Here is a 57,143-nt window from a genome sequence, read left to right on the forward strand (position 1 = left end):
GTCATCGCCGAGGTCTGGGTCTCCGAACCGGTCGCCGGCGACGAGCTGGACTCGCTGGTCGCCTGGCCCACGGAAGACGGCCAGGTCTGGCTGATCGCCACCGCCAAGGCGACCCACCGGCTGGCCCTCTACGACGCCGACAGCGGCCAGCGCCTGCGTACCGTCGGCGGGCCCGGCAGCGCCGTGGGCCAGTTCAACCGGCCCAACGGGATCGCCGTGTTCGGCGACCTGCTGTTCGTGGCCGAACGCGACAACCATCGCGTGCAGGCGTTCCGCCTGCCCGAGTTCGCGCCGCTGGGCGCGTTCGGCGCCGACGTGCTGCGCTCGCCCTACGGCCTGTGGGTGCACGAGGCGGCGCCCGGCGAGCTGGAGCTGTTCGTCACCGACAGCTACATGGCCGATTTCCGCACCATGACGCTGCCGCCGATGGCGGAACTGGATGGCCGGGTGAAGCGGTTCCGGGTGCGGGTGGAGGACGGCGGCAAGCTGGAAACGCAGTTGCTCGGCCAGTTCGGCGACACCGGCCCCGCCGGCGCGCTGCGCATGGTCGAGTCGATCGCCGGCGACCCGGCGCACGGACGCCTGCTGGTCGCCGAAGAGGACCGCCGCGTGGGTTCCACGCTGCGCGATTACCGGCTGGCCACCGGCACCTACAACCGCCGCAGCCTGCCGGTGTTCGACGCCGACGCCGAGGGCATCGCGCTGTGGTCGTGCAGCGCCGACAGCGGCTACTGGGTGGCGGTGGACCAGCTGACGCCCACCCGCTTCCGCCTATTCGAGCGCGCCACACTGGCGCCGGCAGGTGTGTTCTCGGGCAAAGTGACCGCCAACACCGACGGCGAGACCGTGTACGCCATGCCCACCCCGCGCTTCCCGGCCGGCGCGCTGTTCGCCCTGCACAACGACGTGTCGCTGGCGGCCTTCGACCTGCGCGACATCGCCCGCGCGCTCGACCTGCAAGGCGATTGCCCGCGGTGAAGGCGCGCCTGCTGGCCCTGGCCTGCGGCGTCGCCGTGCTGGTCGGCAGCGTCGGCGGGGCGGACGCCGCCCGCCTGTACCGCTGGAAGGACAAGCAGGGCTACACCCAGTACGGCGACCAGCCGCCCCCGCCGGAGCAGCTGGCCGGCAGCGGGCTGGACGTCATGCGCTTCCGCAATCCGCCCAGTGCGCTGGTACGGCTGCGCCTGGAGAAACAGGGTGGGCGCTACGAAGCCTGGGCCGACAACCTGATGCACGGGCCGGTGGAAGTGCAGCTGGGCTTCCGCCGCCAGCGCGATGTGCGCAGCGCCCCCGCCCTGCCCGCCCGTGCGGTGGTGCCGGCGCGCAGCAGCGTGCGGGTCGCCGACATCAGCGTGACCGATCCGCTGCGCGGCGGCGATTTCGAACTCACCCTGGACGGCATGCCCGGCGATCCGGCCAGCCAGCCGCAGGACTACGAATACCGCCTGCCGTTCGACTACGGCCGCGTGCGCGTGGACCAGGGGCCGGGCGGGCGCTTCAGCCACAGCGACGCGCAGAACCTGCACGCCATCGATTTCGCCGTGCCCGAAGGCACGCGGATCGTCGCCGCGCGCGAAGGGCTGGTGATGCAGGTGGAGTCGGACTTCGACAAGGCTGGCCTGAACCGCGAGAAGTACGGCGGCCGCGCCAACTTCATCCGCATCCTGCATCCCGACGGCAGCATGGCGCTGTACGCCCACCTGAAGGCCGAGGGCGCCCAGGTGCGCGTGGGCCAGTACGTGAGCAAGGGCCAGTACATCGGCCTGTCCGGCAACACCGGCTTCTCGACCGCACCGCACCTGCACTTCGTGGTGCAGGCCAACCGCGGCATGCGGCTGGAATCGGTGCCTTTCCGCATGTTCGGGCCGTTGGGGCAGCTGCAGTTCCCGGCCAGCCGCTGAGCCCACCCCGGCGATCCGGCCGGCGCAGGCCGCTATAATCGCGCCCTTCCCTGCTTCCGCCACGCCCGTCCGGGCGCCTGCCCCATGTCCGATCCGAACAGCCCCGTGGCGCCCGAAGCGGCACGCCGCCGCACCTTCGCCATCATTTCCCACCCCGACGCCGGCAAGACCACGCTGACCGAGAAGCTGCTGCTGTTCGGCGGTGCGATCCAGATGGCCGGCTCGGTGAAGGGCCGCAAGGCCGCGCGCCACGCGACGTCCGACTGGATGGCGCTGGAAAAGGAGCGCGGCATCTCGGTGACCTCGTCGGTGATGCAGTTCCCGTACGAAGGCAAGATCGTCAACCTGCTGGACACGCCGGGCCACGCCGACTTCGGCGAGGACACCTACCGCGTGCTCACCGCGGTGGACAGCGCGCTGATGGTCATCGACGTGGCCAAGGGCGTGGAAGAGCGCACGATCAAGCTGATGGAAGTCTGCCGCCTGCGCGACACGCCCATCATGACCTTCATCAACAAGCTGGACCGCGAGGGCAAGGACCCGATCGACCTGCTGGACGAAGTGGAAAGCGTGCTCGGCATCCAGTGCGCGCCGGTGACCTGGCCGATCGGCATGGGCCAGCGCCTGAAGGGCGTGGTGCACCTGCTGACCGGCGAGGTGCACCTGTACGAACCGGGCCGCAACTTCACCCGCCAGGATTCGACGATCTTCCCGTCGCTCGACGCGCCCGGCCTTGCCGAGAAGATCGGCGGGGAGATGCTGGCCCAGCTGCGCGAAGAGCTGGAACTGGTGCAGGGCGCCAGCCATCCGTTCGACAAGCAGGCCTACCTGGACGGCAAGCAGACGCCGGTGTTCTTCGGCTCGGGCGTCAACAACTTCGGCGTGCAGCCGCTGCTGGACTTCTTCGTCGAGCATGCGCCGTCGCCGCAACCGCGCGAGACCACCGGCCGCAAGGTGCAGCCGGCGGAGAACAAGCTGACCGGCTTTGTCTTCAAGATCCAGGCCAACATGGATCCGCAGCACCGCGACCGCGTGGCGTTCATGCGCGTGTGCTCGGGCCGCTTCGAAGCCGGCATGAAGACCTTCCACGTACGCACCGGCAAGGAGATGAAGCTGGCCAACGCGCTGACCTTCATGGCCAGCGACCGCGAGATCGCCGCCGAGGCGTATCCCGGCGACGTGATCGGCATCCACAACCACGGCACCATCTCCATCGGCGACACCTTCACCGAGGGCGAGACGCTGTCGTTCACCGGCATCCCGAACTTCGCGCCGGAACTGTTCCGCCGCGCGCGCCTGCGCGATCCGCTCAAGCTCAAGCAGTTGCAGAAGGGCCTGGCGCAACTGTCCGAGGAAGGCGCCACGCAGTTCTTCCGCCCGCTGATGAGCAACGACCTGATCCTGGGCGCGGTGGGCGTGCTGCAGTTCGACGTGGTGGCCTACCGGCTGAAGGACGAGTACGGCGTGGATGCGTCGTTCGAGAACGTCAGCGTGGCCACGGCGCGCTGGATCCGCTGCGACAACGCGAAGAAGCTGGAAGAGTTCCGCGACAAGAACGCCATGAACCTGGCGCTGGACGCCGCCGGCGAGCTGGTCTACCTGGCACCGACGCGGGTGAACCTGCAGCTGGCGCAGGAACGCGCGCCGGACGTGCAGTTCCTGGCCACCCGCGAGCACGCGCACAGCGTCGACCTGGGCTGAAGGCCGCTCTTCCGCAGAAGCGGCTTGAGCCGCGACCGTGCGGCCGAAAGAAGGGAGACACGGATAAAGGCGGATAAATGCGGATAAAGCCGATGGGAAAAGGCTCTATCTGCCGTTATCCGCTCTTATCCGTGTCGATCAAACCGCTTTTCGGCTCGGCCATGCTGAATCCGCGGCGGGGCGCAGGGATGCGCCGGTTGCTGCGTTGCGGTAATTTTGTCGCCATGAGCACCGACCCCACTCCGTTGCGCACCCTGCGCGCCCGCAAGCGCGCCGACCACCTGATCGACCTGCGCGACGAGATCGCCAGCGCACTGACGCATGGCCTCGGCGCGTTGCTGGCCCTGGCCGGCAGCGCGGTGCTGATCACCCTGGCCGCGATCCATGGCGATGGCTGGCAGCTGGGCGCGTCCATCGTGTTCGGCGTGACCCTGCTGCTGCTCTACACCGCCTCCACGCTCTACCACGCCATCCAGCACCCAGTGGCGAAGGGGCGGCTGAAGGTGTTCGATCACTGCGCGATCTACCTGCTGATCGCCGGCACCTACACGCCGTTCACCCTGATCGGCCTGCGCGGACCGTGGGGCTGGGGCCTGTTCATCGCGATCTGGACGCTAGCGTTCGCCGGCGTGGTGTTCAAGCTGTTCTACACCGGCCGCTTCAAGCTGCTGTCGACCATCATCTATATCGCGATGGGCTGGCTGGTGGTGGTGGCGATCAAGCCGCTGCTGAGCTCGGTCGACCCGGTGACGCTGGGTTGGATGCTGGCCGGCGGCCTGTTCTACACGCTGGGCACCTTCTTCTACCATCGCGAATCGATCCGCTACTCGCATGCGATCTGGCATCTGTTCGTGATCGGCGGCAGCGTCTGCCACTTCGTCGCCGTGACCCAGCAGGTGCTGTCGCCGCGCCTGGCGTGAACTGCGCGTCCACGTTCGTGTCCCGCGCGTGAACCGCTGACGCCGCGTTTCGCGGCACGTGAACACCGCGCGGCCGACGATGGGTCATGCACGATGCGCCCCGACCCCGCCGCCGCTTCGCCCTGCGCCCGCTGTCGCGCACCGGCGCCGTCACGCTGGGTGTGCTGGCGGCGGTGATCGTGGTGCTGGCCATCCTGTTCGAGTGGAACTGGCTGCGGCGACCCATCGAGCGCGTCGTCGAATGGCAGACCGGCCGCAGTTTCCACATTGCGGGCAATCTGGACGTGGACCTGGGCCGGGTGATCACGGTGCGCGCGGATGCACTGACGTTCGGCAATGCCGCATGGTCCAAGGTGCCGGTGATGGCGGCGGCGGACCGTGCCGAACTGAGCGTGGAGGTCTTCCCGCTGATCTTCCAGCGCCAGACACGCATCCCCCGAATCCACCTGACCCGGCCGCAGATGCGACTGGAACGTGGACCCGAAGGCGTGGGCAACTGGGTGTTCGGCGACACCACCGAAGGTCGGATCCAGTACCGTGACCTCTGGATCGATGACGGACGCCTGCTGTTCTTGGACGCCGCACGCAGGACTGATCTCGACATCCGGCTTTCCAGTATCCGGCAGCCGAAAGCCGACGAACCTTCGGCCGTCGAGCTGAAGGGCAAGGGCCGTTGGGCAGGCACCGCGCTGTCATTGCAAGGCCAGGTCGCTTCGCCCCTCGCGCTGCGCGACACCGGCAAGCCCTACCGCATCGACCTGCGCGCGACCGCGGGCCCGACGCGCGCGCATGCGCGCGGCACGCTCACCGACCCGTTCCGCCTGCGCGATTTCGATCTGCAGCTGCGGCTGGCGGGCGAGGACATGGAAGACCTGTTCCCGCTGATCGGCATCGCCACGCCGCCCACGCCGCCGTACCGGCTGGACGGACGCTTCACCCGCGATGGAGACACGTGGCGCTACGACGGGTTCACCGGCGTGGTCGGCGACAGCGACCTGGCTGGATCGGCGAGCGTGACGGTAGGTCGTGAGCGTCCATTGCTTACCGCGAACCTGGTCTCGAAGCGGCTGGACTTCGATGACCTGGCCGGGTTCGTCGGCGCGCCGCCGCAAACGGGCGGGGGCGAGGCCAGCAACGCCCAGCAGCGCGCAGAAGCCGCTGCGTTGGCCACGGACGCGCGCTTGCTGCCCGATACGCCTTATAACCTGATCAAGCTGCGTGCGATGGACGCCGACGTCCGTTGGAAAGCACAGCGCATCAACGCTCCCCGCCTTCCCATCGAGGACATGGATGCGCATCTGTTGCTCGACGCCGGCCTGCTGCGACTGGAGCCGCTGAACTTCGGCGTGGCGCAGGGCGACATCCGTTCGCAGATCCGCATGGATGCACGCAGCGACACCATCCGCACGCAGGCGACCATCGCCGCGCGCGGACTGGACCTGGGCGAGCTGTTCCCGCAGGCCGAACTGACCCGCACCGCCATCGGCCGCATCGGCGGCGACATCAAGATCACCGGGACCGGCAACTCGATCGCCGGGATTCTCGGGACCGCGGATGGCGACATCGCGCTCGGCATGGGCCGCGGGCAGATCAGCAACCTGCTGATGGAACTGGCCGGGCTGGATATCGCCGAAGCGCTGAAGTTCCTGGTCACCGAGGACAAGACCGTGCCGGTGCGCTGCGCCTTCGGCGACTTCGCCGTGACCGACGGCGTGATGGACGCGCGCGCGCTGGCTTTCGACACCAGCGACACGATCATCGTCGGCACGGGCCGGATCAGCCTGAAGGACGAGACGCTGGATCTGGAAATGCGGCCGCGCCCGAAGGATCGCAGCATCTTCGCGCTGCGCTCGCCGCTGGTGGTCGGCGGCACGTTCAAGGACCCGTCGTTCCGTCCGGACTTCAAGCGCCTGGGCCTGCGCGGCGCGGTGGCGGTCGCGCTGGGCAGCATCGCGCCCCCGGCCGCACTGTTAGCCACGCTCGAGATCGGCCCCGGCGAGGACAGTGCCTGCGGCGGGCAGTACGCGAAGTAGCGACGGCTCAGCTGGCGATGTAACGCTGCAGCTGGTCCAGTTCCACCTGCTGGTCCTCGATCACCGCCTTGACCAGGTCGCCGATGGAAATCACGCCAACGATGGCCTCGCCCTCGGCGACCGGCAGGTGGCGGATGCGGTGCTCGGTCACCACCTGCATGCAGTGATCGACGCTGTCGTCCGGCCGCACCGTCACCACTTTCGCCGTCATGATGTCGCGCACCGGCGTATTGGAGGACGAGCGCCCCTGCAACACGACCTTCCGCGCGTAATCGCGCTCGGACACGATGCCGCACAGTCGCGGCCCCTGCATGGCCAGCACCGCGCCGACGCCCTTCTCGGCCATCAGCCGGATGGCATCGAGGACGGACGCGTCGGGCGACACCGAGAAGACTTCAGGGGCCTTGGCCCCCAGCAACTGACGAACCGTGCGCATGGCGATCTCCGGAAAGGGGAGCGGGTCGATCTGGCCCGGCCAAGGATACTCCTGCCGAGGCCGGTTGCCAGGCATCCACCAGGTACAGCGGCCGCTGCTTGGATTCCTCGTACAGACGACCGAGGTACTCCCCGATCAGGCCCAGCGCCACCAGTTGCATGCCGCCCAGGAACAGGATGACCGTCATCATCGTCGGCCAGCCCGCCACCGGGTCGCCGAACAGCAGCGCCTTGCCGACGATGTAGAGGGCGAAGGCGAAGGCCAGCAAGGCGGTCAGCACGCCGATGTAGGTCGCCACCCGCAGCGGTGCGGTGGTGAAGCTGGTGATGCCTTCCAGCGCGAAGTTCCACAGCTTCCAGAAGCCGAAACTGCTGCGGCCCGCCACGCGCGCTTCGCGGTGGTACGGCAGCGCCTTCTGGTTGAAACCCACCCAACCGAACAGGCCCTTCATGAAACGATGGCGCTCGCGCAGTTCCCGCAGCGCCGCCAGCGCGCGCGGCGACAGCAGGCGGAAGTCGCCGGTGTCGGCCGGGATCGGCGTCTTCGACAGATGGCCGATCACCCGGTAGAACGCATGCGCCGTGGCGCGCTTCAGCCAGCTCTCGCCATCGCGGGCGATGCGCGTGCCGTGCACATTGTCGTAGCCGGCCTGCCATTCGCGCACGAAGTCGCCGATCAACTCCGGCGGATCCTGTCCGTCGGCATCCAGGATCAACGCCGCACCGGTCTCGACGCGGTCCAGTCCTGCCGTGAGCGCCGCCTCCTTGCCGAAATTGCGCGAGAGCCGCAGCACCGACACGCGCGGATCGTTCGCCGCCAGCGTGCGCATCACCGTCCACGTCGCATCGCGGCTGCCGTCGTCCACGTACAGCACACGACCCTGAACGCCCTTCAGCGCATCCAGCGCCGCCATCACGCGCGGATGCAGCAGCGGCAGCGACTGCGCCTCGTTGTAGGCCGCCACCACCACGGTGAGCTGCCAGGGCGAGGCGCCGCTCATGGCAACGCCTCCAGGTAGCTGGTGCCGCCGATCTGCCGGACCTGGCGCTCGATCCGCGTCGCCCGCCGCTGCACGTACGGGCCGGGGCGCTGGGCGCTGTACCGGCGCGGCGACGGCAGCACCGCGGCCAGGCGCGCGCTCTGGTTGGCGCTCAGGCCTGCCGCGTCCTTGCCCCAGTAGCGCCGCGCGGCGGCTTGCCCGCCGTAGACGCCATCGCCGAACTCGGCGACGTTCGCATACACCTCCAGGATGCGCCGCTTCGACCAAAGCGTTTCGATCAGCAACGTGTACCAGGCCTCCAGCCCCTTGCGCGCCCAGCGCGTGACGCGATTACTGCCTTGCCAGAGGAACACGTTCTTCGCCACCTGCTGGCTGATGGTGCTGGCGCCACGGATGCGTGTCACCGGCCGCCCGCGCTTCTCGGCACGCTCGACCATCTTGCGGTTGTGCACGCGCGCCTTCTCGATCGCCGCCAGGTCGAAGCCATGATGGGTCGCGAAGTTCTGGTCCTCCGCCGCCACCATCGACAGCGGCAGGCTGGGCGCCATCTCGTCGAGGTCGCGCCAGTCGTAAGCCACCCGGAAACCGAACTCGCCCTGCCCCCAGGCCTCGAACACGCGCGCCGCCATGAAGGCGGTGAACGGCGGATCGACGAAGCGCAGCACCACCACCTGCAGGATGCTCGCGGCCGCGAACAGGAACGGCAGGGCCAGCAGCCAGCGGAACCAGCGGCGTCGGCGCGGTACGTGGGCGACAGCGGCTGCGCTCATCGGGCGAGCCAGCGCTTGAGGATGGCGTTGCGTGCCCCCATCGTGGTGTTTCCCTTCGTGCGTGTCATCGGCGGCATTATGCCGAGACACGCGCCCGCCCCGCATTCCCCGCATGGATTCCCATGGCCACTGACGCCTCCGCCGACACCCTGACCCGATTCCTGCTCCCCGCCGCCGGCGTCCGCGGCGTGGCCGTGCGCCTGGACGACACCTGGCAGACCGTGGCGGGCCGTGCCGACTACCCGCCGTCGACGCGCGAGTTGCTGGGCGAAGCCAGCGCGGCCGCGGTGTTGTTCACCGGCCACACCAAGGTCGACGGCCGGCTGTCGATCCAGTTGCGCAGCCAGGGCAGCCTGCGCAGCCTGTTCGCCGAATGCACAGCGTCGGGCACCGTGCGCGGCATCGCGCAGCTGTCCGCCGACCAGGACGCGCCGCGCGACCTGCGCGACCTGGGCGATGACGCCCTGCTGGCCATCACCATCGAAAACCCGGGCCTCGACCCGCGCGAGCCGCAGCGCTACCAGAGCCTGGTCGGCCTGGAGGCCAGCCGGCTGGCCGACGCCTTCGAGGACTACTTCCGCCAGTCCGAACAGCTGCCCACGCGACTGCTGCTGTCCGCCAACGGCGACCGCGCCTGTGGCCTGATGCTGCAGAAACTGCCCGGCGACGAGGGCGACGACGACGGCTGGAACCGCGCCGGCGCCCTGTTCGACACCTTGGGCGAGGCCGAGCTGCTGGCCACGCCCGTGCCGGACCTGCTGCACCGGCTGTTCCACGAGGAATCGCCGCAAATCCTGACCCAGCGCCCAGTTCGCTTCGGTTGCTCTTGTTCGCGTGAGCGGGTCGAGAGCATGCTGCAGTCGTTGGGGGAAGAGGAGGCGACGGCCGCGCTGGCCGATGGGGTGGCCGAAGTGCGTTGCGAGTTCTGTGGGCAGGAGTACCGGTTTTCGCCTCCCCAGATCGCGGAACTTTTCAGCCAGCCCAAGGTCGATGTGGACGCGCCCAGCCGCCTGCAGTAGTCCGGCAGCCGGCAAGCCGCCCGGGGACTTGTTAAAGAAACATAAACGGCATAGCATCGGTTCCCCTTCGGGAGGGGAACTCCGGGTCGACCCAGGAGTCTGAAGCGAGCCATGAAACTGCGTAGCCTGACACTGTCGCTTGCCCTGCTGCTCGCCTCCGGCGTGGCAGCGGATGCGCATGCGCAGAAGAGCACGCGCAGGCCGGCCGCCGACGCCCAGCCCACCGCCCTGCCGATCTGGAACAACGACGGCAAGGTCGAGGCGGTACTGCTGCTCGAACCGACCGGCCAGGCCGAAGCTGGTGCCCGCTGGCGCCTGGGCCGCAACTCGCTGACCACCGCCTTCGGGCTGGACAGCGGCGATTCCCTCGGCCTGGTCTGCAACCGCAAGGCCGGCGTGGTTGGCAACATCGGCAACCTGGCCAGCCATTGCATGCTCGCCACGCTCGGCGACGAGGGCGACGACACCAACGCGAGCCAGCGCCTCAGCGCGTCGGCCGTGCTCAGCCGCCCTGGCGGCAAGCTCGGCCTGTCGGCCGGCACCGGCCGCGACACCCTGCCCGCCTGGCTGTCGTCGGGCCGCGGCACCGGTCGCGTCGAACAGAACGACCTGACCGTGTTCGGGCAGAAGAACATCGGCCGCGAAGGCTTCGTTTCCATCGGTGGCGCCGTGGCGAAGGCCACCCTGGTGCCCGCTTCCGACCTGCCTGCCCTGGCCGACCGCTGGAACAGCCGCAGTCTGACCGTCGGCGGCGGCTACGGCCCCTTCAGCGCCAACATCATCGGGCGCGTCATCGACGTACCCGGCCAGCCCGGCAAGTTCGAAGGCCTTGGCCTGGGCCTGACCTGGCGCACGCCGTGGAGCGGACAGCTCACCGTGGGCGCCGAGAACGTCATCACCCGCGGCAAGAATCCCTTCTCGTTGACCAACGAGAACGCCGACGAAGGCACCGTGCCTTACGTCAGGTACGAGCAGGACCTGTAAGTCTCCCTTTCTTGCGCACATACGCTCCCGTGCTGTCGCAGCGCGTCAGATGCGCGCGCGCCGTGTCCGGCCATGCTTCCACTCCAGCGCTGGAATCGGCACTGAGCGCGACGATTGCGTGCCGTACATCACAATTACGTAACTAAGCTTATCTCTATCTGCCTTCGGTCTTCACGCGAGTTTAATTCTCGTTAAAAGCCGACTAGTATCCGGTCACCCCCTCGTTTCGTGGTCGCCTTTTTGACTGCCTCGAGGGACACCTTGGGATACCCCCTACATGGGAGAGAGAGACAATGAACTGCAAAACCACGAAGCTCCGTGACGCGATTTCGTTCGCGCTGACGGTAGGCGCAGTGTCGGCTGTGGGCACCGGTGCGGTGTTCGCGCAAGAGTCCGGCCAGACCGAAACCACCACCTTGGACCGCATCGAAGTCACCGGCTCGCGCATCCGCCAGGTCGACGTCGAAAACGCCGCTCCCGTGCTGACCATCAGCCGCGCGGACATCGAAAAGCAGGGCTTCCAGTCGGTCGCCGACATCCTGCAGAACATCTCCGCCGTCGGTGCACCCGCCATCAGCCGCGCCCAGCCACTGTCGGCCGGTGAAAACGTCGGTGGCCAGTTCATCAGCATGCGCAACCTGGGTTCCACGCGCACCCTGATCCTGGTCAACGGCAAGCGTCTGGGCATCAGCACCAGCGGCCTGCAAGACATTTCGCTGATCCCGACCGCCGCGGTCGAACGCATCGAAGTGCTGAAGGACGGCGCCTCGTCGATCTACGGTTCCGACGCCATCGCCGGCGTGGTCAACATCATCACCCGCTCCAACTTCGAAGGCGCCACCGCCCAGGCCTATTACGGCCAGTACGGCGAAGGCGACGGCGAAACCACCCGTGCCGACTTCGTGATGGGCTTCACCGGTGACCGCGGTTCGCTGACCGCCGCTGTGGAGTACCGGAAGGAAGAGGAAGTGCTGTCGGGCGATCGTCCGTACTCGGCATTCCCGCAGGGCCAGTGGCATCCGGACCGCGGCTGGACCACGGTCAGCCAGTGGGGCGTGATCAACCTGCCGGCCGCCGCTGGCGGCAACCGCGTGCTGAACACCGGCGCCGACTGGCGCAACATCACCAACTTCCACGCGCTGAACACCAACACCGGTACCAGCGCTGCGGATCCGAACGGCTCGACGGTCGACAAGAGCAATACCAACCTGCAGACGCATCTGCGTACACCGCTGGAGAGCCGTTCGCTGTTCGTCGATGGCGTATTCGACATCAACGACAGCGTTCGCTTCCGCAGTAACATGATGTACAGCCAGCGCGATGCTGAGCGTCAGGTGGCCGGTTATCCGTTCCAGAGTGGGGCGTTCGCCGGCACGACCATGGCGATCAACAGCTACTACAACCCGGTGGGTACCTTCCATGGCTACGCGACGCCGCAGGCCGTCAATTACTGGCGTCGTACCTGGGAGATCCCGCGCGTCGATCGCCCGACCACGACCAACTGGCGCTTCTCGGCCGGTCTGGAAGGCAGCTTTGACATCGGCGAGCGCATCTTCGACTGGGACGTGGGCTACCTGTACAACAACAACAAGGTCACCCAGGAAAACTACGGCAACCTCAACGTGGCCCGCGTCGGCCAGGCCGTGGGTCCGTCGTTCCTCAACGCTCAGGGCGTGGTCCAGTGCGGCACCGCAGCCGCTCCGATCCCGCTGGCCTCCTGCGTGCCGTGGAATCCGTTCATCCCGTTCGGCCGCGTGGGCGATGGTGGCCTGACCGGCAACCAGGCACTGATCGACTTCCTGTTCCAGACCCTGAACTCCTCGGGCGAGACCGAAACCGAAGTGTTCACCGCCAACCTGGCCGGCTCGCTGTTCGCCCTGCCGGGCGGCGATCTGGGCTTCGCGGTGGGTGTGGAAAGCCGCAAGGAATCGGGCGAATTCATTCCCGACGCACAAGCCGTCACCGGCAACTCGACCACCCTCTCCGCCGGCCCGACCGATGGCAGCTACAAGGTCGATGAAATCTACGCCGAGTTGGCGATCCCGCTGCTGGCCGACCTGCCGGGCGCGCAAGAGCTGAGCTTCAGCATCGCCACGCGTTATTCGGACTACGATACCTTCGGCGACACCCTGAACAGCAAGTTCGGCTTCAAGTGGAAGCCGATCGATTCGCTGCTGTTCCGCGGCACTTACGCCGAGGGATTCCGGGCCCCGACGATCGCCGATCTGTACGGTGGCGGTTCGCAGACGTTCTCGTTCTTCACCGATCCCTGCGATACCACGTTCGGTGCAGCGCGCAACAACGCCGCCTGCCAGCGCGACATCGTCAATGCCGCGACGTTCCGCCAGCTGCAACAGGGCTTCACGCCGGCAGCAGGCACCAACTCGCAGACGCCGGTGGCTTTCTTCTCGGGCTCCAATCCGAATCTGATCCCGGAAACTTCCGAGTCGAAGACCTTCGGCGTCGTCTGGAGCCCGGGCTTCCTGGAAGGCCTGAACGTGAGTCTGGACTGGTGGAACATCCGCATCGAAGACACGATCGTGGCCGACTCCGCCACGCAGATGCTCAACGACTGCTACATCCAGGGCGATGCATCGCGTTGCACCAACTTCACGCGTGATCCGGTGCTGGGCTATGTCAACAGCTTGCGCTTCACGGGCATCAATGCCGGCTTCCGTGAAACCGAAGGCTATGACCTGGATCTGAGCTACCGTCTGGCGACGGAAGGTTTCGGTACCTTCAACCTGACCTGGCAGACCACCTACACCAGCAAGGATGAAATCAAGACCGATACCAACCCGCTGACGTTGCCGCAGCAGCTGGTGGGCTATGCCACGTCGCCGGGTTTCCTGGGCACGCATCGCATCCGCTCCAACGCGAATGTGACCTGGAACATGGGCAGCTTCGGTGCCACCTGGGGTGCGCGCTACTACTCCTCGCAAAAGGAAACCTGCCTGTCGGCCGCGCTGTTCCCCGACGAGTGCACGGATCCGACGTTCCGCGCCGCCAATCCGGCACAGACGCGCGCCATCAACAAGATGGGCTCGGTCACGTTCAACGACCTGGAACTCCGCTGGAGCGCCCCGTGGAATGCCACCATCGCGATCGGTGCGAACAACGTGTTCGATCGTCAGGGTCCGCAGTTCTACAGCCAGCCCAGCGCGAACGTGTCCTATCACGGTCAGTACGACATCGGCCGCTTCATGTACATGAAGTACCAGCAGAAGTTCTGATCGCGATCCACGCGTTGCGGTAACCGGCACGGCCCCGAAAGGGGCCGTGCTTTTTTGTTGGCTGCGCCGTGGGATCTTCCCGGGGTGTAGCAGTGGCAATCATCTGAGACGGCCAGCAAAACGGCAGCACCTGTTTTTCAGCCGCCGCAGGGATGCGCTCGAGCCGACCCCTCCCTTTCGGGGAGATCGCGCACCACGTTGGTTCATCACCCCTGTTCAGGTAGCGAGCACTCAGTCGCGAGACCCGCTTTGCACACCTTGACCGGACGCTTTGCCACATTTTGGCCGCTTAACAACACTTTAATTCTTCGCGCCCCCCGACTATGATCGGGCCACCCCCGCTCTTTGGTCGCCACTTTTTGGCCGGCCGGCAGGGTATCCCTAGGGCTAAACGACTCACTCGGAGAGAGAATGAACCACAAGACCACCAAGCTGCGCGACGCGATCAGTATCGCGCTCGTCGTAAGCGCATCCACGACGGGCGCTGCGTTCGCCCAAGAGGCCACGACCACGCTGGACAAGGTGGAAGTGACCGGTTCGCGCATCAAGCGCACCGACATGGAAACCTCCCAGCCGGTGTTCAGTCTGAGCCGCGAAGACATCCAGGCCCAGGGCCTGACGTCGATCGGCGACGTCATCCAGAACCTGACCTCCAACGGCACCGCCCTCAACACCCAATACAACAACGGCGGCAACGGCGAGACCCGCGTCAGCCTGCGTAACCTTGGCCCGAACCGCACGCTGGTGCTGGTCAACGGCCGCCGCTGGGTTGCCGGCACCGGCCTGGGCGGCGCGACCGACCTCAACACCATCCCGACCGCTGCGGTCGAGCGCATCGAAGTGCTGAAGGATGGCGCCTCCGCCATCTATGGCTCCGACGCCATCGCGGGCGTGGTCAACGTCATCCTGCGCACCGATTTCGACGGTGCCGAAGCGAACGCCTACTACGGCCAGTTCAGCCAGGGCGACGGTGCGAAAGAATCCTATGACATCACCATCGGCAGCAGCGGCGACCGCTTCAGCGCGATGTTCGGCGCCGGCTACGTGAAGGAAAACCCGGTGATGGCCGGCGATCGCGAGATCTCGGCCGTGCCCGTCTTCGGCACCGGCGTCGCGTTCGGCAGCAGCACCAGCCCGAACGGCCGTTTCGCGCTGTGCTCCGGCACCTTCAGCCCGGGTGCTTGCTCGGTGGGCGAGACCCGTCCCAACGGCGCCGCCGGCCAGTTCGGTTACGACGAAGGCCAGACCCCGGCGCAGTGGCGTCCGTGGGGTGCCGGCGTCAATGATCTGTACAACTTCGCCCCGGACAACTACCTGGTCACGCCGCAGGAGCGCAAGTCGATCTTCGGCCAGGCGTCCTTCGACATCACCGACAACGTCCGCTTCTCCGCCACCAGCACCTATAACAACCGCCGCTCCGAGCAGCTGCTCGCCGCCATGCCGATCGTGCTCGGTACGGGTCCCGGTGCAGGCGTGCAGGCCCGCACCATTTCCATCAGCCCGAACAGCATCTACAACCCGTTCGGCCAGACCGTCTCGCGCATCCAGCGCCGTGCGGTGGAAACCGGTGGCCGCAGCTTCCGCCAGAACGTCGACACCTTCGGTTTCGTGGGCGCGCTGGAAGGCAATTTCGAGTTCGCCGACCGCTTCTTCTCCTGGGATGTGGGCTACAGCTACGGCCGCAACGACCAGAACGACACCACCGATGGCCTGTTCAACATCCTGGCCCTGCGCAACGCACTCGGTCCGTCGTTCATCGACGGCGCCGGCGTAGCGCGCTGCGGTACCACCGGCAACGTGATCGAAGGCTGCGTGCCGCTGAACCTGCTGGGTGGCGTGGGCTCCATGACGCCGGAGATGCTGGCCTACTCGACCTTCGTCGCGCACGACGAGTTCCAGTACACGATGAAGCAGTGGTTCGCCAACCTGTCGGGCGAAATCGTCGAACTGCCGGGCGGCATGCTGGCCTTCGCGGCCGGCCTGGAGCACCGCAGCGAAGCGGGTTACGACTCCCCGGACGCGCTGATCAACTCGGGCAACACCACGGGCAACGCCCGTACCGCCACGGCCGGCAGCTACAAGCTGGACGAAGCCTACCTGGAACTGTCGGCGCCGCTGCTGCGTGACGTGTTCCTGGCCCGCGAGCTGGAGCTGAGCGTAGCCACCCGCTACTCGGACTACGACACCTTCGGTGACACGCTGAACAGCAAGTTCGGCTTCAAGTGGAAGCCGATCGAGGACCTGCTGGTCCGCGGCAGCTGGGCGGAAGGTTTCCGCGCGCCGTCCATCGCCGAGCTGTATTCCGGCGTGGCCGACTCGTTCGCCTCCATCGCCGATCCCTGCTCCACCACCTTCGGCGGCACCTACGGCAGCCTGACCGCCGACCAGCGCGCACGCTGCACCGCGCAGGGCGTGCCGGCGGGCGGCTACGACCAGGGCAACTCGCAGATCCGCATCAGCGTCGGTGGCAACCCCGACCTGCTGCCGGAAACCTCGACCAGCAAGACGCTGGGCATGGTGTGGAGCCCCTCGTTCATCCCCGGCTTCGACGTGTCGCTGGACTGGTGGAACATCACCATCGAGAACGGCATCATCACGCGCTCGGGCCAGTTCATCCTGGATTCGTGCATCGAGGATGGCAACGCGCAGGCCTGCTCGCTGTTCACGCGTAATGCCAACGGCAGCATCGACACCCTGCTGTCGTCCGGCCTGAACTCGGCCGAGATCGACGCCGAGGGTTACGACATGACGTTGAACTACCGCCTGCCCGACACGAAGTGGGGCTCGTTCTCCTTCAGCTGGGACAACACCTACTACGCCAGCTACGAAGAAGACAAGGACGGCAACAACCAGGTTGGCGAGTACATCGACGGCAGCAACCAGTGGCGCATCCGTTCCAACCTGCTGGCCCGCTGGGAAATGGGTGATTGGGGTGCGACCTATGCCGCACGCTTCTACTCGCGCCAGGAAGAAACCTGCCCGTTCTACTACAACGACTACGGCTTCGGCGAGCTCTGCAGCGATGCGATCCTCGGCCTGGGCGAGGACGGTGGCGTAGACGTCGTGCAGGAAGGCTCGTTGAACAAGATCGGCGCAGCCACGTACCACGACATGAGCGTGTACTGGAAGGCTCCGTGGAACGCCAAGATCACGCTGGGCGTGAACAACGTGTTCGACAAGACCCCGCCGACCTCGTACGTGACGTTCGCCAACACGTTCGACCCGTCGTACGACATCAACGGTCGCTTCATCTACATGCAGTACAACCAGAAGTTCTGATCTGGTGCTTCCGCAACACAACTACGGCCCTTCGGGGCCGTAGTTTTTTCCGATCTTCGACTTTATGGATCCCGCCATGTCCGTGCAGATCGCCTCGATGTTCGCCGTGCCCGTGGGCCAGAGCCGGATGCCCGATGCCGGGCCACTGAATCGCGAACTGGAGGCCCTGTTGCTGGCGCGCGAGGCGGACCCGGATCGCTACCGCAACACCCACCCGTCGCTCAGGCAGCAGGAAGGCGTCTTCGAGAGCAGCTTCGACCTGTTCGCGTCGCCGGAGCCGTGCATCCGCCGGCTGAGGACGTTCTGCTGGTCGATGCTGGGCGAGGCCATCCAGCAGACCAACGGCTACTCGCCGGAGGAACTGAAGCGGCTGGAGATCTTCTCGCACACCTGGTTCCACGTGACCCGGCAGGGCGGCTTCACCGTCCTGCATACGCATCCGATGGCGTCGTGGTCGGGGGTGTACTGCGTGAGCCCCGGCGACAGCGTCCCGGACAAGCCGGAATCGGGCGTGCTCCGCTTCCACAATCCCCATGGCTACAGCAACGTCTTCATGGATCCCGGCAATGCGCACTTCAAGCCGCCGTACCACCATGGCAGCTGGTCGTTCGCACTGGAAGCCGGCCAGTTGGTGCTGTTCCCGTCGTGGCTGCAGCACGAGGTGCTGCCGTATTACGGACAATCGCCCCGCATCACCGTCGCGTTCAACTGCTGGTTCGGCAGCAAGCCGGCCGGCTGATCACGTGTAGAACGGTGACAGGCCTGCGCTCAGGGGCGCGAGCTGCGCCTCGTAATTGCGCCACACCATGCCGCGATCGCGGCGTATGCCCTGTCGCGCCAGCGCGGCGCTGGCAGTAGCCACGCGCCCACTGCTGCGCGACACGTCCGCGATGGATGTCTGGTAGCTCAGGCCGCAGTACTCCGCCACCCGCTGCCCCACCACGTCAGGCGCAGCGACCAGTTCGTCGTAACTCACCTGCAGAATGCGTCCAGGCAGCACGTCGAGCCAGTGCTGCATCAGGCGGCGATACTGCAGATAGAAGTGGGCGAGCTCGGACTGGTCGTACGAATACGTTGCCACCCCGGCGAACAGTGTGCGCAGGTTGGAGAAGCACGTATCCATCGGATCGCGCACCAGGTTGATGATCTTCGCCTGCGGCAGCGCCTTGGCGATCAGGCCGATGTTCCAGAAGTTCATCGGCAGCTTTTCGGTGAAGAAGGGCTTGCCCCTGCTCAACCAGCCCGCCGCACGCGCATAGCCGCGCGCGATGCCTTCCATGTCCATCCCGGGCACCCTGGCCAGCACCGTGGCATCGAAACGGTTGGCGTAGTGATGATCGGCCGCCAGGTGGACCTGGGCGTCGAAGGCGCCGGTTTCGCCGGCATCGGCCACATTGGAGTGCCCGGACAGCATGCGCTCGAGCAGCGTGGTGCCGGAGCGGTGCATGCCCAGGATGAAGATCGGCACCGAAGGCTGTTCGACCTGCGACGCATCGCGCAGGAAGTCCGCATCGAAGGTGGCGATGGCCTGGTCGACCATCGCGGCCTCGTCGTCCGGCGCGTAGTCCACGTGGGTGCGCTTGACGCGGCATCCCCGCTCCAGCGCCACCCAGGCACCCGCGTAGTCGCCGATATCGTGGAGTTCCTTGTGCAGGCCGTAGCTGAGATAGGCCTCGCCCTCCTTGCCTGGCGTCGCCTCGGTCAGTTGCCGACGGAGGCGGTCGATGTGGTTGGACTCCGGCGTCTGCGTGCGCACGCTCGCCAGCATCCAGGCGTTCTGGTACAGCCGCGGATCGGCCTTCAACGACTGCTCGTAACGCAGCTCGGCCAGGTCGGGCTCGCCCGAGAACAGGTGCAGGTTGCCGCGCACATACAGCGCGGGCGCGGAGTTGGGGTCGCGCTCCACGGCGCGCTCGGCCAGCCTTACCGCCGCCTCATGCGCACCGATGGAACTGAGCATCACCACCGCGCGGGCGAGCACATGCACCGGTGCGGAGGTGGCGAAGCGGGGATCGGCCAGACAGCGTTCCAGCGCATCGAATTCGTTGAAGTAGCGCAGGCGCTGGGCCAGGCCATAGGTGATGCCCGGATGGGGAGGCGCGACGCCGATGGCGCGCATCAGCACCTGATACGCCAGGACGTGCTTGCCCTGCCGGGAGTACAGCGTGGACAGGCCGATCAGCGACGGGAGATGGCGCGGGTCCAACGCCAGCGCATCGAGGTAAGCCGTTTCCGCCACCGACCATTGCCGGCGGTCCACGGCGGCCTCCCCCTGCATCCAACGCGCGTCTGCGCTCACCATGCCCGTCATTCCTGCGTCTTGCCTCTTCGATTCGATCGTCTGCGGATCGCCACACATCCCCATTGATGAGGGCGGCATGGCGACCGCTAGTGTAAGCGGTGCGCTCCGGCTGCTGCGGTCATTCCCGCAGCAACCTTGTCAGGCAACGGCAGGACGACCAGCCCGCTATACGTCCATTGAACGCGTTTCGGCGGGCAGGAATGGCAACAGATGCCGCTCCGCCCAGCGCATCGCGTCAGCGACCTCCTTTGCATAGGTCGTGCGTAACAGCAGGTGCTCCCGGTCGCGCACGTGCACGTCATAAGGTCGGCTACTTGCCTTGGAATGCGATGCGGCGAGCTGTCGCGCCTGTGTGCGCAACGCCTCGTCGGGGAGCGGCAGGTGCAGGAAGGCGGCTGCCGCTACCGCCGCGTCTTCGATGTTGGCACCCACGCGCGCCCAGTCGAGCACACGCACACGCTCGCCGCCCTGTTCCTGGAGCGCGGCCACCAGATCCCGCTGGGCCGCCCACTGCAGTGCGGCGGCGGCCAGCACCGAGGGTGGCTCCAGCGCCCCCTCGGAGAGCCGGGCAGCCAGCGTACCCGCGCGCAAGGCGCGCGCGGCCAGGACCGGTACGTTTGCGAGCGTCTCAGGGGTTTTCTTGAGATGCGAGACGATGAAGTCTTCCAGTCCCGAGGTCAGCACGATGGCCCTGGCCTCCGGACAGGCCGCCATGGCAGGGCGCGCGATGTTCAGCGCGGCATGCGTCGGCTTCACCACCACCCGCCCATCGGGATGCCAAGGACGCGCCAGCAGGTCGATGATCGGGCGCAACCACGACGACACGTCCCGTCCCGCATCCGCTTCATCACTCAGTCTTCGGAGCACCAGCGGCTCGCGCAGCGCCACGCTGTACGGGGTCAGGTGCAGCAGGCGGGCCAGCAGCGTCGAGCCGCAGAACGAGGTATGCCACAGCCATGCCGGCGCCCGCGCCGCCCGCGGCAGGCTGGCCACCGGCGCCAGCGGCGTGAGGGCCTGTGGCCGGCCCTCGGCGGGCATCCTCGGATCCAGGAATACGCTCGCCTGGATCAGGGCCTCGTCGCAACGCAGCCACTGCATGCGATCGCCCGCCAGGTCCACGTCGAAGGGAAACCAGGTCGCATCACCGGCATCGACCGGCGCCAGCGGCCCTGTCAGGGAAGAAGTGGAACGGGCATCCATGGCGCATTGGGAAACAAAGGAACCCGCATCCTAACGGATGTGCCGGGTGCGTCCGTCTCTCAGGGGATCCTCTGAAAAACTTGAATTTTGTTCGTCATTCCCGCGAAGGCGGGAACCCAGTGCCTTTGCTTTCCTTAGCCTGAAGTCGTTGGATCCCCGCCTTCGCGGGGACGACGGCCGTTGTTCAGACCTTCCCTGGCGCGCCCTGCAGCTCTGCGATGCGACCCCGCGTCACTCCACCCGCACTTCCGCACTGCCCGAGAACGTCTCCAGGCTGACCCGGCCGCTGCCGCTGCCGTAGGTGGTGGTGAAGCTGGCGCCGGGGCCGCGGCGCTTCTCGATGGTCACGCCGGTGGCCTTGAGGCTGCCGCTGAAACTTTCGCCGCTGACCTGGGCCGACACGTCGCTAGGCAGGCGAAGCAGCAGGCTGCCGCTGACCGATTCCATGCTGATCTCGCCGGCCGGCGCCAGCGCCGTGCTGACGTCGGCGCGGCCGCTGACGGTGGTGGCGCTGAGGTCGCGGATGCGCTCGCCGTTGACGTTCACCTCGATGCGGCCGGAGACCGTTTCCGCGTCGATGTCGCCGTTCAAGCGACCGCGCAGCACGATGGCACCGCTGACCGTGCTGACGTCCACGTCCTCGCTGTTGAGGGTCAGGGTGGCGCTGCCGCTCACCGTTTCCACGTCGGCCTTGCGGGGTGCAGCCGCGGCGAAGACGCTGCCGCTGACGCTGCTGATCGACAGCTCGCTGGAGGCCACGCCGTCGACATGCACGTCGGCGGCGACGGACTCGATGTCCAGATCCGCACGCACCGGCACCATCACCACCAGATCGGTGGGGCCGGTCTTGTTGCCGCCCCAGCCGCCGTTCTTCGGGTAGCGCACCTCGATGCTCAGCTGGTCGCGAGAGCCGTCGATGTCCAGCCGCTCCACGCCCTTGCCGAGCGTGCCGGTGACCTGCACCTCGTTGCGCTCCCAGCCGCGCACCTCGATGCGGCCCTTGACGTTGCTGATGTCGACCCGGCCGCGCGCATCGAGCGGGCGGGTCTCGTTGATGGCGCTCTGGGCCAGGGCGGTGGGCGCCAGCAGCGCGGTGGCCAGCAGCAGGGCGAAGGAAGACGTACGCATGGGGAACTCCTCAGGTCATGACCGCGCGCTGGGTCAAGGCCAGGCGTCGGGCGTAGGTGCGGCGCAACTGTTCCAGCAGGAAGCGCGCTTGCGGGTCGGTGGCGATGGCGTGGCGGATCTCGGCCGCGCTCTGGTCCAGCGCGTGCAGCGCCGGGGCGTATTCGGGCGATGCCTTGGCCTGCGTATCCATCTGCGCCAGGGCACCGGTGTAGTCGCGGGTCATCGCCGCGGCTTCGCGCTGGATCACCGCATCGCCCTGCGGTGCCCGTTGCAGTTGCCAGGTCATCGTGACCGCCAGCAGCACGGACGCGGCTAGCGCGAACGGCATCACGCGGCGGCGGCGGTGCATGGGCGCCGGCGCCACCTGTGGCGTGACGGCCAGCCGCGCCGCGATATCGGGCCACAGGTCGCGCGCGGGCGGTGCGTCCTGGCGCAGGGCCCGCAACTGCCAGCGCAGCGCGTCGTCGGACAACGGAGTGGGATCGTGGGGGGTCATGCATGTGCTCCTAGACGCTCGCGCAGCAGATGCCGCGCGCGGTGCAGCTGGGCCTTCGAACTGCCGACCGCCATGCCCAGCTCGGCGGCGATCTCTTCATGCTTCCAGCCTTCCACGTCGTACAGCACCAGCACGGCGCGCGCACGGGGCGGCAGGGTGGCGACGGCACGCTCCAGGTCCATCGACAGGGCCGTGCCCTGCCCGGCGCTGTCGGCCAGGCCCAGCCCGTCCAGCGCGTCCTCGTCGTCGTCGAAGCGCGGACCCGTGCGCCGGCTGCGCAGCTCCATCAGCGCGGTGTTCACCGCCAGCCGGTGCAGCCAAGTACCGAAGGCGCTCTCGAAGCGGAACGCCGGCAGCGCCTGCCAGGCCCGCACGAAGGCTTCCTGCACCAGATCCTCCGCCCGCGCACCATGCAGCCCGACCAGACGCTGGATGACGCCATGCACGCGGCCGGCGTGGCGCCGGTACAGCGCCTCGAAGGCCCGCATGTCACCGCCGGCGGCCGTGCGCGCCAAGGCGGTGTCCTGGGCAGCGGCGTCCTCGGGCGTGAGGCTGTCGGCGAAAGGGTCGATCACGGCATTCAGCATACTGACTGGGATGCAGCGAAGTGCGCAGGGGTTTAGAACGTGGCCGGTCTTTTTCTCACGCGCTTGCTTCCGCCAGAGACGCTTGAAGGCGCGTGGGGTCAGAGCCCCTCTCCCATGGGGAGAGGGGCTTGGAGCGGCTTGCCGCTCACCACAGAAAAAGCCCCAGTGCGTCCGGCCACAGGAACTTGAAGGCGCGCGGTTTAAAGCCCCTCTCCCTGCGGGAGAGGGGTTGGGGTGAGGGTCGGCGAAGTCCGCCTGATCTTGCGCGATGTGGCACCGACAACATCCGCGATTCGCTTCTGGCAAAGAACCTGGCGGCCCGACGAACACGGCTCCGTTGGCCCTCTCCCCAACCCCTCTCCCATGGGGAGAGGGGCTTGGAGCGGCTTGCCGCTCACCACAGAAAAAGCCCCAGTGCGTCCGGCCACAGGGACTTGAAGGCGCGCGTGGTTAAAGCCCCTCTCCCCGCGGGAGAGGGGTTGGGGTGAGGGTCGGCGAAGTCCACTTGATTCTGCGCGCTCCAGCACCGGCAACGTCCGCGATCCGCTTCTGGCAAAGGACAGGGTGGCCCGAGGAACACGGCTCCGTTGGCCCTCTCCCCAACCCCTCTCCCATGGGGAGAGGGGCTTGGAGCGGCTTGCCGCTCACCACAGCAAAAGTCCCGAGGCGTCCCGCCCGAGGAACTTGAAGGCGCGCGTGGTTAAAGCCCCTCTCCCCGCGGGAGAGGGGTTGGGGTGAGGGTCGGCGACATCCACCTGTTCCTGCGCGCTGTGGCACCGACAACATCCGCGGTTCGCTTCTGGTGACGAACAGGGCGGCCCGAGTAACACGGCTCCGTTGGCCCTCTCCCCAACCCCTCTCCCACAGGGAGAGGGGTTCGACGCGCCACGCACTACACAAAGAAAAAGCCCCGCGCCGTCCCGGGAGGACTTACGCGGGGCTTGCGCAGGAAAGGGGTGCGCGAGGCGGGGAATCAGTTCGCCAGTCGGGCGGCGATGCGTTGCTGTTCGTCCTTCAGGGCCTGCGGGGTGCGGGTGCCGAATTCCTGCAGGTACTCGCCGATGCTGGCGAACTCGGCCTGCCAGCCGGCGCGGTCGAAGCCGAACAGCAGCTCGTGCGCTTCATCGCTCAGCGCCACGCCGTCCAGGTTGAGGTCTTCGGCGCGCGGCAGGTGGCCGATCGGTGTTTCCACGGCATCCGCCTTGCCTTCGACGCGCTGGATCATCCACTCCAGCACGCGCAGGTTCTCGCCGAAGCCGGGCCACAGGAACCTGCCGTCGCCGCCCTTGCGGAACCAGTTGACGTGGAAGATCTTCGGCAGCTTGGCGTTGGCGCCGTCGAACGACAGCCAGTGCGCGAAGTAGTCGGCGAAGTTGTAGCCGCAGAACGGCTTCATCGCCATCGGATCGCGGCGCATCACGCCGACCGCGCCCGTCGCAGCCGCGGTGGTTTCCGAGCCCATCGCCGCGCCGACCAGCACACCGTGTGTCCAGTCGCGGGCCTCGAACACCAGCGGCACCAGCGAGGCGCGGCGGCCGCCGAAGACGATGGCGCTGATCGGCACGCCCTGCGGATCTTCAGCCTTGGCCGAATAGCTGGGGCACTGGCGGGCGGACACGGTGAAGCGCGAGTTGGGATGCGCGGCCGGGCCGTTGGCCGCGTCGTACTTGCGGCCCTGCCAGTCCAGTGCCGGCGTACGCGAATCCAACCCTTCCCACCACGGCTCCTGCTCGTCGGTGACGGCGACGTTGGTGAAGATGGTGTGGTGGCTGATGGTGGCCAGCGCATTGGGGTTGGAACTGTCCGAGGTACCGGGCGCCACGCCGAAGAAGCCGGCTTCCGGATTGATCGCGTACAGGCGACCGTCGGCGCCGGGGCGCATCCAGCAGATGTCGTCGCCGACGGTCCACACTTTCCACCCTGCCTGGCGGTAACCCTCCGGCGGGATCAGCATGGCCAGGTTGGTCTTGCCGCACGCCGACGGAAATGCGGCGGCGATGTAGTGCGTCTCGCCCTGCGGGTTCTCGATGCCGACGATCAGCATGTGCTCGGCCAGCCAGCCCTCATGGCGCGCCTGGTGCGAGGCGATGCGCAGCGCGTGGCACTTCTTGCCCAGCAGTGCGTTGCCGCCGTAGCCGGAGCCGAAGCTCTTGATGGTCAGCTCGTCGGGGAAATGCATGATGAAGCGGCGGTCCGGGTCCAGCTCGCCGGTGGAATGCAGGCCCTTCACGAACGTCCCTTCCCGCTCGATGCGCGCCAGCGCCGGCGCGCCCATACGGGTCATGATCCGCATGTTGGCCACCACGTACGGCGAGTCGGTGATCTCCACGCCGCAGCGCGAGAGCGGCGAATCGATCGGCCCCATGCAATAGGGAATGACGTACAGCGTGCGCCCGCGCATGCAGCCGGCAAACAGCGCGTCCATCTTCGCGTGCGCCTCGGCCGGGGCCATCCAGTGGTTGTTGGGGCCGGCGTCTTCCTGCTGCGGCGTGCAGACGAAGGTCAGGTGCTCCACGCGCGCCACGTCGCTCGGGCTGGAGCGGTGCAGCCAGCTGTGCGGGTGGGTTTCGGGGTTGAGCGGCAGCAGCGTGCCGTCGGCCAGCATCTGCTTGGTCAGCAGGGCGTTTTCGGCATCGCTGCCGTCGCACCAGTGGATGTGGTCGGGCTGGGTGAGCGCGGCGACCTCCGCAACCCAGGCATTCAACGCGTGCAGCGAACTGCCCGGAAAATCGTTGCGTTTGAAAACATCGACCGCTGCGTTCATGCCCCGCCCTCTAAAAGTGAGACCAAAATGATACCAATGTCCTGTCCCGCTGACGAGGAGAACGCGTCCGGGATCGGTGGGCGGTCAGTCCGACGGGGTGCAGGCCGGGCAAACCCCGCCACGGGCACGCGGTTGTGTCTCAAGGAGCGGCGAGAAGGGCGACGCGCGGGGCTCCGAGCCCCGTCGATGGCGCTCGGAGCTCCGTCGCCGGGGATCAGAGGGCCATCGATCAGGCTCCACGCCTCGTGGATGGGGCTCCGGACCCCAGGGATCGCCCCCGGAATGCCAACGGCGGAGCTCTGCAATCCCGTCGATGGCTTTCAGAAGGCCATCAATGGCACTCCACGAGCCATCGACCGGGCAGTGAGCCTCGTCGATCGGGCTCGGAGCGCCGTCGACGGAGCTCAGAGGCCGAGCGACGAGGCCCGGAGGGCCATCTCGACGGAGCTCGGAGCGCCATCGATGGCGCTCGGAGGGCGGGACATGGAGCGCTGAAAGCCATCGACGGGATTCCGAGCCCCGTCGTCGGGATTCCGAGCTCGATCTCCGTCTGCGCGCCTATGCGTCGCGCGAGCGCCGGTACGGATTGAACAACTGCAGCAGCCATGGCTTCTGCGCCAGCACCAGGCTGACGCCCACGCGGTCTTCGGCCGGCAACGTGGCATCCCGTGCCAGCAGGGCGTCGAACTCGCGCGCCACTTCGTCCAGCCGCAGCCGCAATTGCTTCACGCCGTCGATGCTCAGGCTGCCGCTGAGCAGCAGCAGGGCGTCCTGTTCGCCATCGAAGGGGTCGGCGAAGTAGTCGGTCAGCAGCGTATGGCGGAAATAGCGCTCCATCGGCCCGTCGGCGCGCCAGCGGAAATTGCGTGCGGTCAGCGCGCGGCCGCGATTGCCGGGCATCAGTTCGATGATCTCCAGCCGGTCCAGCTTCACCAGCAGCCCGGTCCACTGCGCGGGGGTGAAGCCGAAGTGGCCCATCACGTCGTCCTCGCGCCAGCGGTTGAGGGTGAGGAACAACGCCATCAGCAGGCGCGGGTCGTCCACCAGCGCCTGTTCCTGCGCCTCGCTCAACTGCGCCATCGCCTTGCGCCCCCGCGAGGCTTCGGCGCTGAGTTCGGCCAGGCCGACATCGAGCACGTCGCAGATCTGTTCCAGCCGCTGCAGGCTCATCGCACGGCGGGAGAACATGCGCTTGACCGCCGCCTCGCTCATGCGGATGCGGGTGGCGAGCTCGCGGTAGGTCAGGTTCTGCGCGCGCAGGCAGCGCTTCAAGGCATCGATCAGGTCGACGGAGACGGCCATCGGTAGCGCATTCCTATACCGGGTGATGCGCCGGAGCTTACCTCGTCGATGCCGGTTGAACAGCCGCGCCGGCCGCGCCCAAGGTGCGGCGACCCCGCAGGAGCCCGTCATGACCCGCCTGATCGCCCGTTCGCTGACCCTTGCCCTGGTGACCGCGCTGTCCGGCGGCATCGCCCTGCCCGCCCACGCGGCAGCGCAGTCCGACGGCGCCAGCCGCCTCTCGCAGGCCAGCCTGGAAGCGTCCATCGAAGTGCCGATCGCGGTGATCCACGCGCTGGGACACGGCGCTTCGGCCGTGGTCACCGGCGTGGCGGTGGTGGCCGGCAGCGTGGCGGTGACGGTGTCCGTGGCGGCGGCAGGCGTGGTGGCCGGCGCGTCGTTCGTGGTGTACCTGAGCGCGGAAGCGATCAAACGGCTGGGCATCGCAGTGGGCACGGCGGTCAGTGTCGCGGCGGTGGCCACGGGCTGGATCCTCAGCGCGGCCGGCGAAGCGTTGTGCTTCATCGCCAACGACGCCGCCCGCCCGCACATCCACAGCCATCGCTACGGCGGGTGAGCGGATGATGCGCGCGCTCGCGATTGTTTTCGTTTTCGTCCTCGCGCTGCCAGGGACGGCACGCGCGGGCGATGCCTGCCAGTCGCTGGAGATGCCGCCGTACAAGGTGGCGGACGCGGCGCGCACCGCCCTGCTGGCCGCGCAGCAGTTGGACGAGGTGGATGCGCCGGTCGCGTTGCTCGCGCGCGTCGGCACCGACCTGTCGAAGCAGGGACTGGTTTACAGCCATGCCGGCTTCGCGGTGCGCGACCACGCGCACGGGCGCTGGACGGTGGTGCACCTGCTCAACGAATGCGGCAGCGACCGCTCCGGTCTGTACGCGCAGGGACTCGTGAACTTCTTCGCCGACGACCTGGTCAACCAGGACCTGCGCATCGTCTGGTTCGCACCCGAGGTGGCCGACCGGCTCGCGCAACGCCTGCAGCAGATGCCGCGCCACAGCCTGCACCACCCGCGTTACAACCTGATCGCACGTCCCGGCAGCGACGACTACCAGAACTCCACCGCGTGGATCGTCGAGGTGATGGCCGCCGCCCTCGCCGACCGCGGCATCTACGACCGCCGCAGCGCGTACGCCTTCGCGCGCGGCGACGGCTTCGTGCCCGATACGGTTCATATCGCCTACTCGAAGCGCGTGCTCGGCGGTCTGTTCTCCGCCAACACCGACTTCACCGACCACCCGGTCGGCACGCGACTGTCGGGCGATTATCCGGTCGTCACCGTGCGCTCGATCTTCCGCTGGCTGGAGCGCAGCGGGTATGTGCGCGAGCAGCGGGAATGGCGGGGTGGTGTGCGGCAAGTGGCGATGGGACCGGCGTGAGACAACGGCATGCTTGAACTTGGAGACTTCTTCCAGTTACACGCTATGTTTGCCGTCCCATTGCTGACGATCGGCGTGCCTTCCTATCTGCTATTCGGGCGAGGCGTGCGCGGATACATCTGGGACGGCCTGCAGTTGGTACTCCCGGGTGCTCTCTGGCTGCTCCTGGTGGTACTGGCTGACAGCAACAAGTCGCTGTCGAATCTGTTGGAGCTACCCCTGCTGGGAGCGGTCACCGGCGTGCTCTTCTCGCTGCGCATCGCAGTGTCGCGACGACTGCCTGCGCATGGTAGTTCATGGTCTGTGTTGGCGTTGCTGGGGAGCAGCACCGTGTCGATCGTCCTGTGGATCTGCATACCGCGGCTTCCCATGTGAATCCTTCCACCCGGAGAATCCCATGTTCCTGACCCTGCTTGCCGTGACCTTGCTGCTGTCCGCCGCTGTCGCCTGGGGCGTGACATGGATGTTCTCGAAGCCGATCGAGCGCATCCTCTCCCGCATCATCGCCGACGACATCAGCACGGCATGGCTGCGCTACATGAAATTCGCCATCCTCGTTGTCGGCGTATCGTCCGGCGTACGCATCCATGCCCTGGAGCGCTACATCACCGCACCGCAATGGATGGAGAAGGACAAGACGGAGATCATCGTGCTGACCGCCGAGCGCTGGGTGCTGGAGGTCTATCGCACCGTCATCGAGACGCTTCAGGGCATCGCCTGGATGCTGCTGGCGTTCTTCGCGGTGGCGCTGCTGGCGTATGTGGTAGTGCGGCTGTCGGAGCTGAAGCGCGCGGCGCCCACAACTTCGTAGGGTGGGCCTCGGCCCACCTTCGATGACAGGATCACGGGCGGTGGGCCAAGGCCCACCCTACGGTCAGGTCGGGATCAACGTCGAGATGACGTGTTCGAGGTAGGTCTCGAATTCTTCCGAGGTCATGCGCGGCTGCTGCAGTTGCAGCGACAGCTGCAGGAACCCCACATAGGCCGCATAGGTCAGACGCGCGCGATGCGTCGCATCGGTGCGCTGCAGGCCGGCCTGACGGAACATGGCGACCAGATACTCCTGGCGGCGTTGGGAGATGCGGTCGATGACCGGCTGCACGGCCGGATGGTCAAGCGCTTTCAGCAGCTCGCTGTAGATGATGTGCGGCTTCACCTCGTGGCCGACCAGTTGGAACAGCGTGCGCAGGCGCTCGCGCGGATCGGCGACCTTTTCCAGGCTGCCGAAGATGTTCTCCTGCTCACCGGCCTCCCAGCGCTCCAGCGCGGCCTGCAGCAGCGCATCGCGCGAGGGGAAGTGCCAGTAGAAGCTGCCCTTTGTGACACCCAGCCGACGTGCCAGCGGCTCCACCGCGACAGCGGAAACCCCCTGCTCGGCGATCAGGTCGAGCGCCGCCTGGGCCCAGTCATCCGCACTGAGACGGGCATTGCGGGCGGGCGCAGCGGGGGGTGTTTCCGGACGGGGTGTGCTCATGTGCCGCATTTAACCATACGCCGGGGTGTGTAGCGGTACGTTTGTTGCGACGCACCACAAATAAAGCCGAATCAATCGGTTGCATGTGAAATTCCGATGGCGAACCGATTGACTGCTCTAAATGCGACAACCCATACTAGCCCGTATGGTGATCCATGCCTCTCCTGCCCTCACGCCCTCCCGCCACGTCACTGACGCCGGACCGGATCACGTGCTGAACGGACAGGGCGGCATCGCCCTGGCGATCCGCCAGTTCGCCTCACCGGGCCCGTTGCAGTCGCATCCCGCACTCATCTACGCGCATGGTTTCGGCCAGACACGCGGTGCCTGGAACCGCACCGGCGAGCTGATGGCGGCGCAGGGCTATGCCGGCCTGGCGTACGACGCGCGTGGCCATGGCGAGTCCGGCCGCAACGCCGCCGACCTTCTCTATACCGGCGACCAGTTCGCCGACGACCTGATCGTGGTGGCGGGCGAACAGCCAGAGCCGCCGGTGCTGGTGGGCGCGTCGATGGGTGGGCTGTTCGGCCTGATCGCCGAGTCGCGCTGGCCGGGTCTGTTCCGCGCGATGGTGCTGGTGGACATCACCCCACGCTGGGAACACGCCGGCCTGCAGCGCATCCTCGCCTTCATGACCGCGTTCCCGGACGGTTTCGACTCGCTCGAGCACGCCGCCGACGCCATCGCCGCGTACCAGCCGCAGCGCCGCTCGCGCAAATCCGCCGACGAGCTGCGCGAGCTGCTGCGCGAAGGCGCCGACGGACGCTGGCGCTGGCACTGGGATCCGCGCCTGGTCGACGAGCTGGCCCGCGACAGCGCGCAGCACCAGGACGCCATCGCCGAGGCGGCGCGCCGGGTGCAGTGCCCGGTGCTGCTGATCAGCGGCGGCCGCAGCGACCTGGTCTCCGAGAAGACCGTGGAAGAGTTCAAGACGCTGGTGCCTCATGCGCACCACGTGCACCTGCCGCAGGCCACCCACATGGTGGCCGGCGACGACAACGACGCATTTACCGCCGCCGTGCTGGAATACCTGGCAAGCCTGTCGGCCTCGCCCGGTAATGCCGAATCCGATGTAACCGAATCCGTGTCCGGAGCAACCCCATGAGCATCGTCATCCCCTTCCTCGCCTTCCTGCTGGCGGGCGCGTTCGCCGCCTACCACCGGCTCCGGCTCGCCTACTGGGCGGCGATCACCGCCAGCCTGCTGGTCGCGTGCTGGCTGCTGGGCGCCAACCCCACCGCCACCATCGTCGCCGCGCTGGTCGTGGTGGCGATCGCGCTGCCGCTGCTGATCCCGGCGATCCGCAAGCCGCTGATCACGGCGCCGGCGCTGGGCTTCCTGCGTCGCGCGCTGCCGCCGCTGTCGCAGACCGAGCGCATCGCACTGGAAACCGGCTCGGTCGGCTTCGAGGGCGACCTGTTCACCGGCGACCCGGACTGGAACAAGCTGCTCGCCTATCCGAAGCCGCAGCTCAGCGACGAGGAGCAGGCCTTCCTCGACGGCCCGGTGGAAGAGCTGTGCCGGATGACCAACGACTGGGAAATCACCCACATCCACGCCGACCTGCCGCCGGAGCTGTGGGACTACATCAAGAAGAACAAGTTCTTCGGCATGATCATTCCCAAGCAGTACGGCGGCCTGGGTTTCTCGGCGCTGGCGCACCACAAGGTGATCCAGAAGATCGCCTCGGTCAGCAGTGTGGTCAGCTCCACCGTCGGCGTGCCCAACTCGCTGGGCCCGGGTGAACTGCTCAACCACTACGGCACGCAGGAACAGAAGGACTACTACCTGCCGCGCCTGGCGATCGGCCAGGAAGTGCCCTGCTTCGGCCTGACCGGTCCGTTCGCCGGCTCGGACGCGACCTCGATCCCCGACTACGGCATCGTCTGCAAGGGCGAGTGGAACGGCGCCAACGTGCTGGGCATCCGCCTGACCTTCGACAAGCGCTATATCACGCTGGCGCCGGTCGCCACCATCATCGGCCTGGCGTTCCGCATGTACGACCCGGACGGCCTGATCGGCGACACCCGCGACATCGGCATCACCCTGGCGCTGCTGCCGCGCGACACGCCCGGCGTGGACGTCGGCCGCCGCCACTTCCCGCTCAACTCGCCGTTCCAGAACGGCCCGATCCACGGCAAGGACGTGTTCATCCCGCTCAGCCAGCTGATCGGCGGCGTGGAGATGGCGGGCAAGGGCTGGAACATGCTCAACGAATGCCTGGCCGTGGGCCGCTCCATCACCCTGCCCTCCACCGCCAGCGGCGGCGCCAAGGCCGGTGCCCGCGTCACCGGTGCGTATGCGCGCATCCGCAAGCAGTTCGGCCTGTCGGTCGGCCGCTTCGAGGGTGTGGAAGAAGCGCTGGCGCGCATCGGCGGCAAGGCCTATGCGATCAGCGCGCTGTCGCAGGCCACTGCGGCTGCCGTCGACCGCGGCGACGTGCCGTCGGTGCCGTCGGCGATCGCCAAGTACCACTGCACCAACATGGGCCGCGATGTCGCCAAGGACGTGATGGACATCGTCGGCGGCAAGGGCATCATCCTGGGCCCGCGCAACTTCGCCGGCCGCGCGTGGCAGGCCTCGCCGATCGCCATCACGGTGGAAGGCGCCAACATCATGACGCGCAGCCTGCTGATCTTCGGCCAGGGCTCGATCCTGTGCCACCCGTACATCATCAAGGAAATGCGTGCGGCGCAGGACCCGGACACCAAGGCCGGCATCCACCAGCTGGATGCGGTGCTGTACCCGCACATCGGCGGCGCGATCTCCAACGCGGTGCGCTCGTTCTGGTTCGGCATCACCGGCTCGAAGATCGGCGCCGCACCGGGCGACGCGTACACCAAGAAGTTCTTCCGCAAGCTCGACCGCTATGCCGCCAACCTGGCGCTGCTGACCGACATCTCGCTGGGTGCGCTGGGCGGCAAACTGAAGTTCAAGGAATCGCTGTCCGGCCGCCTGGGCGACGTGCTGAGCCACCTGTACATGATGAGCGCGGTGCTGAAGCGCCACCACGACGACGGCACGCCGGAAGCCGACAAGCCGCTGCTGGCCTGGGCCTTCCACAACAGCGCGTACGAGATCGAGCTCGCGCTGTCGCAGGCGCTGCGCAACTTCCCGATCAAGCCGCTGGGCTGGCTGCTGTGGCCGGTTGTGTTCCCGTTCGGCCGTCGCGCCGTGGCCCCGGGCGACCGCCTGAGCCACCGCGTCGCCATGCTGCTGATGGCGCCCAACGAAGCGCGCGACCGCCTGGGCCAGGGCGTGTTCCTGACCCCGTGCGAGAACAACCCGGGCGGCCGCATCGACAGCTACCTGGCCGCGGCCGTCGCCGCCGAGCCGGTCGAGCGCAAGTTCCTGAAGGCGCTGAAGACCAAGGACATCGAGGCGCTGGATTACAGCGCGCAGTTGGACGAAGGCGTGCGCGAGGGCTGGATCACCGCCGACGAGCGCAAGCAGCTGGAAGAGCTGCGCGCGATCACGCTGGACACGATCACCGTGGACGACTTCGACACCCACGAACTGCGCGCGGCCAGCTTCTACGACCTGCCGCAGCACAAGCGGCATCCGCGCGAAGCGGCCTGAGTCCATGATTCGCCCCCTCCCCCGCCTGCGGGGGAGGGTCGGGTGGGGGCGACCGAAGCCGCCTGTTTGCGGGGCGCATTGCGGTCCCAGGGCAGTACCTTCGCGGAAGACAGATCTCTCCACTCCATTTGCCCCCATCCCAGCCTTCCCCCGCGAGCGGGGGAAGGAGCCGATATGGAAGCCTTGAATGAGCGCGAACGTCCTCGAGATCTACCGCAGCCTGAGCCGCAAGCCGTTCGGCCACTGGCTGTTCTCGCGCCTGATCTGCTTCAAGGCGCCGTACTTCGGCAGCATCGGCCCGCGCATGACGCGGCTGGAACCGGGGCGTGGCGAGGCGACGATCCGCCACCGGCGCTCGGTCACCAACCATCTGGGCACCGTGCACGCCATCGCGCTGTGCAACCTGGCCGAGTTCGTCGGCGGGCTGACCACCGACGTCAGCATCCCGCGCTCGATGCGCTGGATTCCCAAGGGCATGACGGTGGAATACCTGAAGAAGGCCGTCGGCACGATGCATGCCGTGGCTACGCCAGCGTTCGAGCCGCGCGAATCGAGCGAGGGTTACGACCTGCCGATGGATGTGGTGGTCAGCGATACCAAGGGCGAGGCGGTGTTCCGCGCCCGCATCGGCATGTGGGTGTCGCCGAGGCCGGCGCGCGACACGCGCTGAGTTCCTCGAGGCTGGTGTGGGAGCGACGTAAGTCGCGATCGCACGGCATCGGCTTGCACAGAGGCTGGCCATGCGCCTTGACGGCGCAATCGCGACTTACGTCGCTCCCACGTCGGTCCTGACGTCGCTCAGCGAAACCACACCGCCACCAGCGCCGCGATCGCCGGCAGGCCCTGCACGAAGAAGATGCGCTTGTTGACGCTCCATGCGCCGTACAGCGCGGCCACGATCACGCACAGCAGGAAGAAGACCACGACGTTCCACTGCGCGGTGACCAGGCCCCACAGCAGGCCGGCGGCGAGGAAGCCGTTGTAGAGGCCCTGGTTGGCCGCCAGCACGCGCGTGGTCTCCGCCTTCTCGGGCGTGTTGCGGAAGGTCTTCAGGCCCAGCGGCTTGGTCCACAGGAACATCTCCAGGACCAGGAAGTACGCGTGCAGCGCTGCCACCAGCACCACCAGTACCGTCGCGATCGTTCCCATTCCCGTTTCCCCTGCCATCGTGTCGCCGCAGCATAGCGGCTGCGTGACCCGGCGTCTGCCGGCCCGCGTCAGGCCTTGGCGGCGGCGGGCGGCGTCGCGGCGACGGCGCGCTCGGACGGCAGCTTCGATTCTTCACGCAGCAACCGCCAGGCGCTGAAGGTCATCGCGCTGGCGACCAGCAGGCCGGCGCCGAACACCACGTTCGACCCGAACGCGGACAGCAACTTGTGCAGCCAGACGAAGCTGAGGTCGCCGCCTCGGTAGATCACCGTGTCGATGGCCGCGCCGGCCTTGTAGCGCCATTCGCGGCCCACGCGCGTGTAGATGGTCTCGCGCGCCGGCTTGGCCAGCGAGAACTCGCTGGCGCGGGTGACTACCTGCACGATGGCGACCATCATCGGCAACGGCGACGCGGAAAGGATCGAGAACCCGAGGATGATCGCGCCGCCCGGGATCAGCAGCGCCGGCGCGATGCCGAAGCGGGACAGCAGCGTGCGGGTGAGCAGCAGCTGCACCACCAGCGTCAGCGAGTTGACCGCCAGGTCCAGCGTGGCGAAATAGTCGGCCCGGGCTTCGGCCGAGGTGAACATGGTGCGCGCGATGGCGTTCTGTTCGTTGTAGAGCAGCGTGCCCACGCCGACACCCATCACCACCATGACCGCGAGCCAGCGCAGCAGCGGCTCGCGCACGATCAGCTTCAGCCCCGCCAGCACCTCGCCCCCCATCGGGATCTCGCCGCTGGCCTGTCGCCGCTCTGCCTCGCGCGCCACGGCCCAGGTCCGCAGCCTGAAGATGCACAGCACGCAGACCGAGAACAGGAACGCCGACACCAGCATCATGTTGGGGATGCCCACGCGCACGACCAGCGCCTTGGTCAGCGCCGGGCCGAGGAACGCGCCCATCGTGCCGGCCGCGCCGATGTAGCCGTAGTACTTGCGCGCTTCGACATTGGTGAACACATCGGCCATGAAGCTCCAGAACACGGCCACCGCGAACAGGTTGAACACCGTGATCCACAGGATGAAAGCCAGTCCGCGGCCGGCGATGCCGCTGTCGAACATGGCGTAGAACACCAGCAGCGTGGCGATGAAGAAGCCGTAGATCACCGGCAGGAAGACCCGGCGCGGGAAGCGGCTCACCAGCCAGCCGTACACCGGCTGCAGCACCAGCATGATCAGGAACACGGCGCTGAAGATGAATTGCAGCGTGAACTCGCCCAGCGCGATGCCGCGGTCGGCGAAAAACCCGATCAGCGCGGGAGGAAACACCGCTTCGATGTCGCTGGACGCCGCCATCGCCTCGCGTACCGGCCGCAGCACGTAGTAGCCGCTCAGCAGGCAGAAGAAGTAGACGAAGGCCCACAGCAGCGGCGGCGACTCCGAGACCGCCGCGCGGAATCGGCCGAACCGGGAGATCGCTGGGGAAGACGGGTCCATGGGGCGCGGCCTGCGATCGCATCATCGGGGCGCGGGCACCGCCCGCCTGTGGCGCGCAAGGTATCCGATGCACTGCAACATCGCCAGCGTTTCATGCTCGCCCGGCGACCGGAAACGCACGCCGGCCCTTTCTCCCGCCCGCCGCTGCAATGGCCCGAGCATTTGCTCTATCCCCCGCCGCTAGGTTCGGGCGGACTTCGCAACAGGGCAGCATGTGTACGACTACATCATCGTGGGCGCCGGTTCCGCCGGCTGCGTCCTGGCCCACCGCCTGAGCGAAGACCCCGCGTGCCGCGTGCTGCTGCTCGAGGCCGGCCCGCGCGACTGGCATCCCTTCATCCACATGCCCGCCGGGCTGGCCAAGCTGGTCGGCCAGAAGGGCGTCAACTGGAACTACGACACCGCGCCCGAGCCACACCTCGACAATCGCCGCCTGTGGTGGCCGCGCGGCAAGGTGCTGGGCGGTTCCAGTTCGATCAATGCGATGTGCTACATCCGCGGCGTGCCGCAGGACTACGACGACTGGGCCCATGCCGGTGCCGACGGCTGGGACTGGGCCAGCACGCTGCCGTACTTCCGCCGCTCCGAACGCAACGCGCGTGGCGCCGATGCGCTGCATGGCGGCGACGGCCCCCTGCATGTCGCCGACCTGCGCTACACCAATCCGCTGTCGGCCGCCTTCATCGAGGCCGGCGTGCAGGCCGGGTTCGCCCGCAACGACGACTTCAACGGCGCCGAGCAGGCCGGCTTCGGCCTCTATCAGGTCACCCAGAAGGACGGCGCCCGCTGTTCGTCGGCGGTCGCCTACCTCGACCCCGCGCGCGACCGCCAGAACCTGGACATCGTCACCGGCGCACTGGTCCGCCGCATCCTGCTGGAGAAGGGATGCGCGGTGGGCGTGGCCTACGCCCGCGGCGGCCATGAGGTCGTCGCGCGCTGCGGCGGCGAGGTGCTGCTGAGTGGCGGCGCGATCAACTCGCCGCAGCTGCTGATGCTGTCCGGCATCGGCCCGTCGGCGCATCTGGAGGACACAGGCATCACCGTGCGCCATGCCTTGCCGGGCGTCGGCCGCAACCTGCAGGACCACCTCGACATCTGCACCCTGCAGCACAGCACCCAGCGCGTCACCTACGACCGTACCAGCGAACTCCGGACCGCGTTCGACTACTTCCTGCGCGGCCACCGTGGCCCGGGCAGCAGCAACATCGCCGAAGCCGGCGCCTTCGTGCGCTCCCCGCTGGCGCCGGACGAGCGCCCCGACATCCAGATGCATTTCGTGCCGGCCATGCTGGACGACCACGGCCGCAACCGGCTGGCCGGCGACGGCTACACCGCGCATGCGTGCTTCCTGCGCCCGCGCAGTCGTGGCCGCATCCTGCTGGCCAGCGCGGATCCGCGCGCCGATGCACGCATCGAGGCGAACTACCTGAGCGATCCAGAAGGCTTCGACCTGAAGATGATGGTCGAGTGCGCCAAGCTGTCGCGCGAGCTGTTCGCGCAGGCAGCCTTCGATGCCTATCGCGGTGCGCCGATCCATCCCGCGCGCAACGACCTGTCGGATGCCGAGCTGGTCGCCTTCATCCGCGCCAAGGCGGAGACCGTGTACCACCCGGTCGGCACCTGCCGCATCGGCGACGACGAGGACGCGGTGGTCGATCCGCAGTTGCGCGTGCGCGGCATCGAGCGACTGCGCGTGATCGATGCATCGGTGATGCCTTCGCTGATCGGCGGCAACACCAACGCCCCCACCATCATGATCGCCGAGCGGGCATCGGACCTGATCCGCAGCATCCCGCCGCTGGCCGGCGGCCAGCTTCACGTGACGCCCAAGGCACCCGCGCTGGTCTTCGCGGACTGATCCGCCCACGCGATGCGTCGCCCGATCGCCTTCCTTGTCGAGGGCGATGGCGCTTCTCCTGCGTATTCAGCTGACACGGAGAATCCAGCTGAATACGCGCCCGCCATGCCGAATAGCGTCACTGCGCGCACGTACGCGCCTGAATGACGCGGGGATCGGCGCGGAAGTTGCATGTCCTTCTGCACGCAGGCCTGCATGAACGCATGCGTCGCGCTCATCGAGCGTCGATCCGTGGGCAAGCCCCGCAAACTGGGACGCCCGCCACATCTGCCATCAGCAGCAGGATGAACAACATGGACATTCAACTTCTCCTTGTTTGTGCAATCGAAAAAAGCGGCGTTATGATCCTTGGCAGCACCCGCTCACGCAGGCGTCACGCACGATGAAACACAAGACAAGCCGGCGATCGCTGGACATCTTCCGGATCGGTCTGGTCGGGCTGATGCTTCCGCTGACGCTGTCGTCCACGGCGCAGACGCCGCTGCGCTGGACGGCCGCCCCTTCAGGCACCGAGGCGACCGCGACCTCGGGCAGCGCAGCGGCCAGCCTGGCGCCGCGCGTCTCGCCGACGCAGCCGCTGCCTTACCGCACTTCGCTGCCGGGACAGAACATCCAGCCGCTCGCGGCCGGTTTCGACGTGCGCGCGTTCGAGACGATGGCCGAGCACCTGACCGTCGGCCAGCGCGTGCCCGGCCTGGCCATGGCCATCGTCCACAACGGCCGCGTGCTCAGCGCGCGCGGCTACGGCGTCACCGACGTGGTCAATCCGCAGCCCGTCGATTCGCACACCGTGTTCCGGCTGGCTTCGCTGTCGAAGGCGTTCGCCAGCACGCTGACCGGGCTGATGGTGCAGGACGGATCGCTGCGCTGGGACAGCAAGGTCAACCAGTTCGTGCCCGGCTTCCAGCTGCGCGATCCCAACGCGACCTCGCACGTGACCGTCGCCGATGTGCTGAGCCACAGTGTCGGCCTGCAGGCGCACAACGCCTTCGACCGCGACATCGAGGCGAACGCCGAGTACTACGACGTCGCCCGCAAGCTCGCCTACGCGCCGCTGAAGTGCGCGCCGGGCGATTGCTACGCGTACCAGAACGTGGCCTTCAGCCTGATCGGCGACGTGGTGTTCGCCGCGTCCGGCACGTTCTACGACCAGGCGGTGGATCGCCGCATCTTCAAGCCGCTGGGCATGAACGACGCCAGCATGGGCCTGGCGGGCATCGAGGGCAGCACGCGCTGGGCACGTCCGCACGTGCGCAGCCGCAACGGCTGGGTGTCGCTGACGCCCAAGCCGACCTACTACCGCCTGCCGCCGGCCGCCGGCGTCAACGCCAGCGCCAGCGACCTGGCGCAATGGCTGATCGCCCAGACCGGCCATCGCCCCGACGTGCTGCCCGCGCCGCTGCTGGCCACCCTGCATTCGCCGGTGGTGAACACGCCGGGCGAAATGCGCGGCGGCTGGCGTCGCGAACGCATCCACTCGGCCAGCTACGCGCTCGGCTGGCGCGTGTTCGACTACGCCGGCCAGCAGGTGGTGTTCCATGCCGGCGCGGTGCAGGGCTATCGCGGCCTGGTCGCGCTGGTGCCCGGCCAGGACTTCGGCGTGGCGCTGGTCTGGAACAGCGACAGCTCGCTGCCGTCCGGACTGCTGCCGACGATCCTCGATCGCGCGATGGGATTGCCGGGCCAGCCATGGGTCGAGACGCCCGCCGACTACGACCTGCTGCTGGCCGAGTCGCCGGATGGCACGCCCGCCACCGACAGGAAGGACAGCGGCACGTCCTCGCAGCGCGCTACCGCATCGCCGCGCTGACGACCTCGCGGCGGCGCACTGCCGCCGCCTTCGTCAGGAACGCGGGTCTGCTTCCAGCATGGCCTTGAGTCTGGCCAGACCTTTCTCGTAGTCCGCGCCGATCATGCGGTCGAACACCAGGCCCAGCCAGCGCTTGAACGGGTTGTACCCGTGCGCGCTGTCGAACGCCCACGTCACCCGCGTGCCCTGGCCTTCCGGCGCCAGCAGGTAGCTCGCCTGCGCCTGGCTGCCGTCGAAGTCCAACGCCACCACGATACGGTGGTGCGGTTCGCTGGCGGTGATTTCCTGGCTGCCGTTGCCGACTGCGCGGTTGCCCGCCCAGCGCATGCGCGCGCCCACGCCACGAGCAGGGCCTTCGAAGGTGTATTTCGCCTGGGGATCGTACTCGGCCCATGGCGACCATGCCGCGAAGCGCTCGAACGAATCGAGCGTGGCGAAGACCTGGGACGGACTGCGGTCGATGACCACGCTGCGCTCGACATGGGTCGTCGACGGCAGCAGCAGGCCGCCCGCCACGAAGACCAGTCCCAGCACGACGATGGCCGCCAGCACCCACCTGATGAACTTCATGCGCTGCCTCCTCGGCATCCGGGGAACGGCAGCCTAGCCGTTCGCCCATAAAAAAACTCTCCCCCCGCTGGGCACAGGGAGAGAGTCCATGGTGTTACGGATAACCGGGGTGGGCTTAGATCAGCGGAGCCGGGGTGGCCGGCAGCGCGACGGGGGCCGCTTTCTTCTTGGACTTCTTGGCAGGCTTCTTGGCGGCCTTCTTCGCGGCCTTCTTGGCCGGCTTCTTGGCTACTTTCTTGGCAGCCTTCTTAGCGGTCTTCTTGGCGGCCTTCTTGGCAACCTTCTTGGCCGGCTTCTTGGCTACTTTCTTGGCAGCCTTCTTGGTGGTCTTCTTCGCGGTCTTCTTGGCAGCCTTCTTCGCCGGCTTCTTGGCTACTTTCTTCGCAGCCTTCTTGGCGACCTTCTTCACTGCCTTCTTGGCCTTGGCGACCTTCTTGGCGACCTTCTTGGCAGCCTTCTTCACTGCTTTCTTCACGGTCTTCTTCGCAGCCGCCTTCTTGGTGGCCTTCTTGGCGGCCTTCTTGGCGGCCGGTTTCTTCTTCGCAGCTTTCTTCATTGCCATGTGATGGCTCCTCGTCAGTGAACTATGGATTTTTACGTCTGGCTACAGCACATCTGCCCGGAGGCAGGCCCAGCTGCAAGAAACGCCGCGGGAGTCGGACCCGTCGGCAGCCGTCGTCGCGACACGCGCGGCGATGCGGATTCCCCAGGGTGCCGGGCGTGCGAAACCCGGCTCCCTACAAATACGAAAACACCCGCGTCGCCAGGCGACACGGGTGCGATGAAAAGGGGGTGGTGCGTTTTTCCGGGGGAAGCGAGTCCTGCGTCCACCGCGTTCCGGGTGCGGACGATGGGCTGTGTTGTCTCTCGCGCCTTCGTGTTGATTCGACTCACTCGCTTCCGCAGCAAGCGCTGCTTGGGGCGAAACCTAATCACGGTTTTTCAAGGTGTCAACACCTTCGACCAACTTTTTTTCCCTGGCCGTCATGCCGGGGCGGCATCGGAAAGCGGCGGCGACGGCAGCGGCGCACGACGATCGAGCACGCCGGATTTGCCGGACGGACATCGGCTTGAAAAAAAACATCGGTAAAACGCGCTTTTTTTTCTTCGCGGCATTGCGCGGACAGCACCGACGCCATGACGGCGCGCGCACCAGCACCCTGCCGACGCGTGCGCCAACGGCTTGAACGCAGGCTAAAAAAAACTTTCCGGAAGGCCTTCCGATTTCGCGTCGCACAAGCCCGATTGCGCGGAAATGCGCAAACATTTTTCCGTCCGACGACGACGTTGTCGACGCGTCGGCTGCCTCGCGCGACGATGCGAAGCGCCTTCGCACGCCGCCGACGATGCACTTCCCATCACCCTCTTTCCGGTCGGAACCACCCGCCGCATGCTCGCCGTTCGTCGGTCGCTCACGTCGCGTGCGCCGGGATGCACATTGCGTTCCACCTCGACGGCATCGCCGGGCGCGTCGGCTTCGTCGCCGCGCTCGCCGTCATCCCCACGGCGCAAAAAAAACGGGGAACCGGGAACGGGGAGGTACTCCGCCGTCACCGATTCCCCGCGAGGGGCTGCCCGTGGGCGGCCTCAGTGGTCTTCGTCTTCCAGCAGCTCGGCGTAGTCGTCGGGCGACAGCAGTTCGTTGAGCTGGTCCAGCTCTTCGGCTTCGATCACGAAGATCCAGCCTTCGCCGTAGGCGTCCTCGTTGATGGTTTCCGGCTTGTCGGACAGCGCCGCATTGACCTCGACGACCTTGCCGGTGACCGGGCTGTACACGTCCGACGCCGCCTTGACGGACTCGACCACGGCGCTGGCGTTGCCGGCTTCGATGCGGTCGCCGACGTTGGGCAGCTCGACGTAGACCAGGTCGCCGAGCAGACCCTGCGCGTGATCGGAAATGCCGACGGTGACGCGGCCGCCCGCTTCCAGGCGGGCCCACTCGTGGGACTTGAGGAACTTCAGATCGCCAGGAATCTCGCTCATAGGGGTGCTCCGGATCGCAGCGTGGCTCGGGAAGGGGAAGATAGTTTAGCGGAGGAACGCGCGGGGGAAAGTGACCGCACGCCGTTCACTCCAGCACGCCGGCCTGCGCCTGGCCCTCGCGCACGAACGGGAACTTCACCACGCGCACCGGCACCTCCTTGCCGCGGATGTCCACGCGCACGTCGCCGCCGGCGCCCAGCGGAATGTCGCCGGCCGGCACGCGCGCGAACGCGATGGCCTTGCCCAGCGTCGGCGAGAAGGTGCCGGACAGGATCTCGCCGTCGCCGTGGGCGGTGAGCACTTTCTGGCCGTGCCGCAGCACGCCCTTCTCGTCCATGACCAGGCCGATCATCTGCCGCAATGCGCCGGACGCCTTCTGCGCTTCCAGCGGGGCGCGACCGGTGAACGCGCGTCCCTCGTCGAGCGACACCGTCCAGGCGAGCGCCGCCTCGTACGGCGACACCGTGTCGTCCATGTCCTGGCCGTAGAGGTTCATGCCCGCTTCCAGGCGCAGCGTGTCGCGCGCGCCCAGGCCGGCCGGCTTGACGCCGGCGTCGAGCAGCGCGTTCCAGAACGCCACGGCCTGCGCCTGCGGCAGCACGATCTCGTAGCCATCCTCGCCGGTGTAACCGGTGCGGGCGACGAACAGCGGCACGCCGTCGGTGCTGGTGGCGTCGGCCGCGGCGAAGCGGGTCAGCTTGCCGACCTTCGCCCGGTCTTCCTCGCGCAGCAGGCCATGCACGCGCTCGCGCGCGGTCGGTCCCTGCACGGCGACCATGGCGAAGTCGGGACGCTCGCTGACCTGCACGTCGAAGGCGACCGCCTGCGCGCCGATCCACGCCAGGTCCTTCTCGCGGGTCGCGGCATTCACCACCAGGCGGAAGAAATCCTCGGCCAGGAAGTAGATGATCAGGTCATCGATCACCCCGCCCTGCTCGTTGAGCATAGCGGTGTACAGCGCCTTGCCCGGCTTCTGCAGCTTGTCCACCGAATTGGCGACCAGCTGGCGCAGGAACTCCCGCGTGCGCGGGCCGCGCAGGTCGACCACGGTCATGTGGCTGACGTCGAACATGCCGGCGTCGCGGCGCACCTGGTGGTGTTCCTCGATCTGCGAGCCGTAGTGGATCGGCATGTCCCAGCCGCCGAAGTCGACCATCTTGGCGCCGAGCGCGCGATGGGTGTCGTTGAGGATGGTCTTCTGGGTCATGGCGGCTTCCGGAACGGACAAAGAGGCGCATTATCCCAGAACGCACCAGCGCGGTGCGCCGCCGCTACAGACCGTCGTACGCCTCGTTGAGGCAGTCCACGGTGCGCGCGTCCAGCCGATCGAAACGGCCCTCGGGCAGCTTCAACCTTCCTGCCCAGGCGATGTCCTTCAACCATGCCGTCGCGGTGTCGCGCTGGCGCACGATGGCGGCCACGCGCGCGTCGTCGCGCCCGTCCACACGACAGGTGCCGAACTGCAGGTAGTCGCCGGGCCGTGCGACCGGATACGGCAGGGCATCGGTGATGCGCCACTGCGCACGGGCGCCATCGCGACCGGCGAACTGGCCGGCAACCACGAAACGGGGAACGGGTTCGCCGCCGGCATCGCGGGCGGGCGAGGCCAGCACGCCGACCGAGTAGTCGCAGACACGTGCCGGATCGGGGGAGTCGGAGACGCAGCTGCCACCCAGTTCATCGAGCCCGGCGGGATACGGCGGCACCACCCGGCCAACGAGGTCCGTCGCGGCCACCGACAACGGTGCCAGCACCGACATCGACCACGCCAGCCCCGTTCCGCCCACTTACGCCTCCTGCACCTTCAGGGTCATGCCGTTCACCGCGACCACCCGCACCTGCGTCCCCACTGGCAGGTCGGGACCTTCCACCATCCAGAACGCGTCGTCGATCTTCACCCGGCCGCGGCCGCCCGCGATCGGCTGGTCGAGCAAGGCGACCGTACCGACCAGCTGTTCGGCGCGGCGGTTGAGCAAGGGCTTGTCGCTCTGCCGCCCCGCGCCACGGAACCAGGTGCGGTAGATCTGGATGGAGACGAAGCTGAGCACCACGAAGGCCGCGACCTGCGCCAGCAGCGGGATGCCCGGCACCACCAGCACGCCGAGGAACACCACCACCGCGGCGAAGCCCATCCACAACATGAAGGCGCCCGGCGCCATCGTTTCGGCGGCGAACAGCAGCAGCGCCACCGCCGCCCAACCCGCGACGTCCCAGCGCATGGCTCAGCCCCCCACTCGCGGCGGAGGCACGCGCGGCGGCGCGGCCTGCTGCTTGCCCAGCGCTTCCTTGGCCAGTTCGGCGATGCCGGCGATGGAACCGATGATGCCGCTGCTCTCCATCGGCATCAGCACGAACTTCTGGTTGGGTGCGGTGGCGAGCTCCTTGAAGGCTTCCACGTATTTCTGCGCGATGAAGTAGTTGATCGCCTGCACGTCGCCCTTGGCGATCGCGTTGCTGACCATCTCGGTGGCCTTGGCCTCCGCCTCGGCCAGGCGCTCGCGTGCTTCCGCGTCGCGGAACGCGGCTTCCTTGCGGCCTTCGGCTTCCAGCACCGCCGCCTGCTTCTCGCCTTCGGCGCGCAGGATCTCCGACTGGCGCGAACCCTCGGCCTCCAGGATCTGTGCGCGCTTCTCGCGCTCGGCCTTCATCTGCCGCGCCATCGAGTCGATCAGGTCGCGCGGCGGCTGGATGTCGCGGATCTCGATGCGGTTGACCTTGATGCCCCACGGGTTGGTGGCCTGGTCGACCACGCTGAGCAGCTGCGCGTTGATGGTTTCGCGCTGGCTCAGCGATTCGTCCAGGTCCATCGAACCGATCACCGTGCGGATGTTGGTCTGCACCAGGGCGATGGTGGCGACCTCGAGGTTGGACACCTCATACGCCGCCTTGGCCGCGTCCAGCACCTGGAAGAACACCACGCCGTCCACCTTGACCACGGCATTGTCCTTGGTGATCACGTCCTGGCTGGGCACGTCGAGCACCTGCTCCATAACGTTCACCTTGCGGCCCACGCCATAGATGATGGGCACCAGGAAGTGCAGGCCCGGATCCAGCGTATGGGTGTACTTGCCGAAGCGCTCGACGGTCCATTCGTAACCCTGCGGCACCATCCGCACCGTCTTGAACAGGATGATGACGCCGGCCACCAGCAGGACGATGGCGACGAAACTGGTCTCGAACATCGATGCATTCCTCATGGTCCCCGATGCGGGCCAGTATAGACCGCGGCGCAGCGCGGATCGGGACGCCCGGCCGCCGACCGGTGAGCGATGAACTTTCGGGATGCTGCGACGGTATTGCCTTCTGCCGCATCCCTACCTTCGAACACCCGAAGAACCTCCCCGCTTGAGCCGATCGCAGTTCGCCATCGACGTCCCCGACCGCCTGGTCGCCCGTGCGCGCACCGGCTGCCGGGAGGCGTTCGAACAGATCTACCGGCGGTTCGAGCGACCGGTGTTCACCCTGGCGCTGCGCATCTGCGGCGACCGCGAGCAGGCCGGCGACGTGCTGCAGGACACCATGCTGAAACTGTTCCACCACCTGCCCGATTTCCGCGCCGACTGTCCGTTCTGGGGCTGGCTGCGCCAGATCGCGGTCAACGAGGCACTGCTGCACCTGCGCCGGCAGAAGCGGCTGGTCGCGGAGATCGCAGTGGACGAAGACGACCTGCCCGAGGATCGCGGCCTGCCGCCCTGGGCCGCGGCCGATGCCGCCCTGCTGCAGCGCGCGCTCGATGCGTTGCCGGCCGCCACCCGCAGCGTGCTGTGGCTCTACCACGCCGAGGGCTATACCCACGAGGAGATCGCCGCGCTGATGCAACGCACGCCCAGCTTCTCCAAGTCGCAACTCGCGCGCGGCACCCGCCGGCTGCGGGCGCTGCTGAACATCGAGGAACCCGTCCATGCCTGATTCCCGTAGCCGCGATCCGATGCCGCGCGACTGGCGCGACGCTTTCGGCGCCCTGCCGCTGGAGGCGCCACCCGAGGACGGCTGGCAGCGCATCGCCGCCGCCTTGCCGCCCGCGCCGGCATCCGCTCGTCGCGCCCGCTGGCGGCGGCCCGCGCTGGCGCTGGTGGCGACGGCCTTCTTCGCTGCCGTCATCCCGCTGATGCACTGGCGGGCCGTGCAGACCAGCCCGCCGCCGTTGCAGCGTCCCACCGTCGTGGCGACGACCACGATGCCTGCGCCGGCTGACCAGCGGGTGCCGACGGCAGCCGATGTCATGCCCACGGCGTCGGTCGCCACCGCGCACGTCGCGCCGTCGAAGGTCGCGCGTGCACCGGCGGCATCCCGACCCAGCACGCAGGCCCGACACGATGCCGCACCCGCGCGACTCGATGCGCTCTACACCGAATCCGCGCGACTCGAAGCCGTGCTCGCGCATCTGCCCGACAGCGGCACCGGCAACGTCGCCGCGCTCGCGGTCAGTGCCGACCTGCAGGACCAGGTCGCCCACATCGACCTGGCGCTCTCGCAACCGGCGCTGCCGGACGTCACCCGCACCGCGCTGTGGGAACAGCGCGTGGACACCCTGCGCCAGCTCACCGGCGTGGAAGCCACCCGGCACTGGCAGGTCGCGCTGAACGACAGCGCCGATGCCGCCATCTACTGATCCGGAACATGCCACGAGGAAACCCCTGATGCTCAAGCCCCTTTCCGCCCCTCTGATGGCCCTCGCGCTGCTGGCGCCCTTGCCGGTGCTGGCGCAGCAGGACGATGCCGCCACGAAGAAGCAACTCGAAGACGCCCGCGCCGACCTGGAGCGCGCAGCCAAGCGCTTGGCCGAGCTGTCGCGTGGCGCCGGCGACCTCCGCGTGCCGATCAGCATCGACCCGCGCATCGTGAGCCGCCCGCGGTTGGGCGTGCTGCTGTCCGGCGACGACGCGGCCGGCGTGCGCATCACCGGCGTGACGCCGGAGAGCGGCGCGGCCAAGGCCGGGTTGAAGGCGGGCGACCGCCTGCTGCGCGTGGCCGGCGAGCCGGTCCGCGGCGACACCGCCGACGCACGCGTGGCCCATGCCCGCGAACTGCTGACGGACCTCAAGGTCGACACCGCCGTGCGGGTCACCTACCAGCGCGATGGCAAGGCGCACGAGGCCAGCGTCACCCCGACGCAGGTGTCGCCGCGCATCGCCTTCAGCAGCGACGGTCCGCGCAGTGTCTTCTTCCACAGCGGCGACGGCGGCATGCCGCAGATCGAGGGCGTGCCCGTGCCGCTGGACCAGATCGCGAGCGTCATTTCGCCCGACGTGCAGCGGGAGCTGCGCCAGCTCGGCAGGCTGGGCGAGTGCAAGGGAGAGGAATGCCGCCTGCCCGCCTTGGCCGAGGCGTTCCGCTGGAGCAACCTCAACCTGGCCACGGTGGACGCCTCGCTGGGGCGCTACTTCGGCACCGACGCGGGCGTGCTGGTGCTGTCCGTCGGCGACGAACTGGCCGGCCTGCAGGCGGGCGACGTGATCCGCAAGGTGGACGGTGCGCCGGTGACGACACCGCGCGACGTCACCCAGGCCCTGCGCGGCAAGCCGGAGGACGCGAAGGTTGCCGTCGAGTACCTGCGCGACCGGCAGACGCGGACCAGCACGGTGTCGGTACCGAAGGCATCGGCGTTCCGTTTCCCCGCGACCTCGCGGATCACCGTCAAGCCGCGTGTCGCCGTCGGCGTGGGCGAGGCGCCGACCGTCGTCGAAAAGCGCCGCGTGATGATCGTTACCCCGGACGGCAAGGTGCAGACCTTCGACGACAACAGCGATGCACCACCCATCGCACCGCCTGCGCGACCGGCCGGCAAGGGCGGCGCACTGCTCTGACCCCTATTACTAGAGAAGAGGACCGCGTGAATCCCCTGCCCCCGCCTTGCGGGGGTCTTTTTTTAGGAAGCGGCACTTCCCTGTGCCGGAGAGAACATCAGCGAGACGCCCTCGCGACGGCCGCGGGTTCGGCCGGCGCCGGCTCCACCCAGTCGGCGAACACCTTGGCGATGGCCGCATCCGCGACCGGCCTGCCTTCCTGCACCTCCCCGGCCTGGGTGAACAGCGGAATGATCATCGCCATGCCATCGACCTTGGTTTTCAGGCGAACGCCCGGCGCCTTCGACAGGAAGCCATTCCAGTGCGCACGCACCTTGGCCCAGTAGCCGGCGGTGGCCTGCCAGTAATGGCGCGCGGGGGTGAAGTCGACCTCGGTGGTCCTGAGGTAATCGTTGAAGCCGAACTCGCGCGCCAGTTCCACCTGGGTGCCGTCGGGCTTGCGCAGCACCTTGGTGTTGAACTGCTCGTGGGTCCAGCCGTTCGGGGTCAGTGTGTGGCGGTTGATCACCGACAGTGCGTTGTAGTCGCTGCGCTTGCTGTACTCGCGGCGTGGCAGCGGTCGCCAGCTGAGGTCGCTGGTCCAGGTGGCCACGCCGTTGGTGTACTCCCAGCGCCCCGTCCCGCAGTAGCGCGGCGCATCGCTGACTTCGTACACACATTGCGTCCAGGCCCCGCGGGTGGCATCGGCGGGCATCGCGCGCACGTGCCAGGTCTGGTCGGCGCTGAACTCGAAACGCGTCGGCGCCTCGTAGAACCAGTCCTGCCGCCAGTGCTTGGTCACGTGGCCGCTCTTCGCATCCACCAGGATGTGCTGCAGGACGATGCGGTGGGGCGTGTCCTCGACCACGATCACCGTCTCGTCGCCGCCGCTGCGCATCGCCGACTGGCGCTCGTAACCGGGCTGCAGCAGCACCGTTTCGTCGAAGGCGAAATCGACGGTGTAGTCGCCCTGCATCGCCAGGATCGACTGGCGGTCGCGGACGGGATCCGCCGCCAGAGCGGACGTCGACAGCGGCAGGATGAGGATGGACAGCGCAAGGGCGACCGGTGTCTTCATGGCGGCATTCTCTTTATTTGGGTCTGATCAGCGGCACGACGTTGTCGGCCGTCGCGTGGGTGTGTTCAAAGGGGATGGCGGTGAACGCAGCGGCGTGCTCGCAGCCGCCGTCGTGCATCCCGGTTTCCAGGGCGGCGCCTTCCGCATGCGCGATGCGTCGCGCGGTGGCGACGCCCAGCGGCGACATCAGCGGCAGGCTGGCGGCGAGCACGGGCATTGCCGCCGGCCGCGGCACCGCATGCAGTTGCAGGGCGCACGCGCGCCACTGGCCGCCGAGCAGGAGGCCGGCAAGCCGTTGCCACAGGCGATCGGCAAGACCGGCGGCCTCGTCGCCTCCGCCGGTCGGCAACGACGCCACCAGGCGGTCCCATGCCACGAAGTCGCTGTCCGGCAACAGGCACAGCCGCCAGCAACAGCGGCCCTGCGCGTCGAAGAACAGCAGCCGTTCGTCCAGTCCATCGCTGTCGACGCCGGTGTGGGCTTCTACCCGCACCGCCTGCTGCCATCCCGCCAGTTCGCTGCCCTGCTGCGCGCGGTACAGGCACAGCACCGGACCCAACGCGGCCAGTTGTGCGGCCGCGGGGAACGCATCCGGTGATGCGCCGACGATCCTGTCCGGCAGCGCGCGCAGCGTCGCCATGGCGCTACCAGCTCACCGACAGGCTGGCCGACAGCGAGCGGCCGGGCGAGGTGTAGCGGTCCAGCGTGGTGCTGGCCGCAGCGACCAGTGCGATGTCGCCGGCATCGATGTATGTCTTGTCGGCCAGGTTCAGCACGCCGACGTTCACCGTGGCGCCGGGCGCGAAGTTCCAGTGCGCGTAGAGGTCGAGCACGCCGTAGCCCGGCTGCCGGTAGTACGCGTCGGCGGACACGCGGTCCTTGCGGTCCACGAACCGGCCCGCCAGTTCCGCGCCCCATGCCTCGGCCTCGTAGGCCAGGCCCAGGGTCGCGGTGAGCGGATCCACGCTGTCCAGCGGCACGTCGTCCACGCGGTTCCTGCCGCGCGACCATGCCGCCGCGCCACGCAGGGACCATCCCGCGAGCGACGGCGTCCATGCGCCGAGGTCGGCATCTGCCTTCAACTCGACGCCGTGGATCTGCGCTTCCGCCACGTTCTGCGACTGGTACACCATCAGGCCGTCGTCGTTGAAGCCGATGAAGCGCATCGACTCGATGAAGTCGTCGTAGCGGTTGTAGTAGCCGGACAGACTGGCATGCACGGCATCGCCGGCATAGCGCACGCCGAACTCCAACCCGTCGCTGGTTTCCGGCTTGAGGTCGGGATTGGCGATGGCGGTGTAACCGAACTGCACGTTGGTGAAGCCGATATTGACGTCGTTGTACGGCGGCGAGCGGAAGCCGCGTGCGTAGCCGCCGAACAGCGACCAGTCCGCGCCGAACTTCCACACCATGCCCAGCTTCGGCGAGACGCTGGTTTCGCGGATGTCGGCCAGCACCACGCCCGGGTTGTCGCCGGTGAAGATCGCATCCTGTTCCGGATCCAGCCGGTAATGATCCACGCGCAGGCCGGGCACCAGGCGGAACGCACCGTCGTTGAAGCCGATCTCGTCCTGTACGTACAGCGCGGCCGTGGTGGTCTTGCTGACCGGGAAATCGCGCACCGGGAACACATCCGGCAACATCACCGGCGTGCCGACGCCGGTCAGCGGGAACGTGCGCAGGCCATCGCGCTTCTGCCGCGTTTCGGCACGCGAAAGGTCGATGCCGTAGGCGAGTTCGTGCCGTACGGCGTCGCCGAAGGCCTTGCGGACGTTCACCTGCAAGCCGTAGGTGCGCTGGTCGAAATTGAACGCGCGCTCGCGGATGTCGCGCAGCGTGGGCGCAGGCAGCGTGCGGTCCTCGCGGGTGTACTGGGCGGTCTCGCTGTCCTGACGGTAGACCTGCCAGTCCAGGCTGTCCGCGAAGGCGGATTGCATCCCGTTCCATTCGTGCGAGAACGCCACCCGCGCACGCGTCTGATGGTCGCGTGCGGTCACCGCGGTGTTGGTGGCGCCGGTCAAGGGCTGCAGGCCGCGTTGCGTCAGCAGGTCGGTATCGGTCGCGTCCTCGTTGCCCTCGACCGTCAGGGTGAACTGCTGGTCCTGGTCCGGCGCGAACACCAGTTTGCCCAGCAGGCTGCGACCGTCGCGTTGCTGCGGGTTGGGCAGCGTGCGGGCACTGCCGGTACCGCCGACGCTGCCCTGGTTTCCGGCTTCCTTGCCCTGGCGATGGCTGACATTGATCAGGCCGCTCCAGCGTTCGCCGCCGAAGGCCGCCGTCGCGCCGCCGAGCAGGCCGTCCCAGCGGCTGTCGTAGCCCAGGCGGAAGCTGAAGTAGGCGTCCTTGCCTGCTTCCAGATAGTCGGAAGGATCCTTGGTGATGAAGGACACCACGCCGCCCAGCGCATCCGATCCGTACAGCGAACTGGACGGACCGCGGACGATCTCGACGCGCTTGAGCGTGTCCAAGTCGATGAAATTCCGGTTCGCATTCGAGAAGCTGCCGATCGAGAACGCATCCGACACGGCGATGCCGTCGGTCTGGATGCGCACACGATTGGCCTCCAATCCGCGGATGCGGAAGCCGCCCAGGCCGAAGCGGCCGAAGCTCGACGTCACCGTGACGCCGGGTTCGTAACGGACCAGGTCCTTGATGTCGCGGACCAGCCGGTCGTCCAGTTGCTGGCGATCGATGACGCTGACGGTGTTGGGCACGTCCACCACGGCGCGTTCGGTGCGGGTGGCGGTGACCTGGATGCGGTCGAACTCCTTCGCGTCGGCAGGCGACGAGGCGGAGGTGTCGGCGGGTGTTTCGGCATGGGCATGGCCGGCAAGGGCCAGCCACACGGCCGAAGTGAGCAGCGTGGGACGCATCATGGCGTACAGCATTCCTGTGGGGTATGGAAAACCCGGAAGGCTGGCGGCCGGAGAATCCTTGGCTGGCGCCCGGTGGAGAGAGTCGGTGCCGTCGGCCGTGCGTGCCGACGGGGTGGCGGATTACTTGGTGAGGATCAGCTTGTCGTTGCTGGTGTGACGCAGGCGATAGAGGCGGTCGCCGTGGCGGATCAGCACTTCGCGCTGGCCCTTCAGCAGACTCTCGCTGTCCAGGGCGTCGTGGTCGCGGGGGGCGGCGGACGGCAGGGAGAGGCGCTCGCGCAGCGCCGACGTGTCGGCCAGGGGCAATGCAGTGACGTTCGAGATCATGGGTGGGGCTCCGGAGAAGGAACGCCATTGATGATAATGATTCTTATTTGCGCGTCAACACCTCCGCACCGCGCCCGGACGGGCGGTCAAATGAGAATGGCTCCGCCGTCCCGCTGCCCGCCTCCTTACAATGCGCGCACTTTCCTCCTCCGGGGAGTAGCCCACCCGTCCTGACGGGTTCCGCGCGTCAACACACTTGGTCCGCCGACCATGGTGCGCGGGACGAAGCGATCCGCTTCGCCGGGCAAGACCGAAGGCAGGCGTCGTGCTTACCCGGGCCGGGCAGTGCGTCGTTTGCCTTCGCGCCTGACGCGAATGCCTGGCCCCGGAGTTGTTGATGCAATCGCTGCACGCCCTGCTGGTGTCCACCGGCACCGTCACCCTGGCCGAGATCGGCGACAAGACCCAACTGCTGGCCCTTCTCCTGGCGGCGCGCTACCGCAAGCCGTGGCCGATCGCCTGGGGCATCCTGGCCGCGACCGTGGTGAACCACGCCCTCTCCGCTTGGCTCGGCGCGGAACTGACCGAATGGCTGTCGCCCGAGGTGCTGCGCTGGCTGGTGGCCGCCAGTTTCCTGGCCGTGGCGCTGTGGACCCTGAAGCCGGACACGCTGGACGAAAACGAAAAGCTGCCCGCCCACGGCGCCTTCATCGCCACCACCCTCGCCTTCTTCCTCGCCGAGATCGGCGACAAGACCCAGGTCGCCACCGTGCTGCTGGCCACCAAGTACACGCCACTGTGGCAGGTGATCGCCGGCACCACCGTCGGCATGCTGCTGGCCAACCTGCCGGTGGTCTGGCTGGGCCACCGCTTCGCCGACCGATTGCCGCTGACGCTGGCCCGGACCCTGGCCGCGGTGGTGTTCCTGGCCCTGGCGATCTGGGTGGCCTGGCACGGGATTGGCTGAACGGACTGGCGGAGCCGGCGCGCTGCTAGACTGCGCGGTCAGAACAACACGCAGGTCTGGGGGAATACATGCTGGAAGTCTTGGGGCGGATCGGCTTCGGCCTGTTCGGTCTGGCGGTGCTGATCGGCATCGTCTGGCTGTTTTCCAACAACCGTCGGGCGATCGACTGGAAGCTGGTCGCCACCGGCATCACCCTGCAGATCGCCTTCGCGGCGCTGGTGCTGCTGGTGCCGGGCGGACGGGAAGTGTTCGACGCCCTCGGCCACGGTTTCGTGAAGATCCTGAGCTTCGTCAACGCCGGCTCCAGCTTCATCTTCGGCAGCCTGATGAACACCGAGACCTACGGTTTCATCTTCGCGTTCCAGGTGCTGCCCACCATCATCTTCTTCGCCGCGCTGATGGGCGTGCTGTACCACCTGGGCGTGATGCAGTTCATTGTGCGGATCATGGCGCTGGCCATCACCAAGGTGATGAAGGTGTCCGGCGCCGAAACCACCAGCGTCTGCGCCAGCGTCTTCATCGGCCAGACCGAGGCCCCGCTGACGGTGCGCCCGTACATCCCCAAGATGACCGAGTCCGAGCTGATCACCATGATGATCGGCGGCATGGCCCACATCGCCGGCGGCGTGCTGGCCGCGTATGTCGGCATGCTGGGCGGCGGCGACGCCGAGCAGCAGGCCTTCTACGCCAAGCACCTGCTGGCGGCCAGCATCATGGCCGCGCCGGCCACGCTGGTGGTGGCCAAGCTGCTGATCCCGGAAACCGGCACGCCGCTGACCCGAGGCACGGTGAAGATGGAAGTCGAGAAGACCTCCAGCAACATCATCGATGCCGCCGCCGCGGGCGCGGGCGACGGCCTGCGGCTGGCGTTGAACATCGGCGCCATGCTGCTGGCCTTCATCGCCCTGATCGCGCTGCTGAACTGGCCGCTGACCTGGTTCGGCGAAGCGACCGGGCTGGCCGCCGCGATCGGCAAGCCGACCGACCTGGCCACGATCTTCGGCTACCTGCTGGCGCCCATCGCCTGGGTGATCGGCGTGCCGTGGCAGGACGCGACCACGGTCGCCTCGCTGATCGGCCAGAAGGTGGTCATCAACGAGTTCGTCGCCTACCTGCAGCTGGCCGATATCGTCAACGGCAAGGTCGCCGGGGTGACGTTGTCGGAAGAAGGCAAGCTGATCGCCACCTACGCGCTGTGCGGCTTCGCCAACTTCAGCTCGATCGCCATCCAGATCGGCGGCATCGGCGGGCTGGCGCCGGAGCGGCGTTCGGACCTGGCGCGCTTCGGCCTGCGCGCCGTGCTGGGCGGCACCATCGCCACGCTGATGACAGCCACCATCGCCGGCGTGCTGTCGCACTTCGGCTGATCCGGGCAGGGCGGCCGACGGCCGCTCCGCTCTCCCTGTCTACGTTCCCCTCCCGTGACCGCGGCGTTGCCGCGGTGCGGATCTCAGGTATCACCGCATGAACACGCCTTCCCCCGCCCTGCCCCGCGTCGTCGTCGTGGGCTCCTTCAACGTCGATCACGTCTGGCGCTGCGACGCCCTGCCCGCTGCAGGCGCCACCATCGCCGGCCGCTACGCCAGCGGCCCGGGCGGCAAGGGGTTCAACCAGGCCATCGCCGCGGTGCGCGCGGGCGCGGCCACCACCTTCGTCTGCGCCCTCGGCGACGATGCCGGCGGCCGCCTGGCGCGCGACCTGGCCAGCGTCGACGGATTGGACCTGCGCGCGCAGGCCAGCGAGGAACCGACCGGCACGGCCGGCATCTACGTGGATGCGCACGGACGTAACACCATCGTGATCGGCGCCGGCGCCAACGCCGCGCTGTCGACCCGCTTCATCGACGCACAGGCGGACGTGCTGGCCGCCGCCGGCGTGGTGTTGGTGCAGTTGGAATCGCCGTCGGACACGGTGCTGGCCACGCTGCAGGCCGCACGCCAGCAGGGCGCGGTAACCGTGCTCAACCCTGCCCCAGCCAACGCCGCGACGACGACCGAACTGCTGGCGCTCGCCGACCTCATCACGCCCAACGAAACCGAGTTCGCCGCGCTGCTCGCCCGCCACCTGGGCGAACGCATCACCGCCGACGACGTCGCCACGCTCGACGGCGTGACCCTGCACCAGCATTGCCGGCAACTGCTCCCGCACGGCACGGTCGTGGTGACACTGGGCGCCACCGGCGTCTACGTATCCCATCCGGAGGACGCGCTTCGCGGCGACCCGCGGCCGCACTACCGCGTGGCGGCCGAGGCGGCCACCGTCGTCGACACCACCGGCGCGGGCGATGCCTTCAATGGCGCGCTGGCCGCCTCGCTGGCCGGGAATACCGCGCCGGCCTTTGCCGACCACGTGCGCTTCGCCAACCGCTACGCCGCGCTGTCGACCGAACGCGCCGGCGCGGCACTGGCCATGCCGACGCTCGCGGAGCTGATCGCCCGCCACGGCGAGCAGGCCTGACGGTTTCCCGCTCCGGGCGGGCGGCGGATAATGCCGCCATGCAGATCGGACCCTACCGCATCGACCCGCCGGTGATGCTGGCCCCCATGGCCGGCGTCACCGACAAGCCGTTCCGCCTGCTGTGCAAGCGGCTGGGCGCGGGCCTGGCGGTGTCGGAAATGACGATCAGCGACCCGCGCTTCTGGAACACCGCCAAGTCGCTGCACCGCATGGACCACGAGGGCGAACCCAGCCCGGTCAGCGTGCAGATCGCCGGTACCGAACCGGAGCAGCTGGCGCACGCCGCCCGCTACAACGCCGACCACGGCGCGCAGATCATCGACATCAACATGGGCTGCCCGGCCAAGAAGGTGTGCAACGCCTGGGCCGGCTCGGCGCTGATGCGCGACGAGGCCCTGGTCGGGCGCATCCTGGAAGCGGTGGTGAAGGCGGTGGACGTACCGGTCACGCTGAAGATCCGCACCGGCTGGGATTGCGACCACCGCAACGGCCCGGTCATCGCCCGCATCGCGCAGGAAAGCGGCATCGCGTCGCTGGCCGTGCATGGCCGCACGCGCGACCAGCACTACACCGGCACTGCCGAATACGACACCATCGCCGCCATCAAGGCCGCGCTGCGCATCCCGGTGGTGGCCAACGGCGACATCGATTCGCCGGAGAAGGCCGCCTACGTACTGGCGAAGACCGGCGCCGACGCGGTGATGATCGGCCGCGCCGCGCAGGGACGGCCGTGGATCTTCCGCGAGATCGCGCATTTCCTCGCCACCGGCGAACGCCTGCCGCCGCCGTCGCTGCCTGAAATCCGCGACCTCCTGCTCGGCCACCTGCATGCCCTGCATGATTTCTACGGGGAACCGCAGGGTGTGCGCATCGCCCGCAAGCACCTGGGCTGGTACGCCAAGGACCGGCCGGAGAACCTCGCCTTCCGTGCCGTGGTGAACCGCGCGGAAAGCGCAGACGAACAGGTACGCCTGACGCGCGACTATTTCGATGCACTCGTCGCCGGCGAGTCGCTGGCGACGGCGGCCTGACCACTCATGTCCCGGAGTCTTCCATGACCGACACCAATGCCGTCTACGTGCACGGGTTCTCCCCGGTGGAGCAGGCGCGGCTGATGAAGCAGGCCCGCCTGCTGGAAAGCACCATCTTCAACCGCATCGACTACACCGGTGTACGCCGCCTGCTGGAAGTCGGCAGCGGCGTGGGTGCGCAGACCGAGATTCTGTTGCGCCGTTTCCCCGATCTGCATGCCACTTGCGTGGACCTCAATGCCGCGCAGCTCGACGCCGCCCGCCACAACCTGGCGCAGATGCCGTGGTGCCGCGACCGCTATGCGCTGCAGGAAGCCGACGCGAGCCGGCTGCCGTATGGCGCCCGCGAATTCGATGCCGCCTTCCTGTGCTGGATCCTGGAGCATGTGCC

At 67.7% G+C, this 57,143-nt stretch carries 52 protein-coding genes (1 of these 52 running past the window's edge); 27 read left to right on the forward strand and 25 right to left on the reverse strand.

The genetic code is table 11. The features are described 5' to 3' along the window. From MMG85_RS01500 to MMG85_RS01520, 5 genes are all read left to right on the forward strand, one after another. Positions 1–978: phytase (locus tag MMG85_RS01500; protein WP_241044312.1), on the forward strand; the 978-nt coding region annotated here is incomplete at its 5' end. Then, complete coding sequence (locus MMG85_RS01505; protein WP_241044313.1) at positions 975–1,901, forward strand: M23 family metallopeptidase; 927 nt, start codon at positions 975–977, stop codon at positions 1,899–1,901. The genes MMG85_RS01500 and MMG85_RS01505, both read left to right, overlap by 4 nt. A gap of 84 nt (positions 1,902–1,985) precedes the next feature. Further along, on the forward strand, positions 1,986–3,602 hold the full coding sequence (locus MMG85_RS01510; protein ID WP_241044315.1) for a peptide chain release factor 3: 1,617 nt from the start codon (positions 1,986–1,988) through the stop codon (positions 3,600–3,602). A gap of 224 nt (positions 3,603–3,826) precedes the next feature. Further along, positions 3,827–4,522, forward strand: a complete 696-nt coding sequence (locus MMG85_RS01515; RefSeq protein ID WP_241044316.1) for a hemolysin III family protein — start codon at positions 3,827–3,829, stop codon at positions 4,520–4,522. Between the two features lie 86 nt (positions 4,523–4,608). Then, a complete protein-coding gene (locus MMG85_RS01520; RefSeq protein WP_241044317.1) occupies positions 4,609–6,555 on the forward strand; it encodes an AsmA family protein in 1,947 nt (648 codons plus the stop codon). 7 nt (positions 6,556–6,562) lie between these two features. On the opposite strand, the gene MMG85_RS01525 is transcribed toward MMG85_RS01520, so the two are convergent. Genes MMG85_RS01525 through mtgA form a run of 3 tightly spaced genes read right to left on the reverse strand, consistent with a single transcriptional unit; the run spans position 6,563 to position 8,761 of the window. After that, complete coding sequence (locus MMG85_RS01525; protein ID WP_055936540.1) at positions 6,563–6,991, reverse strand: CBS domain-containing protein; 429 nt, start codon at positions 6,989–6,991, stop codon at positions 6,563–6,565. Further along, positions 6,951–7,991: a glycosyltransferase family 2 protein gene (locus MMG85_RS01530; protein ID WP_241044318.1), complete on the reverse strand. Its 1,041-nt coding sequence runs from the start codon at positions 7,989–7,991 to the stop codon at positions 6,951–6,953. The genes MMG85_RS01525 and MMG85_RS01530 overlap by 41 nt, the downstream gene beginning before the upstream one ends. After that, positions 7,988–8,761: a monofunctional biosynthetic peptidoglycan transglycosylase gene (gene mtgA, locus MMG85_RS01535; RefSeq protein WP_241044319.1), complete on the reverse strand. Its 774-nt coding sequence runs from the start codon at positions 8,759–8,761 to the stop codon at positions 7,988–7,990. Before mtgA ends, MMG85_RS01530 begins: the two co-directional genes overlap by 4 nt. A 122-nt stretch (positions 8,762–8,883) precedes the next feature. Between mtgA and MMG85_RS01540 the strand changes: the two genes are divergently transcribed. From MMG85_RS01540 to MMG85_RS01560, 5 genes are all read left to right on the forward strand, one after another. Further along, positions 8,884–9,780: an Hsp33 family molecular chaperone HslO gene (locus MMG85_RS01540; RefSeq protein ID WP_241044320.1), complete on the forward strand. Its 897-nt coding sequence runs from the start codon at positions 8,884–8,886 to the stop codon at positions 9,778–9,780. 117 nt (positions 9,781–9,897) lie between these two features. Beyond that, the gene (locus MMG85_RS01545) at positions 9,898–10,764 is read left to right on the forward strand and encodes a hypothetical protein (protein ID WP_241044606.1); all 867 of its coding nucleotides are present in this window, start codon (positions 9,898–9,900) and stop codon (positions 10,762–10,764) included. A gap of 293 nt (positions 10,765–11,057) precedes the next feature. Continuing rightward, positions 11,058–13,997: a TonB-dependent receptor gene (locus tag MMG85_RS01550; protein WP_241044321.1), complete on the forward strand. Its 2,940-nt coding sequence runs from the start codon at positions 11,058–11,060 to the stop codon at positions 13,995–13,997. A 411-nt stretch (positions 13,998–14,408) separates the two neighbouring features. Next, positions 14,409–17,276: a TonB-dependent receptor gene (locus tag MMG85_RS01555; protein ID WP_241044322.1), complete on the forward strand. Its 2,868-nt coding sequence runs from the start codon at positions 14,409–14,411 to the stop codon at positions 17,274–17,276. A gap of 76 nt (positions 17,277–17,352) precedes the next feature. Continuing rightward, positions 17,353–18,015, forward strand: coding sequence for a TIGR02466 family protein (locus tag MMG85_RS01560; protein WP_241044324.1), 663 nt, complete (start codon positions 17,353–17,355; stop codon positions 18,013–18,015). On the opposite strand, the gene MMG85_RS01565 is transcribed toward MMG85_RS01560, so the two are convergent. The 7 genes from MMG85_RS01565 to MMG85_RS01595 all read right to left on the reverse strand — a co-directional run bounded on the left by MMG85_RS01565 (position 18,016) and on the right by MMG85_RS01595 (position 27,055). Further along, positions 18,016–19,578 carry a tetratricopeptide repeat-containing sulfotransferase family protein gene (locus MMG85_RS01565; protein WP_241044326.1) on the reverse strand — a complete coding sequence of 521 codons (1,563 nt, stop codon included), beginning with the start codon at positions 19,576–19,578 and terminating at the stop codon, positions 18,016–18,018. It lies immediately after the preceding gene. A 165-nt stretch (positions 19,579–19,743) separates the two neighbouring features. Next, positions 19,744–20,778: a hypothetical protein gene (locus tag MMG85_RS01570; RefSeq protein ID WP_241044328.1), complete on the reverse strand. Its 1,035-nt coding sequence runs from the start codon at positions 20,776–20,778 to the stop codon at positions 19,744–19,746. Between the two features lie 231 nt (positions 20,779–21,009). After that, complete coding sequence (locus MMG85_RS01575; protein WP_241044329.1) at positions 21,010–21,906, reverse strand: DUF4097 family beta strand repeat-containing protein; 897 nt, start codon at positions 21,904–21,906, stop codon at positions 21,010–21,012. Positions 21,907–21,916: 10 nt separating this feature from the next. Next, positions 21,917–22,402, reverse strand: a complete 486-nt coding sequence (locus MMG85_RS01580) for a hypothetical protein (protein ID WP_241044330.1) — start codon at positions 22,400–22,402, stop codon at positions 21,917–21,919. Next, entirely contained in the window at positions 22,399–22,989 is a 591-nt protein-coding gene (locus MMG85_RS01585; protein ID WP_241044331.1) for a sigma-70 family RNA polymerase sigma factor, read from the reverse strand. The genes MMG85_RS01580 and MMG85_RS01585 overlap by 4 nt, the downstream gene beginning before the upstream one ends. A gap of 973 nt (positions 22,990–23,962) precedes the next feature. Beyond that, a complete protein-coding gene (locus MMG85_RS01590) occupies positions 23,963–25,753 on the reverse strand; it encodes a phosphoenolpyruvate carboxykinase (GTP) (protein ID WP_241044332.1) in 1,791 nt (596 codons plus the stop codon). 558 nt (positions 25,754–26,311) lie between these two features. After that, positions 26,312–27,055: a helix-turn-helix transcriptional regulator gene (locus tag MMG85_RS01595; RefSeq protein ID WP_055936582.1), complete on the reverse strand. Its 744-nt coding sequence runs from the start codon at positions 27,053–27,055 to the stop codon at positions 26,312–26,314. Between the two features lie 109 nt (positions 27,056–27,164). On the opposite strand from MMG85_RS01595, the gene MMG85_RS01600 reads away from it, so the two are divergent. The 4 genes from MMG85_RS01600 to MMG85_RS01615 are packed head-to-tail and all read left to right on the forward strand — an operon-like array spanning position 27,165 to position 29,242. Beyond that, positions 27,165–27,611 carry a hypothetical protein gene (locus MMG85_RS01600; RefSeq protein ID WP_241044333.1) on the forward strand — a complete coding sequence of 149 codons (447 nt, stop codon included), beginning with the start codon at positions 27,165–27,167 and terminating at the stop codon, positions 27,609–27,611. A gap of 4 nt (positions 27,612–27,615) precedes the next feature. After that, positions 27,616–28,431 carry a DUF2145 domain-containing protein gene (locus MMG85_RS01605; RefSeq protein ID WP_241044334.1) on the forward strand — a complete coding sequence of 272 codons (816 nt, stop codon included), beginning with the start codon at positions 27,616–27,618 and terminating at the stop codon, positions 28,429–28,431. Between the two features lie 9 nt (positions 28,432–28,440). Further along, complete coding sequence (locus tag MMG85_RS01610) at positions 28,441–28,806, forward strand: hypothetical protein (protein ID WP_241044335.1); 366 nt, start codon at positions 28,441–28,443, stop codon at positions 28,804–28,806. Positions 28,807–28,828: 22 nt separating this feature from the next. Beyond that, positions 28,829–29,242, forward strand: coding sequence for a hypothetical protein (locus MMG85_RS01615; RefSeq protein WP_241044336.1), 414 nt, complete (start codon positions 28,829–28,831; stop codon positions 29,240–29,242). Between the two features lie 63 nt (positions 29,243–29,305). Here the strand turns inward: MMG85_RS01615 and MMG85_RS01620 are convergent, their stop codons facing one another. After that, the gene (locus MMG85_RS01620) at positions 29,306–29,905 is read right to left on the reverse strand and encodes a TetR/AcrR family transcriptional regulator (RefSeq protein ID WP_241044338.1); all 600 of its coding nucleotides are present in this window, start codon (positions 29,903–29,905) and stop codon (positions 29,306–29,308) included. Positions 29,906–30,137: 232 nt separating this feature from the next. On the opposite strand from MMG85_RS01620, the gene MMG85_RS01625 reads away from it, so the two are divergent. The 3 genes from MMG85_RS01625 (at position 30,138) to MMG85_RS01635 (ending at position 34,154) form a co-directional block, all read left to right on the forward strand. Further along, positions 30,138–31,010 (forward strand): alpha/beta hydrolase, encoded by an 873-nt coding sequence (locus tag MMG85_RS01625; protein WP_241044607.1) that lies wholly within the window; start codon positions 30,138–30,140, stop codon positions 31,008–31,010. Further along, positions 31,007–33,484, forward strand: a complete 2,478-nt coding sequence (locus MMG85_RS01630; RefSeq protein ID WP_241044340.1) for an acyl-CoA dehydrogenase — start codon at positions 31,007–31,009, stop codon at positions 33,482–33,484. The genes MMG85_RS01625 and MMG85_RS01630 overlap by 4 nt, the downstream gene beginning before the upstream one ends. A 187-nt stretch (positions 33,485–33,671) precedes the next feature. After that, a complete protein-coding gene (locus tag MMG85_RS01635) occupies positions 33,672–34,154 on the forward strand; it encodes a hotdog fold domain-containing protein (protein WP_241044341.1) in 483 nt (160 codons plus the stop codon). A 128-nt stretch (positions 34,155–34,282) separates the two neighbouring features. On the opposite strand, the gene MMG85_RS01640 is transcribed toward MMG85_RS01635, so the two are convergent. Next, positions 34,283–34,633: a DUF1304 domain-containing protein gene (locus tag MMG85_RS01640; RefSeq protein WP_241044342.1), complete on the reverse strand. Its 351-nt coding sequence runs from the start codon at positions 34,631–34,633 to the stop codon at positions 34,283–34,285. A gap of 68 nt (positions 34,634–34,701) precedes the next feature. Further along, the gene (locus MMG85_RS01645; protein WP_241044343.1) at positions 34,702–36,069 is read right to left on the reverse strand and encodes an MFS transporter; all 1,368 of its coding nucleotides are present in this window, start codon (positions 36,067–36,069) and stop codon (positions 34,702–34,704) included. A 214-nt stretch (positions 36,070–36,283) separates the two neighbouring features. Here MMG85_RS01645 and MMG85_RS01650 point away from each other — a divergent pair, with 214 nt between their 5' ends. Beyond that, entirely contained in the window at positions 36,284–37,927 is a 1,644-nt protein-coding gene (locus MMG85_RS01650) for a choline dehydrogenase (protein WP_241044344.1), read from the forward strand. 382 nt (positions 37,928–38,309) lie between these two features. Next, positions 38,310–39,737: a beta-lactamase family protein gene (locus MMG85_RS01655; protein WP_241044345.1), complete on the forward strand. Its 1,428-nt coding sequence runs from the start codon at positions 38,310–38,312 to the stop codon at positions 39,735–39,737. Between the two features lie 33 nt (positions 39,738–39,770). Here MMG85_RS01655 and MMG85_RS01660 read toward each other — a convergent pair whose 3' ends face one another. From MMG85_RS01660 to MMG85_RS01695, 8 genes are all read right to left on the reverse strand, one after another. Beyond that, on the reverse strand, positions 39,771–40,307 hold the full coding sequence (locus tag MMG85_RS01660) for an SRPBCC family protein (RefSeq protein ID WP_241044346.1): 537 nt from the start codon (positions 40,305–40,307) through the stop codon (positions 39,771–39,773). Positions 40,308–40,422: 115 nt separating this feature from the next. Then, a complete protein-coding gene (locus tag MMG85_RS01665; RefSeq protein ID WP_241044347.1) occupies positions 40,423–40,869 on the reverse strand; it encodes a hypothetical protein in 447 nt (148 codons plus the stop codon). A gap of 388 nt (positions 40,870–41,257) precedes the next feature. Next, positions 41,258–41,446: a hypothetical protein gene (locus MMG85_RS01670; protein ID WP_241044349.1), complete on the reverse strand. Its 189-nt coding sequence runs from the start codon at positions 41,444–41,446 to the stop codon at positions 41,258–41,260. Between the two features lie 448 nt (positions 41,447–41,894). After that, positions 41,895–42,290 (reverse strand): glycine cleavage system protein GcvH, encoded by a 396-nt coding sequence (gene gcvH / locus MMG85_RS01675; RefSeq protein WP_055936625.1) that lies wholly within the window; start codon positions 42,288–42,290, stop codon positions 41,895–41,897. Positions 42,291–42,375: 85 nt separating this feature from the next. Continuing rightward, positions 42,376–43,497, reverse strand: coding sequence for a glycine cleavage system aminomethyltransferase GcvT (gene gcvT / locus MMG85_RS01680; protein ID WP_241044351.1), 1,122 nt, complete (start codon positions 43,495–43,497; stop codon positions 42,376–42,378). 64 nt (positions 43,498–43,561) lie between these two features. Continuing rightward, entirely contained in the window at positions 43,562–44,077 is a 516-nt protein-coding gene (locus MMG85_RS01685) for a hypothetical protein (protein ID WP_241044352.1), read from the reverse strand. Further along, positions 44,078–44,509: an NfeD family protein gene (locus tag MMG85_RS01690; protein WP_241044353.1), complete on the reverse strand. Its 432-nt coding sequence runs from the start codon at positions 44,507–44,509 to the stop codon at positions 44,078–44,080. Between the two features lie 3 nt (positions 44,510–44,512). Continuing rightward, positions 44,513–45,472, reverse strand: coding sequence for an SPFH domain-containing protein (locus tag MMG85_RS01695; RefSeq protein ID WP_055936637.1), 960 nt, complete (start codon positions 45,470–45,472; stop codon positions 44,513–44,515). Positions 45,473–45,635: 163 nt separating this feature from the next. Between MMG85_RS01695 and MMG85_RS01700 the strand changes: the two genes are divergently transcribed. From MMG85_RS01700 to MMG85_RS01710, 3 genes are read left to right on the forward strand one after another with little or no spacing between them, the layout of a single operon-like run. Further along, the gene (locus MMG85_RS01700) at positions 45,636–46,199 is read left to right on the forward strand and encodes a sigma-70 family RNA polymerase sigma factor (protein ID WP_241044354.1); all 564 of its coding nucleotides are present in this window, start codon (positions 45,636–45,638) and stop codon (positions 46,197–46,199) included. Beyond that, a complete protein-coding gene (locus MMG85_RS01705; RefSeq protein ID WP_241044355.1) occupies positions 46,192–46,902 on the forward strand; it encodes a hypothetical protein in 711 nt (236 codons plus the stop codon). Before MMG85_RS01700 ends, MMG85_RS01705 begins: the two co-directional genes overlap by 8 nt. A 28-nt stretch (positions 46,903–46,930) precedes the next feature. After that, the gene (locus MMG85_RS01710; protein WP_241044356.1) at positions 46,931–48,097 is read left to right on the forward strand and encodes a PDZ domain-containing protein; all 1,167 of its coding nucleotides are present in this window, start codon (positions 46,931–46,933) and stop codon (positions 48,095–48,097) included. Positions 48,098–48,194: 97 nt separating this feature from the next. Here the strand turns inward: MMG85_RS01710 and MMG85_RS01715 are convergent, their stop codons facing one another. The 4 genes from MMG85_RS01715 to MMG85_RS01730 all read right to left on the reverse strand — a co-directional run bounded on the left by MMG85_RS01715 (position 48,195) and on the right by MMG85_RS01730 (position 52,357). Next, entirely contained in the window at positions 48,195–49,154 is a 960-nt protein-coding gene (locus MMG85_RS01715; RefSeq protein WP_241044357.1) for a DUF6607 family protein, read from the reverse strand. 13 nt (positions 49,155–49,167) lie between these two features. Beyond that, positions 49,168–49,794 (reverse strand): Hemin transport protein, encoded by a 627-nt coding sequence (locus tag MMG85_RS01720; RefSeq protein WP_241044358.1) that lies wholly within the window; start codon positions 49,792–49,794, stop codon positions 49,168–49,170. A 4-nt stretch (positions 49,795–49,798) separates the two neighbouring features. Continuing rightward, positions 49,799–52,030 (reverse strand): TonB-dependent hemoglobin/transferrin/lactoferrin family receptor, encoded by a 2,232-nt coding sequence (locus MMG85_RS01725; protein ID WP_241044359.1) that lies wholly within the window; start codon positions 52,028–52,030, stop codon positions 49,799–49,801. Positions 52,031–52,150: 120 nt separating this feature from the next. Continuing rightward, entirely contained in the window at positions 52,151–52,357 is a 207-nt protein-coding gene (locus MMG85_RS01730; protein WP_241044361.1) for a hemin uptake protein HemP, read from the reverse strand. A 337-nt stretch (positions 52,358–52,694) separates the two neighbouring features. Here MMG85_RS01730 and MMG85_RS01735 point away from each other — a divergent pair, with 337 nt between their 5' ends. The 5 genes from MMG85_RS01735 to MMG85_RS01755 form a co-directional block, all read left to right on the forward strand. Next, the gene (locus MMG85_RS01735) at positions 52,695–53,264 is read left to right on the forward strand and encodes a TMEM165/GDT1 family protein (protein WP_241044363.1); all 570 of its coding nucleotides are present in this window, start codon (positions 52,695–52,697) and stop codon (positions 53,262–53,264) included. A 68-nt stretch (positions 53,265–53,332) separates the two neighbouring features. Beyond that, positions 53,333–54,631, forward strand: coding sequence for a nucleoside transporter C-terminal domain-containing protein (locus tag MMG85_RS01740; protein ID WP_241044364.1), 1,299 nt, complete (start codon positions 53,333–53,335; stop codon positions 54,629–54,631). A 118-nt stretch (positions 54,632–54,749) separates the two neighbouring features. After that, a complete protein-coding gene (locus MMG85_RS01745; RefSeq protein ID WP_241044608.1) occupies positions 54,750–55,721 on the forward strand; it encodes a ribokinase in 972 nt (323 codons plus the stop codon). Positions 55,722–55,759: 38 nt separating this feature from the next. After that, positions 55,760–56,752, forward strand: a complete 993-nt coding sequence (gene dusB / locus MMG85_RS01750) for a tRNA dihydrouridine synthase DusB (protein WP_241044365.1) — start codon at positions 55,760–55,762, stop codon at positions 56,750–56,752. Positions 56,753–56,775: 23 nt separating this feature from the next. Continuing rightward, a protein-coding gene (locus MMG85_RS01755) for a methyltransferase domain-containing protein (RefSeq protein WP_241044366.1) crosses the window boundary here: on the forward strand, positions 56,776–57,143 show its 5' portion. It continues 454 nt past the right edge of the window; only the first 368 of its 822 coding nucleotides appear in the window; the start codon lies at positions 56,776–56,778; the stop codon falls past the right edge of the window.

Source organism: Pseudoxanthomonas sp. LH2527 (genome assembly GCF_022539275.1).
Taxonomy (GTDB): Bacteria; Pseudomonadota; Gammaproteobacteria; order Xanthomonadales; family Xanthomonadaceae; genus Pseudoxanthomonas_A.

What these genes read in the sequence shown, in the direction of transcription:
- MMG85_RS01590 (WP_241044332.1), bottom strand. Translation starts at nt 25,753, where the DNA reads ATGAACGCAGCGGTCGATGTTTTCAAACGCAACGATTTTCCGGGCAGT.
- MMG85_RS01620 (WP_241044338.1), bottom strand. Translation starts at nt 29,905, where the DNA reads ATGAGCACACCCCGTCCGGAAACACCCCCCGCTGCGCCCGCCCGCAAT.
- MMG85_RS01530 (WP_241044318.1), bottom strand. Translation starts at nt 7,991, where the DNA reads ATGAGCGGCGCCTCGCCCTGGCAGCTCACCGTGGTGGTGGCGGCCTAC.
- MMG85_RS01585 (WP_241044331.1), bottom strand. Translation starts at nt 22,989, where the DNA reads ATGCTGAATGCCGTGATCGACCCTTTCGCCGACAGCCTCACGCCCGAG.
- MMG85_RS01635 (WP_241044341.1), top strand. Translation starts at nt 33,672, where the DNA reads ATGAGCGCGAACGTCCTCGAGATCTACCGCAGCCTGAGCCGCAAGCCG.
- MMG85_RS01670 (WP_241044349.1), bottom strand. Translation starts at nt 41,446, where the DNA reads ATGGCGTCGGTGCTGTCCGCGCAATGCCGCGAAGAAAAAAAAGCGCGT.
- MMG85_RS01550 (WP_241044321.1), top strand. Translation starts at nt 11,058, where the DNA reads ATGAACTGCAAAACCACGAAGCTCCGTGACGCGATTTCGTTCGCGCTG.
- MMG85_RS01605 (WP_241044334.1), top strand. Translation starts at nt 27,616, where the DNA reads ATGATGCGCGCGCTCGCGATTGTTTTCGTTTTCGTCCTCGCGCTGCCA.
- MMG85_RS01730 (WP_241044361.1), bottom strand. Translation starts at nt 52,357, where the DNA reads ATGATCTCGAACGTCACTGCATTGCCCCTGGCCGACACGTCGGCGCTG.
- MMG85_RS01715 (WP_241044357.1), bottom strand. Translation starts at nt 49,154, where the DNA reads ATGAAGACACCGGTCGCCCTTGCGCTGTCCATCCTCATCCTGCCGCTG.
- MMG85_RS01665 (WP_241044347.1), bottom strand. Translation starts at nt 40,869, where the DNA reads ATGGCAATGAAGAAAGCTGCGAAGAAGAAACCGGCCGCCAAGAAGGCC.
- MMG85_RS01705 (WP_241044355.1), top strand. Translation starts at nt 46,192, where the DNA reads ATGCCTGATTCCCGTAGCCGCGATCCGATGCCGCGCGACTGGCGCGAC.
- MMG85_RS01610 (WP_241044335.1), top strand. Translation starts at nt 28,441, where the DNA reads ATGCTTGAACTTGGAGACTTCTTCCAGTTACACGCTATGTTTGCCGTC.
- MMG85_RS01560 (WP_241044324.1), top strand. Translation starts at nt 17,353, where the DNA reads ATGTCCGTGCAGATCGCCTCGATGTTCGCCGTGCCCGTGGGCCAGAGC.
- MMG85_RS01660 (WP_241044346.1), bottom strand. Translation starts at nt 40,307, where the DNA reads ATGAAGTTCATCAGGTGGGTGCTGGCGGCCATCGTCGTGCTGGGACTG.
- MMG85_RS01510 (WP_241044315.1), top strand. Translation starts at nt 1,986, where the DNA reads ATGTCCGATCCGAACAGCCCCGTGGCGCCCGAAGCGGCACGCCGCCGC.
- gcvT (WP_241044351.1), bottom strand. Translation starts at nt 43,497, where the DNA reads ATGACCCAGAAGACCATCCTCAACGACACCCATCGCGCGCTCGGCGCC.
- MMG85_RS01735 (WP_241044363.1), top strand. Translation starts at nt 52,695, where the DNA reads ATGCAATCGCTGCACGCCCTGCTGGTGTCCACCGGCACCGTCACCCTG.
- MMG85_RS01555 (WP_241044322.1), top strand. Translation starts at nt 14,409, where the DNA reads ATGAACCACAAGACCACCAAGCTGCGCGACGCGATCAGTATCGCGCTC.
- mtgA (WP_241044319.1), bottom strand. Translation starts at nt 8,761, where the DNA reads ATGAGCGCAGCCGCTGTCGCCCACGTACCGCGCCGACGCCGCTGGTTC.
- MMG85_RS01570 (WP_241044328.1), bottom strand. Translation starts at nt 20,778, where the DNA reads ATGGATGCCCGTTCCACTTCTTCCCTGACAGGGCCGCTGGCGCCGGTC.
- MMG85_RS01740 (WP_241044364.1), top strand. Translation starts at nt 53,333, where the DNA reads ATGCTGGAAGTCTTGGGGCGGATCGGCTTCGGCCTGTTCGGTCTGGCG.
- MMG85_RS01615 (WP_241044336.1), top strand. Translation starts at nt 28,829, where the DNA reads ATGTTCCTGACCCTGCTTGCCGTGACCTTGCTGCTGTCCGCCGCTGTC.
- gcvH (WP_055936625.1), bottom strand. Translation starts at nt 42,290, where the DNA reads ATGAGCGAGATTCCTGGCGATCTGAAGTTCCTCAAGTCCCACGAGTGG.
- MMG85_RS01725 (WP_241044359.1), bottom strand. Translation starts at nt 52,030, where the DNA reads ATGATGCGTCCCACGCTGCTCACTTCGGCCGTGTGGCTGGCCCTTGCC.
- MMG85_RS01655 (WP_241044345.1), top strand. Translation starts at nt 38,310, where the DNA reads ATGAAACACAAGACAAGCCGGCGATCGCTGGACATCTTCCGGATCGGT.
- MMG85_RS01645 (WP_241044343.1), bottom strand. Translation starts at nt 36,069, where the DNA reads ATGGACCCGTCTTCCCCAGCGATCTCCCGGTTCGGCCGATTCCGCGCG.
- MMG85_RS01580 (WP_241044330.1), bottom strand. Translation starts at nt 22,402, where the DNA reads ATGACCCCCCACGATCCCACTCCGTTGTCCGACGACGCGCTGCGCTGG.
- MMG85_RS01695 (WP_055936637.1), bottom strand. Translation starts at nt 45,472, where the DNA reads ATGTTCGAGACCAGTTTCGTCGCCATCGTCCTGCTGGTGGCCGGCGTC.
- MMG85_RS01720 (WP_241044358.1), bottom strand. Translation starts at nt 49,794, where the DNA reads ATGGCGACGCTGCGCGCGCTGCCGGACAGGATCGTCGGCGCATCACCG.
- MMG85_RS01565 (WP_241044326.1), bottom strand. Translation starts at nt 19,578, where the DNA reads ATGGTGAGCGCAGACGCGCGTTGGATGCAGGGGGAGGCCGCCGTGGAC.
- MMG85_RS01640 (WP_241044342.1), bottom strand. Translation starts at nt 34,633, where the DNA reads ATGGGAACGATCGCGACGGTACTGGTGGTGCTGGTGGCAGCGCTGCAC.
- MMG85_RS01540 (WP_241044320.1), top strand. Translation starts at nt 8,884, where the DNA reads ATGGCCACTGACGCCTCCGCCGACACCCTGACCCGATTCCTGCTCCCC.
- MMG85_RS01690 (WP_241044353.1), bottom strand. Translation starts at nt 44,509, where the DNA reads ATGCGCTGGGACGTCGCGGGTTGGGCGGCGGTGGCGCTGCTGCTGTTC.
- dusB (WP_241044365.1), top strand. Translation starts at nt 55,760, where the DNA reads ATGCAGATCGGACCCTACCGCATCGACCCGCCGGTGATGCTGGCCCCC.
- MMG85_RS01515 (WP_241044316.1), top strand. Translation starts at nt 3,827, where the DNA reads ATGAGCACCGACCCCACTCCGTTGCGCACCCTGCGCGCCCGCAAGCGC.
- MMG85_RS01630 (WP_241044340.1), top strand. Translation starts at nt 31,007, where the DNA reads ATGAGCATCGTCATCCCCTTCCTCGCCTTCCTGCTGGCGGGCGCGTTC.
- MMG85_RS01520 (WP_241044317.1), top strand. Translation starts at nt 4,609, where the DNA reads ATGCACGATGCGCCCCGACCCCGCCGCCGCTTCGCCCTGCGCCCGCTG.
- MMG85_RS01600 (WP_241044333.1), top strand. Translation starts at nt 27,165, where the DNA reads ATGACCCGCCTGATCGCCCGTTCGCTGACCCTTGCCCTGGTGACCGCG.
- MMG85_RS01710 (WP_241044356.1), top strand. Translation starts at nt 46,931, where the DNA reads ATGCTCAAGCCCCTTTCCGCCCCTCTGATGGCCCTCGCGCTGCTGGCG.
- MMG85_RS01525 (WP_055936540.1), bottom strand. Translation starts at nt 6,991, where the DNA reads ATGCGCACGGTTCGTCAGTTGCTGGGGGCCAAGGCCCCTGAAGTCTTC.
- MMG85_RS01575 (WP_241044329.1), bottom strand. Translation starts at nt 21,906, where the DNA reads ATGCGTACGTCTTCCTTCGCCCTGCTGCTGGCCACCGCGCTGCTGGCG.
- MMG85_RS01595 (WP_055936582.1), bottom strand. Translation starts at nt 27,055, where the DNA reads ATGGCCGTCTCCGTCGACCTGATCGATGCCTTGAAGCGCTGCCTGCGC.